Genomic DNA, 57,671 nt, shown 5'->3' with positions numbered 1-57,671 from the left:
GCCCTGATGAGTGAGGAAGAAAGCGATGCCCTGGAAAAATTCCGATACACGTTACAGCACCATGTCGATTGCGTTGCACTGGCTGATGGTGGTGCTGCTGGCGGTGGTCTACGCCTGCATTGAGTTGCGCGGGCAGTTTCCCAAAGGCAGCGGCGGCCGTACGTTGATCGTGGAAATGCACTTCATGTTCGGCCTGACCGTGTTTGTGCTGGTGTGGCTACGGTTGTTCGCCCGCAGCCTGGGTGTGGCACCGAAGATCGTGCCGGCGCCGCCGCAATGGCAAACCCTCCTTGCCACCCTGATGCACATGGCGCTGTACGCCTTGATGATCGGCATGCCCATCGCCGGCTGGCTGATCGTCAGTGCCGAGGGGCATTCGGTGATGTTCTACGGCATCGAGTTGCCGCCGCTGATTGCCGAAAACAAAGCCCTGGCCAAGGAGATTGAGCACTGGCACGTGCTGTTCGGCAAGATCGGTTACTGGCTGATCGGGCTGCATGCGTTGGCCGCGATCGTTCACCATTACATCCTGCGCGATAACACCGCGCTGCGGATGATGCCGGGCAAGAGAGGGAGCATTCAGTAAACCCCCGGATTGAATGTGGCAGCTGGCTTGTGTGGGAGCTGGCTTGCCTGCGATAGCATCACCTCGGTGCCACTGATACACCGAGGTGTCTGCATCGCAGGCAAGCCAGCTCCTACATTAACCGGGTGCAACAGGGAAACCCCGGCGGCCTTGCAAGCCGCCGGTGTGGACGAAGATCAGGCGGGTGCCGGGAGCGAAGTGCCCCGCCTCAATCCGCTGCTTCAACGCCAGTAACGCCTTGCCGGTGTACAGCGGCTCCAGCGGCAGGCCACAGGCTTGCTCGGTGGCGTCGATAAAGGTCAGCAACTGCGGATCAACCTTGGCAAAGCCGCCCCGGCTTGCGTCCAGCAACTCATAACCGTCCTGCACCAGCGCCTGTACCTGCTGCGCCACCCCGTGGTCGTCAGGCACCGCCAGCGCGCCATACACCGGATGCGCGCCCGCCTCCGCCAATACCAATCCCGCCAGCGTGGTGCCGGTGCCCGCCGCCAGCCACCAACCGTGATAGTCCGCCCAGCCCAGCCCGCTTAATTGCGCCCGCGCCTGACTCACCAACACCCCGCAGCCCAACGCACCGGCCAGGCCACCGCCACCTTCGGGCACCGGATGCAGGTGTGGATACTGCTCGCGCCACGGCAGCCAGAAGTCCGGCTCGTTACGCGCGCGATAGCCGCCGTACCCCAACCAATGCAACTGCATGCCAAAGGCTTTGAGGTCGAGCACTGTGGGGGTGTCTTGCGGATGGCCACGCAGCAGGCCAACGGTAGGAAAGCCGAAGCGTTTCCCGGCCGCCGCCAGTGCATGCAGGTGATTGGAGTAAGCGCCGCCCAGGCTGATGATCCCGCGGGCACCGGCTTCCCGGCCTTGAACCAGGTGCTCGGTAAGCTTGAACCACTTGTTGCCGCTGATCAGCGGGTCGATACGGTCCAGGCGCAACACAGCCACCTCCACCGACCCCATCCAGTCCAGCTTCAGGGGTTCAAGGGGCGCGTAAGGAAGCCAGTCGAAAGGACCCATGAGGGCAGTTCTGCACAAGAAAAGGGGCGGTAGTCTACCACCGCCCCTTGGGGGATTTTACAGCTCGGCAGCCAGGCGCGAACCCTGGTTGATGGCGCGCTTGGCATCCAGCTCGGCCGCCACATCGGCACCGCCGATCAGGTGCACGTTCTGCCCGGCAGCCAACAGGCCGTCCTGCAATTCCCGCAGCGGGTCCTGGCCGGCGCAGATAACGATGTTGTCCACCGCCAGCACCTTCGGCTCACCCTCGGCGCCGATGCGGATGTGCAGGCCTTCGTCGTCGATCTTCAGGTACTCGACGCTGTTGAGCATTTGCACCTGCTTGTTCTTCAAGCCAGTGCGGTGAATCCAGCCGGTGGTCTTGCCCAGGCCGTCGCCAACCTTGGAAGCCTTGCGCTGCAACAGGAACACTTCGCGTGCCGGCGCGTGGCGCTCGGGCTTGATCCCGGCCACACCGCCGCGGGCTTCCAGGTGGGTGTCGATGCCCCACTCTTTCCAGAACGCCTCGCGGTCCAGGCTGGTGGACACGCCCTGGTGCACGAGGAATTCCGACACGTCAAACCCGATACCGCCGGCACCGATCACCGCCACGCGATGGCCCACCGGCTTGCGCTCCAGGATCACGTCCAGGTAGCTCAGCACCTTGGCGTTTTCCACGCCCGGGATCGCCGGCGTACGCGGCGCGATGCCGGTAGCCAGGATGATCTCGTCGTAACCGCCCGCCACCAGTTGCTCGACGTCGACCCGGGTGTTCAGGCACAGCTCGACATGGGTGGTCTGCAACTTGCGTTTGAAGTAGCGCAGGGTTTCGAAAAACTCTTCCTTGCCCGGCACGCGCTTGGCGATGTTGAACTGGCCGCCGATCTCGCTGGCCGAATCGAACAGGGTCACCTGGTGCCCGCGCTCGGCGGCAACGGTGGCCGCCGCCAGACCCGCAGGGCCGGCACCCACCACGGCGATTTTCTTGATCTGCTTGACCGGCAAGTAGTTGAGCTCGGTCTCGTAGCACGCACGCGGGTTGACCAGGCAAGTGGTCAGCTTGCCGCCGAAGGTGTGGTCCAGGCACGCCTGGTTGCAGCCGATGCAGGTGTTGATTTCATCGGCGCGGCCTTCGGCGGCCTTGTTGACGAAGTCCGGGTCGGCCAGGAACGGGCGAGCCATCGAGACCATGTCGGCATCGCCTTCGGCCAGGATCTGCTCGGCGATTTCCGGGGTGTTGATGCGGTTGGTGGTGATCAGCGGAATCTGCACCGCGCCACGCAACTTCGCGGTGACCTTGCTGAACGCACCACGCGGCACCTTGGTGGCGATGGTCGGGATGCGCGCTTCGTGCCAGCCGATACCGGTGTTGATGAGGGTCGCACCGGCCTGCTCGATGGCCTTGGCCAACTGCACGATCTCTTCCCAGGTGCTGCCGCCTTCCACCAGGTCGAGCATCGACAGGCGGAAAATGATGATGAAGTTCGGGCCTACCGCGTCGCGCACCCGGCGCACGATTTCCACCGGCAGGCGCATGCGGTTTTCGTAGCTGCCGCCCCAACGGTCGGTGCGGTGGTTGGTGTGGGCCGCGAGGAACTGGTTAATGAAGTAGCCTTCGGACCCCATGATTTCCACGCCGTCGTACTCGGCAACCTGGGCCAGCAACGAGCAGGTGACGAAATCGTTGATCTGCTTTTCGATGCCCTCTTCGTCCAGCTCTTTAGGCTTGAACGGGTTGATCGGCGCCTGGATAGCGCTCGGTGCCACCTGTTTCGGGCTGTAGGCATAACGCCCGGCGTGGAGGATCTGCATGCAGATCTTGCCGCCCGCCTCGTGCACCGCCTGGGTCACGATCTTGTGCTTTTGCGCTTCTTCGTCGGTGGTCAGCTTGGCTGCACCGCCATACACGCCGCCTTCATCGTTCGGGCCAATGCCGCCGGTCACCATCAGGCCCACACCGCCACGGGCGCGCTCGGCAAAATACGCCGCCATGCGCTCGAAGCCGCCGGGTTTCTCTTCAAGGCCGGTGTGCATCGAGCCCATCAGGGTGCGGTTACGCAGGGTGGTAAAACCCAGGTCCAACGGGGCCAGCAGGTGCGGGTAGGCAGCAGCGGTCATGGTACAGCTCCACAACGGATCATCACGGGACGTGGAGCGCTCGAATGGCACTCCATCGGTTTATGTCCCACAGACTAAGAGGCTGCCGGTTGCCGCTCAATGACCGTAACTGACAACTTATTGATCCAAATGCGCAGCGCCCCTTGGCAACTGCGTACATGGGCCCTACCCTAGGTACCGAACCCTGCACCCGGTCCGTTGTCTTTTTCCCATGCGTAAACTTCTTGCCTTCACCCTCATCATGGCCCTGGTCGCCGCCGTTTCCGCCTATCTGGTCTGGACCCAGGAGCGTCCTGTGGGTCACTACCTGTCCGACCTGCGGATCAACCTCGCCGTCGACGAAGGCGTGCCCGCCGACCGCGGCAACCTGCTGGGCATCCAGCCGGAACTGTTCCCCGCCGACTATCAGAGCCTTGAACGCCTGCACCTGAAGCTCGCGGCCTACCTGCAAAAAGCCCGGGACCAGGGCCTGGTCAACGACAAGACCATCGTGGTGCTGCCGGAACATATCGGCACCTGGCTGATGGTCAGCGGCGAAAAGAACGAGCTGTATCAGGCCACCAACCTCAAGGACGCGATGAACTGGCTGTCGGCGAGCAACCCGCTGCTGTTCCTGCGGGCGTTGATCAGCGCCAAGGGCGATGACCGTATCGACGACGCCTACCTGCGCATGAAGGCCCCGGCCATGGCCCGTGACTATCAGGTGTTGTTCGGCGGCCTGGCCAAGGAGTTCGGCGTGACTCTGGTGGCCGGCTCCATCGCCCTGCCCAACCCGAGCGTAAGCCAGGGCCAACTGCAGATCGGCCATGGCGCGCTGTACAACACCAGCGTGGTATTCGACCGCGATGGCTTGGCGGTGGGCCAGCCGCAACGCCAGCTTTATCCGATTTTCGACGAGCGTGGCTTCATCGAACCCGGCGACGAAAACACCGTCAGCGTCGTCGATACTCCAGCCGGGCGCCTGGGCATCCTGATCGGCAGCGACAGCTGGTACCCCGACAACTACCGCAAGCTCAACGAGCAAGGTGCGACGCTGGTGGCCGTGCCGGCGTTCGTGATTGGCCGCGAAACCTGGGACAAGCCATGGCGCGGCTTCAAAAGCGTGTCGACGCCGCCGGAGATCAGCCTCAAGCCCGAAGAGCTGAGCGAAGGCGAAGCCTGGCACCGCCTGACCCTGATCAGCCAGCAACCCATCAGCCAGGCCACCGCCGGCATGAGCGTGTTCCTGCGCGGGCAGTTCTTTGACATGGGCAGCGCCGGGCAAAGCTTCCTCAGCAGCAACGGCCAGGTGTTCGCCGACGGCAATGCCCGTGGCGCCCGCCTGCTGAACGTGTGGCTGTAACACGATGAAGCCGGTGCGGCTGGGGGATTTGTCGGTGGGCTTTGTCCACACCCTGGCCGATGCCATCCAGAGCCATGGCCTGGACCCGCAACCGTTGCTGCTGCAATACGGCCTCGACCCGGCGCGCCTGGCCGAGGCTGGCGCACGCCTGTCGATCCCGCGCTATATGCGCCTGGGCTTTGCGGCCATCCAATTGACCGGCGACCCCGGCCTGGGCCTGCGCATGGGCCAGCTCAGCCGCTTGAGCCAGGCGGGCCTGGCCGGGGTTGCCGCCGCCCAGGCGCCCACCGTGCGCGAAGCGGCCCGCACCCTGACGCGTTTCGAAGCCTTGTACGGTTCCAACTATCGTGGCCAGTCGAGTTTTCACGAAGATGCCGACGGCGCCTGGCTGCGCTTCTATTCCATCAGCCCGTACAACGCCTATAACCGCTTTGTGGTGGACTCGATCATCGCCGGCTGGCTGCATCAATTGTCGAGCCTGAGCGTGCAACCGGTGCAGGCGCAGCGTATCGAAATCGAGTTCCAGGCCCCCGACTACAGCGAGCACTACAGCGTGCTGGGGGACTGCCCGATCCAGTTTGGCGCCGAGCACAATCAACTGCGCCTGAGCCAGCAGACCCTGGCCCTGCGCAACCCGGAACATTGCCCGAGTACCTGGCAGCTCTTGGTGCAGTTGTGTGAACGGGAACTGGAGCAGTTGACGCGCACCCGCAGCCTGCGCGAGCGCATTACCCGGTTGCTCGGGCCGATGCTCAATGGTGGCCGGGAACCCGACCTGGAAGAAGTGGCGGCACGTTTGAAACTGCCGACCTGGACCTTGCGGCGCAAGCTGGCGGAAGAAGGGACGCAGTTCCGGGCGATTCTCAATGACACTCGCCGCGACCTGGCCATGACCTACATTCGCGATACCGAACTGGCGTTCGGTGAAATTGCCTATTTGCTGGGTTTTGCTTCAGCGGAAGCCTTTCAACGGGCCTTCAAGCGCTGGAACAGCCAGACCCCAGGGGAATTTCGCCGCAGTCAGCGGCATTCCGCCTGACGTCTGTCTTACAGCTCGGTGGCATCATCGGCCGGGTCCAGCGGATCCAGTTCAAAGGCGTGGTACTCGAGCAGTTCTTCCTGGTAATCGTCCATGGTTGACTCCTTGTTTTATGAAAAGGGGTTGCCTAATGACCTGCACAACCAGCCTAAAGTGCCGTAATGACGAAAAAATGTCCGGGCCGTGACGTTCCTGCACTTCAAGATTAAACGTAGCAGTCTCGGCTGGATTTAGCCGGATGAATTTTAGATGCAAGTGCAATCATTGCAATTGCAATCACATGCAGGACTCCATTAGGCTATGGGCACCCGTTGCCATGCGACCCTGCCCATGACTGCCAGCACCGAACGCTCCGCCCTGCTCTGTATCGACGCCTTGAACGCCGCGCAGCAGCCTCGCTGCTCGCCGCTGTACAGCGTGATGACCATGGCCAACACCCTGGAGTCCAGCCGACAGGCGTGGGTGATTCGCGGCCAGTCGCGCTCGCGCCGCGCAATGAACTGGCCCACCTGGTTTGCGCGCAATACCGGGGAACAGCCCCTGTTGTACCTGCACACCGCCGCTTCATCGGCGCAGCTGCGGGCGCTGTCCAGCGAGACCCGCCAGCGGGGCATCCTGTGCAACGACAGCGAAACCCGCCCCTCGCCGTCACTGCCTCTGTGGCTGGCCAGCAACCCGCACTGCACGCCTTATGACCCGGCCTCCGGCGAGGAAGCCCAGGCCATTGTGCTGGCGGGTTTGCAGGCGCTGTATGTCGACGGCCAGCCGGGGTTTTATTACCTGGCACTGCATGATCAGGGCGATGGGCCGGGACTGAGCCCGCAGGATTGCGAGGATGCGCTCAAGGGCATGTACCGGGTCCCGCGGGCGTATACGAGTGGGTTGAGCGTAAGCCTGCTGGGTGCGGGTCGGGCGTTTGACGAGGTGGTGCACGCGGCGCAGTTGCTTGAAGACGACTGGAACGTCGAGGCGCAATTGTGGAGTTGCCCCAGCTACACACGCCTGGCCCGTGAGGCCGAGGCGGCGCAACGCTGGAATCGGCTGCACCCCCTGGAAGCGAAGCGAAGCTGCCATCTGCGCGAGTGCCTGGCCGGGAATGACGCACCGGTGATCGCGGTCACCGGCTACCCGCAGCCCATCGTTGATCAGTTGGCGGGGCATGTGGATGCAAGGTTTGTAGCGTTGGGTGCGGGTTCGGTGGAGGCGTCAGCACCCAGTCGTTACTGGATAGCCGTGCTGGCGTTGAAGGCACTGGCGGATGACGGCCGTATCGACACAACACAGGTGGAAGCCGCCCTGCTTCGATATCACCTGAGATGAAGTGGAATACGTTCAAGTGTGGGAGCTGGCTTGCCTGCGATAGCGGTGTGTCAGGGGCAGATACGCTGGCAGACAGTCCGTCATCGCAGGCAAGCCAGCTCCCACACTGGATCTGCGTCGCCTGGAATATTGGCTTCAGGCCTTACGCCGCCCTCGGGGCTGCACGCCCGCCTCCATCGCCAGCCCGGCAGTACGCTCCAACGCCTCGGCAAAACCCCGGCGCTGTTCGCTGTCGAGCTGCGACAAAAACAACTCATCCACGCTGCTTTCGTAGATTTTCCACATCTTTTTGCGCAACACCCGGCCGGCTTCGGTGATCGAGACAAACGCGGCCCGCCCGTCACCGTCGCAGCGCGAACGCAGCACCAGGCCGTCCTTTTCCAGGCGGTCTACCAGGCGCGTGAGGTTGTAGCGCTCGATGGCCAGTACATCGGCCAATTCATGCATGCGCCGGGTGCCGTCGGGGCCGCTTTCCAGGCCCCACAAGGCGTCGTACCAGGCGTATGGCGGCAACCCGGCCTCGGCCAGGCGCCGTTCGATTTCACGGATGACCGTCCGGTGGGCCCGAACAAAACGGAACCAGACATCAGGCTCTTTCGACGACATGCAACACCATCCGGGGAATTTCAAGAAGGTTGCAATAGTAGCTCATCCCGCGCTAGATTCAGCCATGTAGTTGCAATTGCAACTACATTCGCAAAGCTCCCACAAGGAGCCCACACGTTGAAATCCGTCCACCCTGGAGCCTGACATGACCCCGAACACTGCAGTACGCCGCGACGACGATCCACAGGAAACCCGCGAATGGCTGGAGTCCATCGAATCGGTGCTGTCCACCGAAGGCCGCCCGCGTGCGCATTACCTGATTGATCAGTTGCTGGATTTCGACGTGGCGCGGCATGGCGACTTCTACGGGCGTGTGACCACGCCTTACGTCAACACCCTCCCGGTGGACCGTCAGTTGCCCTACCCCGGCAACCTGGCCACCGAGCGCAGGCTGAATGCGTTTATCCGCTGGAACGCCATGGCCATGGTATTGCGTGCCGGCAAGCACTCAGGCGTAGGTGGACATATCGCGACCTACGCGTCGGCCGCCGTGCTGTATGACGTAGGCTTCGACCACTTCTTCCGTGGCCGCACCGACAGTTTCGATGGCGACCTGGTGTACATCCAGGGCCACTCCGCGCCGGGCATTTACGGGCGCGCCTACCTCGAAGGCCGGATCAGCGAGGCGCAGCTGGACAACTTCCGCCGGGAAGCCGGTGGCGACGGTTTATCGTCCTATCCGCACCCACGGCTGATGCCGGACTTCTGGCAATTTCCTACGGTGTCCATGGGGCTCGGACCGATCACCGCCGCGTATCAGGCGCGCTTCATGCGCTACCTGGAATTCCGCAACCTCAAGCAACACCAGGGTCGCAAGGTGTGGGCGTTCCTCGGTGATGGCGAGATGGACCAGCCGGAATCCCTGGCGGCCATTTCCCTGGCCGGGCGCGAGAAACTCGACAACCTGATCTTCGTGGTCAACTGCAACCTGCAACGCCTGGACGGCCCGGTGCGCGGCAATGCCAAGGTGATCCAGGAATTCGAAAGCCTGTACCGCGCCGCCGGCTGGAACGTGATCAAGGTGATCTGGGGCAGCGGCTGGGATGCGCTGCTGGAGAAGGACAACAGCGGCTTGCTGCGCCAGCGCATGATGGAATGCGTGGACGGCGACTATCAGAACTACAAATCGCAAAACGGCGCCTACGTGCGGGAACACTTCTTCGGCAAATACCCCGAGTTGCTGGCACTGGTTGCCGATATGTCCGACGACGATATCTGGAAACTCTCACGGGGCGGCCATGACCCGGACAAGGTCTACAACGCCTATGCTGCCGCCGTGCGTCACAGCGGCCAGCCGACGGTGATCCTGGCGAAAACCGTGAAGGGCTTCGGCATGGGCGAGGCCGGCGAAGGCCAGAACATCAACCACCAGTTGAAAAAGATGGGCGCAGAGGCGGTCAAAGCCTTCCGTGACCGTTTCGGGCTGGAAGTGGCTGACGATCAACTCGCCGAAATTCCTTACCTCAAGCCTGCAGCCGACAGCGAAGAAGCCCGCTATTTCGCCGCCCGCCGTCAATCATTGGGCGGTTACGTACCGGCTCGTCATAGCGCGGTCGAGTCGTTGAAGATCCCCGAACTGGAGGCCTTCGCCACCCAGCTCAAGGACACCGGCGAACGCTCGATCTCCACCACCATGGCCTTTGTGCGCATCCTCGGCACGCTGCTCAAGGACCCGAACCTGGGCAAACTGATCGTGCCCATCGTGCCGGACGAGTCCCGCACTTTCGGCATGGAAAGCCTGTTCCGTCAGATCGGCATCCACTCGGCTGTCGGCCAGCTCTACACACCACAGGACGCCGGCCAGCTTTCCTACTACAAGGAGAGCAAGGACGGGCAGATCATGCAGGAAGGCCTGAATGAATCCGGCGCCATTTCCTCGTGGATCGCGGCGAGCACCTCCTACGCCAACCACGGCTTGATGACGGTGCCGTTCTACATCTTCTATTCGATGTTCGGCTTCCAGCGGGTCGGTGACCTGGCGTGGGCCGCAGGCGATGCGCGGGCGCGAGGCTTCCTGCTGGGAGCGACTGCCGGGCGCACAACGCTGATGGGCGAAGGTTTGCAGCATGACGATGGCCATAGCCATGTGCTGTCGTCGGTGATCCCGTGCTGTATTTCCTATGACCCGACCTTTGCCTTCGAGCTGGCGGTGATCATTCGCGAGGGCATGCGCCGGATGTACGTCGAGCAGGAGGACATTTACTACTACATCACCCTGCTCAACGAAAACTACCCGCACCCGGCGATGCCCGAAGGCGTGGAGGATGGAATTCTCAAGGGCCTGTACCGGCTGAAAGCGGCTGAAGACAGTGCGCAACCGCGAGTGCAACTGATGGGCAGCGGTTCGATCCTGCGGGAGGTAATCGCCGCCGCTGACTTGTTGCAGGACGACTTCGGCGTCGCCAGCGATGTGTGGAGTGTCACCAGCCTGACCGAGCTGCGCCGTGAAGGCCATGCCGTGGAGCGCTGGAACCTGCTGCACCCGGAGAGCGAACCGCGCACCAGCTATGTCGAGCAGTGCCTTGAGGGCCAGGCTGGCCCGGTGGTGGTCGCCACCGACTACATGAAGATCTTTGCTGACCAGATTCGCCCGTTCGTGCCGGGCCGGCGCTTTGTGGCGCTCGGCACCGATGGCTTCGGGCAATCGGATACCCGGGAAACCTTGCGTGAGTTCTTTGAGGTGGACCGCCACTTTATTGCACTGGCGGCCCTGAAGGGACTGGCGGATGACGGCTTGATCAGCCGTGCCAGGGTGGCGGAGGCGATCAGCCGCTACGGGATCAACGTCGACAAGGCCAACCCCGTAGCGGTGTAGTTACTGCGCAGGCGTCGGCAGGGGCGGGATCGCTTCGGTCGGCGCCGGCAGCGCCGGGTTGGTAGCCTCCGGCGCAGGTGCCGGGGTTTCCTTTGGCGCAATCGGCGCAGGCTCGGCAGGCGGTACAACCGGCTCCGATGCCGCAGGCTCGACCGCAGGCGTCACCGGGGCTGCCGGTGTGGCGGGCACTTCTTTCGGCGCTTCTTTAGGCGCCTCGGCCTTGTCAGCCGCCGGACCTGCCTTGGGTTCCGGGATGCCCAGGTCAGCCTTGGGCTTCTCTGGAATATGCGCAGCCTTTTTCACTTCCTGGGGCAGGAAAACGTCCACCAGCGCGAAATAGCGCTCATAAAACTTCGGCGCAGACACGGTCTCGCTGGCCACCTTGACCATGGAATCGTCGGTGGAGCCAATCGGCATCGACACCGAGCCCAACACACCCACACCAAGGCTGGCGGAGTTGTTGACCTTCTTCAGCGCGTAGCGGTCCTGCAAGGCGTTGGCGAACATCGTCGAGTGATGATCACCGCTGCCATCGTCGGCACACACCACGTTGAAACTGATTTGCAGGTGAGTCTCGCCGGTCTGCTGGAAACTCTTGTTACCGACCACCAGCTTCGGATCGCTGCTGGTGATGATGTAACCCTGGCTCAACAGCGCACGCCGCGCCGCTTCGCAGGCTGCAGTGTCGCTGACCGGATAATCACGGGAAAACGTACCGGAGTCGTCGAAGTTTTCATGTTCATAAATAGCGGTCTTGGGTGACGAGCAGCCCGCAGCGCCCGCCAGCACCAGCGCCAACCCGAGGCTACGCAAGTGAAATGATGTCGACATCGAAAATCCTGAGGAAAACAGTCAGGGCGGTATTGTGCAACAGAACGTGGCCTTGGCGCGCGAATTCCTGTCGGTAAAACGTCACGGCCTTACGGGACGGTGTCTGCAGGAAAAAGCCGCTCGCCCATATGGTCGATAAACACGCGCAATTTCGCCGAGGCGTGGCGACTTGATGGCCAGAGCATCCAGAAGCTGCCGCTGTGTTCCAGGTAATAATCCAGCACCCGTTGCAGCCGGCCCTGCTCCACCGACTCGCGGACCATAAAGTCCGGCAGGCAGGCAATCCCCAAGCCTTCATGGGCCACGTGCATCAGTGATTCGATGGTGGTGGACACCAGCGGCGCCCGCAGGATCGGCTCGGGCATGCCCGGTTCCGGGCGCAGTGGCCAGGCTTCCAGCTTGCCGGTGGCGCAGAACTTGTGGCGCAGGCAGGCGTGGCTGTTCAGGTCCCGGGGCTGGCGTGGCGTGCCATGCAGGCGCAGGTATTCGGGGGATGCCACCAGTACCAGACGGTAGTAGCCGAGGTGGCGAGCCATCAAGCGCGAATCCTCGGGCTTGCCGGTACGGATCACGGCGTCGAAGCCTTCCTCGATCACGTCCACCATGCGGTCGGAGAAGTCCACGTCCAGCTCGATCTCGGGGTAGGCCCGCATGAAATCCGTCAGCACCGGCATCAGCAGGCCGCGCACTTGCGGCAAGCTGATACGCAGCTTGCCTCTTGGTGTGGCGGATGCCTGGCTCAGTTCCTGTTCCGCAGCCTCGACCTCTGCCAGGATGCGCCGGGAGCGTTCGAGGAACAGCGCACCCTCGCTGGTCAACGTGATGCTGCGGGTACTGCGATGGAACAGCCGCACACCGAGGCGCTCCTCGATGCGCGCGATGCTTTTGCCAATGGCCGAGGACGACACCCCCAGCAGGCGCCCGGCCTCGGTAAAGCTGCGGGTTTCCGCCACCTGCACAAACACTGAAATACTGCCCAGGCTGTCCATCGTCTCGCTCCCGAGGATTGCGGACGCTGACGTCCGATAAGTTCGGAACCTTAGCCTGTTTTTCTACACCGCGCAGCACCCTACTCTGGCTCCCTGCCCTTTCGTCCGAAACCGGAGCCAACAAACATGAGTGACAGCGCCTTACCTTCCACAACGCTTGCGGCAAGCCGTGAACGACTGCCCTTGAGCGGCCTGCTGGCACTGGCGACCGCCGGCTTCATCACCATCCTCACCGAAGCCATGCCGGCGGGCCTGCTCCCGCAAATGGGCGCCGGCCTCGGCGTGTCCGACGCCCTGGTGGGCCAGTTGGTGACCCTGTATGCCCTCGGCTCGCTGCTGGCCGCCATTCCCCTGACCATCGCCACCCGTGGCTGGCGCAGGCGGCCGTTGCTGATGCTTGCCATCGGCGGGTTTGCCTTGGTCAACAGCGTCACGGCGTTATCCAGTGATTACCTGCTGACCCTGGTGGCGAGGTTCTTCGCCGGGGTGTTCGCGGGGTTGCTGTGGGCGCTGCTGGCCGGTTACGCCAGCCGTATGGTTGCGCCGCACCTGCAAGGAAGGGCGATTGCCGTGGCCATGCTTGGCGCGCCGCTGGCGCTGTCGTTGGGGGTGCCCGCCGGGACATTCCTGGGCACCACGGTGGGCTGGCGCCTGAGCTTTGCGATCATGAGCGGCCTTACGGTACTGCTGCTGGCGTGGGTGCGCTGGCAAGTCCCGGACTTTGCCGGGCAACAGGCGGAAAAACGCCTGGGGCTGCGTCAGGTATTGGCATTGCCGGGGATTCGTCCGGTGCTGTTTGTGACCTTCACCTACGTGCTGGCCCATAACATTCTCTACACCTATATCGCGCCGCTCCTAGTGCCTGCCGGGATTGCCGCGGACATTGATCAGGTGTTGCTGGTGTTTGGCCTGGCGGCACTGCTGGGCATCTGGATGGTCGGGGTGCTGATTGATCAGCGGCTGCGCGCCTTGCTGGTGATCAGCTGCGGGATGTTCGCCCTGTCAGCCCTGGCGCTGGCGTTCTGGATTACCTCGGCCCCCGTGATCTACACCACGGTCGCATTGTGGGGCCTGGCGTTTGGTGGACTGCCGGCCTTGCTGCAAACGGCGCTGGCCAAGTCGGCCGGGGATTCAGCCGATGCCGCGCAGTCGATGCTGGTGACCGTGTGGAACCTGGGTATTGCCGGCGGCGGGCTGCTGGGCGGCATGTTGCTGCAGGGATGGGGCGTGACGTCGTTTCCCTGGGCCGTCGTCGCCTTGGTCTTGCTGGCGCTGATGGCCACGTTTCGTTTAACCGATGTTTAAACAGAAACGTGACGTGATGTTTCTTAACTCTTATGATCGCACCGGGTGCGCTGCTGCATACGGCACAGCGCAGGTTAAAGGATAAGCATTGGTCGGGCCGCCAATGGAGACTTGTCGTGCCTGATAAACACCCTGCAATTCCTCGCCCCCAGGTTCTGGTCGAAGGCGCGCTGTCGGCGCTTGAGCGATTTTCACGTATCGAAGCGGTCAGCGGCATCGTGTTGCTGCTGGCGGCGATCGTCGCCTTGATCTGGGCCAACAGCCCGGTCGCCGATTCCTACGAACACTTCTGGAACACCCCACTCACTATCGGGCTGGGAGACTTCACGGTCTCGCGCTCGCTGCACTTCCTGGTGAACGACGGGCTGATGACCGTCTTCTTCCTGGTGGTGGGCGCCGAGATTCGCCAGGAAATCAGGGACGGCGCACTCGCCAACCTGAAACTGGCCACCCTGCCCTTGGGCGCCGCATTGGGTGGCGTGCTGATGCCGGCGCTGATTTACACCCTGCTCAACCATGGCACGGTAGCGGCCAGCGGCTGGGCAGTGCCCACGGCCACTGACATTGCGTTCGCCGTGGGTGTGCTGGCGCTGTTGGGCAAATCGATTCCGGCCGGCGTGCGCATCCTGCTGCTGGCGCTGGCGATCATCGATGACATCGTCGCCATCCTGATCATTGCGATTTTCTACACCGCCAGCCTGGATTACATGGGCCTGGTGATCGCGGCCTGCGGGCTGGCACTGGTGCTGATCTTTCAGCGGATGGGGATCGGCAAGGCCGCGGTGTACGTGCTGCCGGGGGCGATTGTCTGGTTTGGCCTGCTGAAGACCGGTGTGCATCCAACCCTCGCGGGCGTGATGCTTGGGCTGCTGACGCCGGTTACGTCCAGGCCCACTCGGGAACGTCCGCTGGACACCATCGGACGCACCTTTAACGAGCTGATGGACCGGCTTTCGCAACCGGCTGAAAGTGGCCATCAGGTCGCCAAACCATTGAAGCAGTTACGAGAGGCCCAGCGGGAAATGCTGCCGCCGGTGCAGCGTATTCAGGCGGGCTTGCACCCGTGGGTAGCGTTCGGCGTGATGCCGCTGTTTGCCCTGGCTAACGCCGGGGTGAGCCTGCAAGGGTTCAACCTGGACGACCCGCTGCCCCACGGCGTGTTCATGGGCGTGATCCTGGCGTTGGTGCTGGGCAAGCCGCTGGGGGTGATGCTGGCGAGTGTTGCGCTGGTCAAACTGAATATCTGCCAACTGCCGGAGGGCCTGACCTGGAACGGCGTCGCCCTGGTGGGCCTGCTGGCGGGGATTGGTTTTACCATGTCGATTTTCATCTCGTCACTGGCCTTCTCCGATCCGACGCTGCTGTCAGCCGCCAAGCTGAGTGTGCTGACCGCTTCGTCCCTGGCAGCGGTGATTGGCCTGAGCTGGGGCAAGCTCAAGTTTGCGCGTTGACTCAACCGTTGGGTGATGGCTGTTGAGACAACTCGGAAATTGTGGCGACGACCTTCATCAGCATCTCGGCGACCGCGATTTCCCCGTTTAACCGAATGGCCGGTGTAGTCAGTTGCCTGAGCCACCGCTCATGCCTGGGCCGGCTGCGTCCGGCCCGGTTGCCTGCCTCATAGCTTTGCGCCCATATGAGAAATTTCCGGTGGTTCTCGTGCATATCCCCGCCCGGCAAGATCCGCGCACCGAACCGTTGGGATTCCCGTGATTTCAAGCGCTCGATTCGCAGTGCCGTTGGCGTATCGATGAACACCACCAAGTCAGCGTTTTGAATCACCTCGGCGCCCCAGCCATCCATTGATCCGGACAGCACCCAAGGGGAGTCAGCCAGCGCCTGGGTCAACAACGCGACCCGCTCTTCAGGCGGGCGTGATTGCTCGAAGGGAGGGTCCGTGGGGTACCAATAGTAATCATCGACATCCACATGAGGCAGGTTAAGCCTGTCAGCCAAGGCGGCGCCCAACGTGCTCACGCCAGCACCCGAAGCTCCGCTGATATAAATCCGTTTACTCATGGTTTGGCCTCCTTAACGTCCTACCTGAATATTACGTAAAAAAAAGACCCCGGCCTCTTCAGGCCGGGGTCTTTTTATTCAGGCTGGTAACGAGATCAGAACTTCTTGATCTCAGCCTTGGTTTCCAACTGCTTGCGATAGGCGGCGAAGTCTTGCTGGCCGACACGGGACGCGAGGAAGCGGCGATACTGAGCCTTCTCGTCATCGGTCGGTGCAGCGGCTTCATTGACCGCGTTCAAGCGCACGATCATCAGGCTACCGTCTGGCAGGGTCACGCTGGTGAAGGTCGGCTTGTCCTTGGCCGCAGGCTTAGGCATGCGGAACAAGGCTTGCAGCACGGCAGGCTCGACGCCTTCCTGGCCACGGGTAGCCCCTTCGGTGACTTTCCAGGCCTGGCCATCAACCGGCTGGTTCAGCGGTGTCTTGCCATCACGCAGGCTGGCAATCAGCTCGTCCGCGTGAGTCTTCGCCGCAGCGCTTGCGCGCTCCTTGGTCAACTGGGCACGGATGGCAGTGGCAACGCTTTCCAGCGGCAACTGGGTAGGCTTCAGGTGCTCTTTGGCACGCAGCACCACGATGGTTTCCGGATCCAGCTCGATGGCGGTGCTGTTGGCACCTTCATCCAGGACTTCAGGGCTGAATGCAGCGGTCACCACGGCACGGTTGGCAGCGATGCCTTCGCCACCCTCACGGCCAAACGGCGCGGAGGTGTGCACGGTCAGCTTCAGGTCCGACGCCGGCTGGGCCAGGTCGGAAGCTTCGAATGCAGCGTCTTCCAGTTGCTTGGTGGCATCGACGAAGCGCTGTTCAACCTGTTGGGTCTTGAGCTCGCGGGTCAGCTTGTCTTTCAGGCTGGCAAACGTTGGCACTTCAGGTGCTTCAACGCCCAACAGCTTGATCAGGTGCCAGCCGAAGCTCGAACGCACCGGAGCCGAGACCTGATCCTTGTTCAGCGCGTACAGCGCTGTTTCGAAGGCTGGGTCGTAGACGCCAGGACCCGCGAAACCGAGGTCACCGCCGTTGTTCGCCGAACCCGGATCCTGGGAGAACTCTTTGGCCAGGGCTTCGAACTTCTCGCCCTTGGCCAGGCGTGCCTGGATCTCTTCGATCTTGGCCTTGGCCTGCTCGTCAGTGGTCTTGTCGTTGACTTCGATCAGGATGTGCGCCGCGCGACGCTGTTCAGCGAGGTTGGCGGTTTCTTTCTGATAGAGGGCTTGCAGCTCATCGTCCTTGACCGCGACCTGGTCGAAGAAGGAAGCCTTCTTCAGCTCCAGATAGTCGATGACCACCTGGTCCGGGGTCATGAACTCTTTGGCGTGCTGGTCGTAGTAAGCCTTGACCTCGTCGTCGGTGAGTTTCACCGCCGCAGGGTTGGCCTTGACGCTGACGGTGGCGAAATCGCGGGTCTGTTTTTCCAGACGGGCAAAAGCCAGCACTTCGGCATCGGTGACAAAACCGCTGCCGGCAATGCCTGCACGCACCTGGCCGATCAGCATTTCCTGGCTCAGCATCTGACGAAATTGCATACGGCTGTAGCCCAGCTGACGGATCACCTGGTCAAAACGCTCGGCGTTGAACTGGCCATCCACCTGGAATTCCGGTGTCTGCAGGATCACTTGATCCAGCGCTGCTTCGGAGAAAGCGAATTTCGAATCGGCGGCGCCTTGCAGCAACAGCTTGCGATCGATCAGGCCTTTGAGGGCGGCGTCGCGCAGCAGCTTTTCGTCCAGCAAGGAAGCATCGAAGTCCTTGCCCAGCTGTTGCATCAGCTGACGACGTTGCATGTCGACGGCCTGGCCCAGTTCGCTTTGGGTGATTTCTTCACCGTTGACCTTGGCCACGTCCTGCTTGTTGTTGGTCGAAGCCTGAAAAATAGCCTCGATACCGGTGAACGCCATCAATGCGACGATGATCCCGATAATGGTCTTGGCAATCCAGCCTTGTGAATTGTCCCTGATATTCTGCAGCATGCGTCCCCCAGAAACGGTTGAACTTCAAAATTAGGCAACCGTGGAGCGTGGGTAGAGTCCGGATAGAAGAAAGGCGCATCCGAGGATGCGCCTTCTCGTAACTGGCGGAGCGGACGGGGGTTTGAACCCACACCCCCGGCGTGGCGACCCGATGGATACTTGGGTCAGCTGCCGCTCCGCTGCCAGGTCAGACCTGCGTCCGACCCGGATGGGTAAGGCTTGAACGAAGCTTAGTTAACGGCTTCTTTCAGGGCTTTACCGGCTTTGAAACCTGGTTTTTTGGCAGCGGCGATTTGCAGAGCCTTGCCAGTCTGTGGGTTACGGCCAGTGCGAGCTGGACGATCGGTCACAGAGAAAGTACCGAAACCAACCAGTACCACAGAGTCGCCGGCCTTGAGAGCGCCAGTGACGGATTCGATTACTGCGTCCAGCGCACGGCCAGCAGCGGCTTTCGGGATATCAGCAGATGCAGCGATAGCATCAATCAGTTCCGACTTGTTCACTCTAAGTCCCCTTATATCTATTGAGTATGATTCTAAGTTTTTTGGTGAAAGCAAAAACCAGTGCTGAATGGCCTACAGACACTTAAGAGCCGCTTTATAACAAGGGCTCTAAAAAGCTGTCAAGGAAGCCCCCAGGCTTAAACGTATTAATGCGTGCTAATTCTTTCCTTAGAGTCAGTCTCGCGTTTTTCGTCCTTCGCGACTATCTCCGGAGCCACATCCGGCAAGGGCTCCGGCGCGTATTGCAGCGCAATTTGCAGGACCTCGTCAATCCATTTAACCGGTTTAATCTGCAGATCCTGCTTGATGTTGTCAGGAATCTCCTTCAAGTCGCGAACATTCTCTTCAGGAATGATCACGGTCTTGATACCACCGCGGTGTGCAGCCAGCAATTTCTCTTTGAGGCCACCAATGGCCAGTACCTGGCCACGCAGGGTGATTTCACCGGTCATGGCCACATCGGCACGCACCGGAATCCCGGTGAGGGCTGATACCAGTGCCGTGCACATGCCTACGCCTGCGCTAGGGCCGTCTTTCGGCGTCGCCCCTTCCGGCATGTGGATGTGGGTGTCGTGCTTCTCGTGGAAGTCCAGGGGGATCCCCAGGCTCTTGGCGCGGCTGCGCACCACGGTCTGCGCGGCAGTGATGGATTCGACCATCACGTCACCCAACGAACCGGTCTTGATCAGTTGCCCCTTGCCCGGGATAACGGCGGCTTCGATGGTCAGCAACTCGCCGCCCACCTGGGTCCACGCCAGGCCTGTGACCTGGCCCACCTGGTCCTGCTGCTCAGCCAGGCCGTAGCGGAATTTACGCACGCCCAGGAAGTGTTCCAGCAGGTCGGCGGTGACCTTCACCGAGAAGCGTTTTTCCAGCGCATGTTCCTTCACGGCCTTGCGGCAGATCTTCGCCAGTTGACGCTCAAGGCCCCGTACACCGGCCTCGCGGGTGTAGAAACGAATGATGTCGCGGATCGCGTCGGCATCAAATTCGATCTCGCCTTTTTTCAGGCCGTTGGCCGCAATCTGCTTGGGCGAGAGGTATTTGACGGCGATGTTGATCTTCTCGTCTTCGGTGTAACCCGGCAGACGAATCACCTCCATCCGGTCCAGCAAGGCTGGCGGAATATTCATCGAGTTGGAGGTGCACAGGAACATTACGTCGGACAGGTCGTAGTCGACTTCCAGGTAATGGTCGTTGAAATTGTGGTTCTGCTCGGGGTCGAGCACTTCCAGCAAAGCGGAGGCCGGATCGCCACGCATGTCGCTGCCCATTTTGTCGATTTCATCGAGCAGGAACAGCGGGTTGCGCACACCCACCTTTGTCATCTTTTGAATCAATCTTCCTGGCATCGAACCGATGTAAGTCCGGCGATGGCCACGAATTTCCGCTTCATCACGCACACCGCCCAAGGCCATGCGCACGAATTTACGGTTGGTTGCGTGGGCAATCGACTCCGCCAGGGAGGTTTTACCCACACCAGGAGGACCGACCAGGCACAAAACCGGACCGCGAATCTTCTTCACGCGCTTTTGCACGGCGAGGTATTCGAGGATACGTTCTTTGACTTCTTCGAGGCCGTAGTGATCGGCATCCAGAATGTCTTCGGCGCGGGCCAGGTCCAGGCGAACTTTGGTCTGGGCCTTCCACGGCACCTGCACCAGCCAGTCGATATAGGAACGAACCACGGTGGCTTCGGCCGACATCGGCGACATTTGCTTGAGCTTGTTCAGCTCGGCAGTGGCTTTGGTCAAGGCGTCTTTCGGCAGGCCGGCGGCATCGATGCGCTTTTTCAGCTCTTCGATTTCGTTATGGCCTTCCTCGCTGTCACCCAGCTCTTTCTGAATGGCCTTCATCTGCTCATTCAGGTAGTACTCGCGCTGGCTGCGCTCCATTTGCTTTTTGACACGGCCGCGAATGCGCTTCTCAACCTGCAACAGGTCGATTTCGGCATCCAGCAGCGCCAGGACGTGTTCGACCCGGGCAGACAAATCGATGATTTCGAGAATGTCCTGCTTCTGTTCGATCTTCAGCGCCATGTGCGCGGCCATGGTGTCGACCAGGCGGCTTGGCTCATCAATGCTGTTGAGGGACGAGAGGACTTCTGCGGGGACTTTCTTGCCCAGTTGCACGTATTGCTCGAACTGGGACAGCAGGCTGCGCACGAACACTTCGGATTCGCGCTCAGGGGCGTCGACTTCGTCGATCAGCGCCACTTCGGCACGCAGATGGCCGTCCACTTCCATGAAGCGTTCGACCGCACCGCGCTGCTCGCCTTCCACCAGCACCTTGACGGTACCATCAGGCAGCTTGAGCAATTGCAGGACAGTTGCAACGGTACCAACGCGATACAGGGCATCTTCGCCTGGATCATCGTCAGCAGGATTTCTCTGGGCCAGCAGCAGGATCTGCTTGTCGCCCGTCATCGCGGCCTCGAGGGCTTCGATAGACTTCTCGCGCCCCACGAACAGCGGGATAACCATGTGCGGATAGACGACGACATCACGCAACGGCAGGAGAGGCAATTCGATGGTTGTCTTCATGATTTCGCCTCTATGACAGATGAAAGTAAGCTTGAAACCAAGATGGGGGCTGCCTGCAAAAAAAACAAGCGTAATGGCATCAGTTAAACGCAGTAAAAACAAAGGGGCCCCTTAAGGCCCCTTTATTTTGTACAGCTCAGCGACGCAACGCTTACGCGTCTGGCGCAGCCTTGGCAGCCGGCTCACTGTTTTCGTAGATATACAGTGGCTTGGACTTGCCTTCTATAACGCTTTCGTCGATCACCACTTTACTCACCTCGGACTGCGAGGGGATTTCGTACATGGTGTCGAGCAGTACGCCTTCGAGGATCGAGCGCAAACCACGGGCGCCGGTCTTGCGCTCCAGCGCCCGCTTGGCCACCGATTTGAGCGCGTCAGCACGGAACTCGAGGTCCACACCTTCCATCTCGAACAGCTTGGCATATTGCTTGGTCAGGGCGTTTTTCGGCTCGGTGAGGATCTGCATCAACGCAGCCTCATCCAACTCGTCCAACGTCGCCAGCACTGGCAGACGGCCAACGAATTCCGGGATCAGACCGAACTTGACCAAATCGTCAGGCTCGACTTCACGCAGGGATTCACCGACTTTCTTGCCTTCTTCCTTGCTGCGTACTTCTGCACTGAAACCAATGCCGCCACGGGTGGAACGGTTTTGAATAACCTTTTCCAGACCGGAGAACGCACCGCCACAGATGAACAGGATATTGCGCGTATCAACCTGAAGGAATTCCTGCTGTGGATGCTTGCGGCCGCCTTGTGGCGGTACGGAAGCAACAGTACCTTCGATCAGTTTCAACAGCGCCTGCTGCACGCCTTCACCGGAAACGTCCCGGGTGATCGACGGGTTGTCGGATTTGCGCGAAATCTTGTCGATTTCATCGATGTAGACAATGCCCATCTGGGCCTTTTCCACATCGTAATCGCATTTCTGCAGCAGCTTTTGAATGATGTTCTCGACGTCTTCACCTACGTAACCGGCCTCGGTAAGAGTGGTTGCGTCGGCGATGGTGAAGGGAACGTTCAGCAGGCGAGCCAGGGTTTCTGCAAGCAGGGTTTTACCCGAGCCTGTAGGACCGATCAGCAAGATGTTGCTTTTGCCGAGCTCGACGTCGTCACTTTTCTTGTCACGCTGGTTCAGACGCTTGTAGTGGTTGTACACCGCTACGGCCAGAACCTTCTTTGCACGCTCTTGACCAATCACATACTGATCAAGGATGCCGCTGATTTCTTTAGGCGAAGGCAATTTATGCGCGCTGCTTTCGGCCTGGGCTTCCTGCACCTCCTCGCGGATGATGTCATTGCACAGGTCGACGCACTCGTCGCAGATAAACACCGAGGGGCCGGCAATCAACTTGCGCACTTCATGCTGGCTTTTGCCACAGAAGGAGCAATAGAGCAGCTTGCCGTTGTCCTCGCCGTTGCGGGTGTCAGTCATTCGTTCGATCCAAATCCGATAGGCTTGCAACACAAGATGAAGGCTATTGAGGGCTTTTTCAAGCCCACTGGTGGTCGGACGTGCCGACCTGCCCTATTTTGAGCTGCTTATATTAAGCGGGGCGCTTTTCGATCACTGCGTCGATCAACCCGTATTCACGCGCGGCTTCGGCGCTCATGAAGTTGTCACGGTTGGTGTCGCGCTCGATCTCTTCCAGGGTGTGCCCGCTATGTTTGGCCATCAGCGTGTTGAGACGCTCACGAATGAAGAGGATTTCCTTGGCATGGATTTCGATGTCCGATGCCTGGCCCTGGAAACCGCCCAGTGGCTGGTGAATCATCACGCGCGAGTTCGGCAGGCAGTAACGCTTGCCCTCAGCACCAGCGGTCAGCAGGAAAGCACCCATGCTGCACGCCTGACCGATACAGGTGGTCGATACGTTCGGCTTGATGAACTGCATGGTGTCGTAGATCGACATGCCAGCCGTTACCGAACCGCCCGGGGAGTTGATGTAGAGATGGATGTCCTTGTCCGGGTTTTCCGCTTCAAGGAACAGCAGCTGCGCACAGATCAGGTTGGCCATGTAGTCCTCTACCGGACCAACCAGAAAGATCACTCGCTCCTTGAGCAGGCGCGAGTAGATGTCATAGGCGCGTTCGCCACGAGCAGATTGCTCGACAACCATCGGGACCAGGCCGCCAGCGGCCTGGATATCAGAGTTCTGCTGAATATACGAATTACGGAACATGCTCTGCAGTTACTCCCAAATAGTCATGTCTTGAATACGCATAAGCCAGCGCGAGGCTGGCTTATGGGTGTATTTTCAAACGAGTTGAGCGATCAGTCGGCTTGTGCTGCTTCAGCCGGCTTGACTGCTTCTTCGTAAGAGACCGCTTTATCGGTCACCTTAGCCTTCTGCAGAACAGTATCCACAACTTGCTCTTCCAGCACAACCGAACGCACTTCGTTCAGCTGCTGGTCGTTCTTGTAGTACCAGGACACAACAGCCTCAGGCTCCTGGTAGGCCGAAGCCATTTCCTGGATCATTTCGCGAACGCGGCTTTCGTCAGGCTTGAGGTCGAATTGCTTGACCACTTCAGCCACGATCAGGCCCAGCACAACGCGGCGCTTGGCTTGTTCTTCGAACAGCTCGGCCGGCAGTTGGTCAGGCTTGATGTTGCCACCGAACTGCTGAACAGCCTGCACGCGCAGACGATCCACTTCGTTGGACAGCAGGGCCTTCGGCACTTCGATCGGGTTGGCGGCCAGCAGACCGTCCATCACCTGGTTCTTGACCTTGGATTTGATGGCCTGACGCAGCTCACGCTCCATGTTCTTGCGAACTTCGGTGCGGAAACCTTCGATGCCGGTTTCCTTGATGCCGAACTGGTTGAAGAATTCTTCGTTCAGTTCTGGCAGCTTAGGCTCGGAAACGGTGTTGACGGTCACGGTGAACTCGGCGGTTTTGCCAGCCAGGTCCAGGTTCTGATAGTCAGCCGGGAAGGTCAGGTTCAGAACGCGCTCTTCGCCGGCTTTAGCGCCAACCAGGCCGTCTTCGAAACCAGGGATCATGCGGTTGGAGCCCAGCACCAGCTGAGTACCCTTGGCGGAGCCGCCAGCGAATGCTTCGCCGTCAACCTTGCCAACAAAATCGATGTTCAGCTGGTCTTCGTTCTGGGCAGCGCGGTCGGCCACTTCAAAACGGGTGTTCTGCTTGCGCAGGATTTCCAGCATGTTGTCCAGGTCCGAATCAGCTACATCAGCGCTCAGGCGCTCGATAGCGATGGATTCGAAACCGGCAACGGTGAACTCAGGGAACACTTCGAAGGTTGCGACGTATTCCAGGTCCTTGCCTTTTTCCAGCACTTTCGGCTCAACCGAAGGAGCGCCGGCCGGGTTCAGCTTCTGCTCAACCACAGCTTCGTAGAAGGAAGACTGGATAACGTCGCCTACCGCTTCCTGGCGCGCATCAGCTTCATAACGCTGACGAATCACGCTCATTGGCACTTTGCCCGGACGGAAGCCGGCAATCTTGGCCTTTTGGGCAGTCTGCTGCAGACGCTTGTTGACCTGAGTCTCGATGCGCTCAGCCGGCACGGTGATGCTCATGCGGCGCTCAAGAGCAGAAGTATTTTCAACAGAAACTTGCATGGATATTCCTCGTTGCACAGACGTTAGCCGGCCGTTTCCGACCCCAGAATCAAGGGCATGCATTCTAGTGGGTCAAACTCAAGAAGTCACCCTACTGAAAACGGGTAAAAAAGCAGCAGGCAATTTATAGGTGCGAATGCACGAATGCACCTCGCCCCGTTAGCAAATACATCCCATCACGCCAGGGCTCTGCGCCAACCCTTCTATATATAGAAGAGGCTGCCAATCATCTCCCTGACAACCGACCTTGCGAGCAAGGCCGGCGGGCAGCGCAGCATCATCGAGCAACATAAATACGACGAAACGCCCTGCCCTTGCAGCCCAGCACCTGCGACTGCGTTGAAACTTCAAACCGCTGAAACAAAAAAGGCGCCAGACTATTAATCTGGCGCCTTTCGAAATATGGGGTGGACGAAGGGGATCGAACCCTCGACAACGGGAGTCACAATCCCGTGCTCTACCAACTGAGCTACGCCCACCATATTGCGTGACCAAAAAGCCTGTCAAAACGGCTATTTGTTGAGCTTCGTGACGACCAGCCGGCCTTCTCGAAACTTTATTTGGTGCGGATGAAGAGACTCGAACTCTTACGCCTCGCGGCGCTGGAACCTAAATCCAGTGTGTCTACCAATTCCACCACATCCGCATGAAGCTCTTAAAGCAAAGGCGCCAGACTGTTAATCTGGCGCCCTCTGAATATGGGGTGGACGAAGGGGATCGAACCCTCGACAACGGGAGTCACAATCCCGTGCTCTACCAACTGAGCTACGCCCACCATATTGCGCTACTTGTGCCAAAGCTGCCTAATGGCGCACCCGGCAGGACTCGAACCTGCGACCATCCGCTTAGAAGGCGGATGCTCTATCCAGCTGAGCTACGGGCGCCTTATTAATCTGTACTCTTGGAGGATTACAAACTAACCAGTGCTAGGCTGTGCCCGACAAGTGCGACGAATAGTATAGATGCACCCGAAACCCGTCAAATCCTTTTTATAAAAAATTCATTTTATTTAAGGGGTTAGGGGAATTTGCAGACCAAGCGCCTTTGCCCTCACGCCACGACATGCGAGAATGCGCGCACTTTTCTTCCCCCTCTCGATGGTTAATCACGCGTAATGACTGCACAACTTATCGACGGCAAATCAATCGCCGCCAGCCTGCGCCAGCAGATCGCCAAACGAGTCGCCGAGCGCAGCCAACAAGGCCTGCGCACGCCGGGTCTCGCGGTGATCCTGGTCGGCAGCGATCCTGCCTCTCAGGTTTATGTCTCGCACAAGCGTAAAGACTGTGAAGAGGTCGGCTTTATTTCCAAAGCCTACGACTTGCCTTCTGACACCACCCAGCAAGCCCTCACCGACCTGATCGACAGCCTCAACGACGATCCGGCCATCGACGGCATCCTGTTGCAACTGCCGTTGCCCGAGCACCTGGACGCGTCCAAATTGCTCGAACGCATCCGCCCGGACAAAGACGTCGACGGTTTCCACCCTTATAACGTCGGCCGCCTGGCCCAGCGCATCCCGCTGCTGCGCCCGTGCACGCCGAAGGGCATCATGACCCTGCTGGAAAGCACCGGCGTCGACCTGTACGGCCTTGATGCAGTCATCGTCGGCGCATCGAACATCGTCGGTCGCCCGATGGCCATGGAACTGCTGCTGGCTGGCTGCACCGTGACCGTCACCCACCGCTTCACCAAGGACCTGGCTGGCCACGTCGGCCGCGCCGACCTGGTGGTAGTCGCCGCCGGCAAGCCAGGCCTGGTCAAGGGTGAGTGGATCAAGGAAGGCGCCATCGTGATCGACGTGGGCATCAACCGCCAGGACGACGGCAAACTGGTAGGCGACGTGGTGTACGAAACTGCCCTGCCCCGTGCCGGCTGGATCACCCCGGTACCGGGTGGCGTCGGCCCGATGACCCGCGCCTGCCTGCTGGAAAATACCCTGTACGCAGCCGAAACCCTGCACAGCTAATAACCAGCCGCTCTGAAAAAGCCCTGCCTTATCGCAGGGCTTTTTATTAGCCGGATAAAAAGTACTTTTTTCTTTGTTTTTAAGGGGTTTCATCTGTTTTCAGAAGAACATTCGACAGTTTCTGATCCATACTCCTAAAATGTAACGGCATTTATCAGAAAGTCCGTGCAGAACGGTATATCCCTACTTTTTTAGCGAGTTCATCCGCGTGAAAATTCATCTTTCCATTGTCAGCCTATTTTTTGCATTTACAGGCACCTTCGCGAGCGCAAGCGAAACCACTACCGCTCCCCGCGACATGTCCACCCTGCACATCGCCTCCGGCAGTGCGATGGTGGTAGACCTGCAGACCAACAAGATCATCTATGCCAGCAACCCGGATGTCATCGTGCCGATCGCCTCAGTGAGCAAACTGATGACCGGCCTGATCGTGCTGGAGGCCAAGCAGAACATGGATGAATACATCGACATCAACATCAAGGACACGCCGGAGATGAAAGGCGTGTTCTCCCGGGTCAAGATCGGCAGCGAAATGCCACGCAAAGAGATGCTGCTGATTGCCCTCATGTCCTCGGAAAACCGCGCCGCCGCCAGCCTGGCCCACCACTACCCGGGCGGCTACCCGGCATTTATCGCGGCAATGAACGCCAAGGCCAAGGCGCTGGGCATGACCAGCACCCATTACGTTGAACCCACCGGCCTGTCGATCCACAACGTGTCCACCGCCCGCGACTTGAGCAAGCTGCTGGCCGCCGCGCGCAAATACCCGATGCTCAGCCAGTTGAGTACCACCAAGGAAAAGACCGTATCGTTCCGCAAACCCAACTACACCCTGGGCTTCTCCAACACGGACCACCTGATCAACCGCGCCAACTGGGACATCAAGCTGACCAAGACCGGCTTTACCAACCAGGCCGGCCACTGCCTGGTGCTGGTGACCAGCATGGGCAATCGCCCGGTGTCGCTGGTGATCCTCGACGCTTTCGGCAAATTCACCCACTTTGCCGATGCCGGCCGCATCCGCAGCTGGGTCGAGACCGGCAAGAGCGGTTCGGTGCCAGACGTCGCATTGCGCTACAAGGCTGACAAGAACCTGAAGAACCGCCCACGGGCGAATGTTCAGGTGACCGAGTCCCGCTGAACAGCGACATGAAAAAACGGCGCCCTTGAGCGCCGTTTTTTATTTGGCCTGACTGGCCAGGGCCTTGACCGCCTGGGCCGCCGCCTGCTCCTGGCCCGCCTGGGCCGTGGCACTGGCCGCCTGCTGCCAGCGCTGGGCGTCGACCTTGACCGGTAACTGGGTAGGCCGCTGAATCAGCACGGCCCACTTGCCGCCGTCTTTCCAAGCCGACTCAAAGGCGCCGAAATCCATCGGCATGCGTCGCGCCAACCCCGTACGCAACAGCACCATGCTCTTCTGCTTGTTGTAGCCCACCACCACGACATACCGCGCCCCGGCCCAGAAGGTCGAGCCCTGGGTGATGCGCGCCATCACCGGGTAGCCGGCGGCGACCTGCGCCAGCATCGCCGGCAACTGGTCGTCCAGCGGGTACACCAGCATCCCGTATTCACGGGCCAACACCTGCATGTTGCGCTCAAGGTCTGCTTCGGCGCCCGGCAGATGCAGCGGCTTATCCAACAGGCCCGGTGTAATCACAATGCCTTGTTGGGACAGCATGCTGGCCAGAGCGGCCGGGCCACCGAGGTAGGTCTCACCGCGAAAAGCCGGCACGCCCTTGAGCTCGACGCTCTCCGGCAGGCCCGGGATGCTCGTGGGTTTGGGATGCGAGGAGCAGGCCGCCAGCCCCATGAAACAGGCTGCGACCCACCAGGAGGTTTTAATGTTCGAGGGAAACCGCAACTTCGTCACTCACTTGATCAACGGCCAACGTGGGCCCTGATCATAGGATGCTCCGGGGCGCGGGTATAGCCTTGCAGCGCAGTAAAAGGCCCGCCATAGAGCAAACAAGTTGGACGCACACGACCATTGGTCAATAGCAGGCAACCTGCGGATAGCTAGACTGTCCATTGAGAAGACAGTGTGTGCCCTGTACCGGGCGAAAGGAGGCACTTATGAGCCTGACAACAACGATTCTGCTTTTGATCTGTGGCTGGCTGGCAGTGGCCGCCGCCATGCTCTGGGGCGTGATGCGCGTGACCCGCCGGCACCATCACCCACAGGTAAAACCCGCAGCACCCGGCAAGCTGCACAAACCCGCCGGGCATCACGCCTGAGGCCTTAGCCAGGCATGCAACTGAAGTCTTCGGTCTGCGCCAGTTCCTTGCCGTGGCTGTCCTTCAACTCGGCGCGTACCGTGGTACCAAGGCTGGATTCCACCAGGGTGTAATGCTCGCCCGCCTTGAAGTTGCCGTAGGTGACATGCCCGCGACAATCCTGCTGGTTGTCATCCCCCGCCTCTTCTTCAAACAAGGTGACATCCAGGCGATGAGCGCCGGGTTTCACTTCGAAGTAGCGACCATCATCAATGTTTTTCCCGTCTACCCGCTCGGCCATCAGGTCGTTGGGCGCCTCTTCTTGCAGGCCGATCCAGGCTTCGCTCGGGTCCGCTTTCGGAATCGGGCCGGCGCACGCCGACAACAGCAGGACCGCACTCAAGGCCGGGATCAACAACAAGGGTTTAAGAGACATGGCAGAACTCCAAATGGATAAAGAGTGAGCGGAAAAACGACTTCCGTTCGATCGGTATCCAGCTTGGTACTGTCACCATTATTGAACAAATGAATACATATGAAAGGATCTTCAGCCGTTAACTAAATGTTCCTTCACCTGGCTGAAAGGTGCGTGTTAGGTGGGTCCGTCAAGACTGCGAGCGTTTGCAATCCAACTCCTTTGGAGGTTACGGCATGCTCGGGCTGGTAAAGACCGCACTGCTCAAGCCCTACACGTTTATCGTGCTGGCAATTTTCATCTGCATCATTGGGCCCATGGCGGCCTTGCGTACCCCCACTGACGTATTTCCCGATATTGGCATCCCCGTCGTCGCGGTGGTTTGGCAGTACAACGGCCTGTCTCCGGACGCCATGGCCGGTCGCGTGATCTACACCTACGAACGCTCCCTGAGTACCACCGTCAACGACATCGAACACATTGAATCGCAGTCGTTACCCGGCATGGGCATCGTGAAGATTTTCTTCCAGCCCGGCGTGGATATCCGCACCGCCAACGCCCAGGTAACAGCGGTGTCACAAACCGTGCTCAAGCAGATGCCACCGGGCATCACCCCACCGCTGATCCTCAACTACAGCGCCTCCACGGTGCCGATCCTGCAGATGGCGTTCTCCAGCCCCAGCCTGTCGGAAGCGAAGATCCGCGACCTGGTGCAGAACAATATCCGCCTGCCTTTGAGCGCCCTGCCCGGCCTGGCCATGCCCACGCCAATGGGCGGCAAGCAACGCCAGATCACCCTCGACCTTGACCCGCAGGCGCTGGCCGCCAAAGGCCTGTCGGCGCAAGACGTGGGCAACGCGCTGGCCTTGCAGAACCAGATCATCCCCGTGGGTACCGCCAAACTCGGCCCCAACGAATACACGATTTTGCTCAACAACAGCCCCAAGGCGATTGATGAGCTCAACGACCTGCCGATCAAGACGGTCGACGGTGCGATCATCACCATCGGCCAGGTGGCCCACGTGCGTGACGGCTCGCCGCCGCAGACCAACATCGTGCGCGTCGACGGCCACCGTGCAGTGCTGATGCCGGCCTTGAAAAACGGCAGCATCTCCACCCTGTCGATCATCGACGGCATCCGCCAGATGCTGCCGCGCATCAATGAAACCCTGCCGCCTTCGCTGAAGACCTCGCTGCTGGGCGACGCCTCGGTGTTCGTCAAACAGTCGGTGGGCAGCGTGGCCCAGGAAGGCATCATTGCGGCCCTGCTGACCAGTGCGATGATCCTGCTGTTCCTCGGCAGCTGGCGCTCGACCATCATCATTGCCGCCTCGATTCCCCTGGCGGTGCTGTCGGCCATCGCGCTGCTGGCAGCCACCGGGCAAACCCTCAATGTCATGACCCTCGGCGGGCTGGCGTTGGCGGTGGGGATCCTGGTGGACGACGCCACAGTGACCATCGAGAACATCAACTGGCACCTGGAACAAGGCAAGGCGGTGAAGGACGCGATCCTCGACGGCGCCAAGCAAATCGTAGGCCCGGCGTTCGTGTCCCTGCTGTGCATCTGCATCGTGTTTGTGCCGATGTTCATGCTGCAAGGTATCGCCGGCTACCTGTTCCGCCCGATGGCGTTGGCGGTGATTTTCGCCATGGCCAGCTCGTTCATCCTTTCGCGCACCCTGGTGCCGACCCTGGCAATGTTCCTGCTCAAGCCGCACGTGCCGGAGCGAGGCGAAGGTCATCACCCGGAAGATGAATTCATCAACCACCACGAGGGCGACCAGCACAAACCCCAGCGCAATGCCGTGCTGCAATCGGTACTGAATTTCCAGCAGGGTTTCGAGCGTCACTTCTCCAACGTGCGGGACGTTTACCACGGCCTGCTGACCCTGGCCCTGGGTGCGCGCAAGCGTTTCATCGTGGGCTTCCTGGCGTGCATCCTGGCCTCGTTCCTGCTGCTGCCAAGCCTGGGCCAGGACTTCTTTCCGGCCACCGACGCAGGCGCCATGGCGCTGCACGTACGCTTGCCATTGGGCACGCGGATTGAAGAAAGCGCGGCGGCGTTTGACCGGATTGAAGCGCGGATTCGCGAGATTGTGCCGGCAGACGAGCTGGACACCATCGTCGACAACATCGGCATCCCGCTGAGCGGCATCGACATGGCCTACAGCAGCAGCGGCACCATCGGCCCACAGGACGGCGATATCCAGGTCACCCTGAAAAAAGACCATGCGCCCACCGCCGACTACGTGAAAAAACTGCGTGAAGCCCTGCCGGAAAGTTTCCCCGGCAGCCAGTTCGCGTTCCTGCCGGCCGACATCAGCAGCCAGATCCTCAACTTCGGTTCACCGGCGCCGCTGGACGTGAAAATCTCCGGGCGCAGCGATGAAGAAAACCGCGCCTACGCCATCGAACTGGAACGTCGCCTGAAACACATACCGGGCATCGCCGACCTGCGTATCCAGCAGTCCACCGGCTACCCGTCGCTGCAAGTCAACGTGGACCGGATGCGCGCCAACGGCCTGGGCATCACCGAGCGTGACGTGACCAACAGCATGGTCGCGTCCCTGGCCGGCAGCTCGCAAACCGCGCCGACCTTCTGGCTCAACCCGGCCAACGGCGTGTCGTATTCGATCGTGGCTGCAACCCCGCAATACCGTCTCGACAGCCTGCCGTCCCTGGAAGCGCTGCCGGTGACCGGTGCCGATGGCCAGTCGCAGATCCTCGGCGGCGTGGCGACCATCTCCCGCGTGCAAAGCCCGGCGGTGGTGACCCACTACAACATCGAACCGACCCTGGACCTGTACGCCAACGTGCAAGGCCGCGACCTCGGCGGCGTCGCCAGCGACGTGCAAAAGGTGCTGAATGACATGGCCCCGATGCGCCCCAAAGGCGCGACCATCAGCCTGCACGGGCAGATCGATGCGCTGCATGAAGCGTTCAACGGCTTGAGCTTCGGCCTGCTCGGCGCGGTGGTGCTGATCTACCTGCTGATCGTGGTCAACTTCCAGTCGTGGACCGACCCGTTCGTGATTATCACCGCGCTCCCGGCGGCCCTGGCGGGCATCGTGTGGATGCTGTTCCTCAGCGGCACCTCGTTATCGGTGCCGGCACTCACGGGGGCCATCCTCTGTATGGGCGTGGCCACCGCCAACTCGATCCTGGTGGTGAGCTTCTGCCGAGAGCGCCTGGCCGAACACGGCGATGCCCTCAAGGCCGCACTGGAAGCCGGCTACACCCGCTTCCGCCCGGTGTGCATGACCGCCCTGGCGATGATCATCGGCATGTTGCCGCTGGCCTTGTCCGAAGAACAAAACGCGCCGCTGGGCCGTGCCGTGATCGGCGGCCTGATCCTTGCCACCACTGCCACTTTGCTGTTTGTACCCGTGGTCTTCAGCCTGGTCCACGGTCGTCACCCTACTCGCGCTGCTGCTGGAGAAACCCCACATGTCGTCTGATCACAAACCCTCGCGCAAGCGTCTGATGCTCATGGGTGTCGGCGGCCTGACACTGGCCGCCCTGTTGGTCGCCAACGGCCTGCACGCCCGTACGATGCATGAAAAATCCGTCACTGCCTGGACCGAAACCGCCGCTGTGCCGCAAGTGCTGGTATTCCAGCCAAAACAGAACGCAGCCGGCGACACCCTGCGCCTGCCCGCGCACCTGGAAGCCTGGAGCAAGGCACCGATTCATGCGCGGGTCAGCGGTTATCTGAAAGACTGGAAAGTCGACATCGGCAGCCAGGTCAAGGCCGGGCAGATCCTGGCCGAGATCGACAGCCCTGACCTCGACCAGCAAGTGGCGCAAACCCACGCCCGCATGGTCCAGGAACAGGCCAACGCACGCCTGGCGGAAACCACCGCCACCCGCTGGAAAAACCTGCTGGACAGCCATTCGGTATCGCGCCAGGAGGCCGATGAAAAAACCTCCAACGCCCTGGCCGCCAAGGCCAACGCCCAGGCCGCCGAGGCCGACTATGCGCGGCTCTCGGCGCTGGAAGACTACAAGACCATCCGCGCACCGTTCGCCGGTGTGATCACCGCGCGCAACACCGACATCGGACAGTTGATCAAGGCCGACAGCGACAGCGATCCGGAACTGTTCGACATCGCCGACACCCACCAACTGCGCCTCTACGTGCCAGTGCCGCAGAACTATGCAGCGGTGATTCATCCGGGGCTGGCCGCCCAACTGACGGTGCCCGAGCATCCCGGCGAACACTTCAGCGCCAAACTGATGGGCGACTCCACCGCCATCGACCGCCGCTCCGGCACCCTGCTCGCGCAGTTCGTGGCCGACAATCCCGACGGCAAGTTGCTGCCCGGCGACTACGCCGAAGCCACCCTGGCGATTCCGGCGGACACCCACGGCGTCAGCATCCCGGCCAGCGCCCTGATCTTCCGGGCCCAAGGCACCCAGGTCGCGGTCCTGGATGCGAAGAACCACGTGCACCTGCAAGACATCCACATCGGCCTCGATCTCGGCGAACGCCTGGTGATCGACCAGGGCCTGAAACCCGCCGACCGCGTGGTCGACAACCCGCCCGACGCCCTGCGCGAAGGCGACGCCGTGCAAATGGCCGACGCCGGAGGTGCCCATGCGCCCAAGGCTTAAACCCCTCGCGGCCTTGGTATTGGTGGCACTGCACGGTTGCTCGCTGGCGCCCACCTACAAGGCGCCGACCATCGACCTGCCTACCAAGTACCGCGAACAGACCAGCGACGGCCCGTGGCACAGCGCACAGCCGTCCGACCAACTGGCGCCGAAGTGGTGGCAGCTGTATCAGGACCAGCGCCTGGATGACCTGCAGGAACAACTGCTCAAGGCCAACCCGGACCTGGCGGCGGCGCTGGCGCATTTCGATGCGTCCCAGGCCTATGCCAGCCAGCTGCATGCCGGGTTGTTCCCGCAGATCACCGCCAGTGCACAGCCGTTGCGCCAGCGGCAATCGGACAGCCGGCCACTGCGGGGTGATACCCAGCCTTCGGTGTACAACAGCAACACGGCCGGTTTTGCCCTGAGTTTTGATCTGGACCTGTGGGGCAAAATCCGCAACCAGGTGGCAGCGGGTGACGCCCAGGCGCAAGCCTCCGGGGACGATTTGGCGGTGGCACGCCTGAGCCTGCAGCATCAGCTGGCGACGCTGTACGTACAGCTCAACGGGCTGGATGCCCAGAGCCGGATTCTCAGCAGTTCCCTGGATGATTTTGGCCAGGCATTGCAACTGACCCGCAGCCGGTATGAAGGGCAGATCGCCTCGGAACTCGACCTGACCCGCGCGCAGAACCAACTGGCTGAAGCCGAGGCGCAGCTGGATGATGTACGCGGTCAGCGCAACCTTACCGAGCATGCGATTGGTGAACTGGTGGGCGTGTCCGCCAGCGAATTCCAACTGCCGCCGAGCAAACAATTGATCGCGTTGCCAGGGATTCCGCAACAGCTGCCCAGCCACCTGCTGCAACGTCGCCCGGATATTGCGGCGGCGGAGCGACGGGTGTTTGCAGCCAACGCGAATATCGGTGTGGCGAAGGCCGCGTGGTACCCGGACTTCAGCTTGACCGGGTTGATTGGCGGGCAGACCCAAGGCGTCGGCAACCTGTTCTCGGCGGCCAATCGGTATTGGGCGCTGGGGCCGTTGGTCAACCTGCCGATCTTCGATGGCGGGCGGTTGAGCGCCAATGAGCGCCAGGCCAAGGCCGAGTTTGAAGAGGCTTCGGCGCATTACCGCAGCCAGGTTTTGCGGGCGGTGCGTGAGGTGGAAGATAACCTTGGACAACTGCGTGATTTGCAGCAGGAAGCGATGGACGAACAGGCCGCCGCGAACGCCGCCGAGCACACGCAGGCGCTGGCGATGAACAGTTATCAGGCGGGTGCGGTGAGTTACCTGGATGTGGTGACAGCGCAGACGGCGGCGTTGCAGGCGCAGAGGACTTTGCAGGCAGTGCAGACGCGGCAGTTGCAGGCGAGTGTGGGGTTGGTGACGGCGCTGGGCGGCGGCTGGAAGCCCGACGCCTGATACAAGTCTCGAGCCCACCCTGGATCAAATGTGGGAGCTGGCTTGCCTGCGATGACGGTGGATCAGTCAAACATATCTAGACTGAGCCACCGCCCATTTCAGCCTTCCGGCCGACTATTCAAAAAAACACTCACCACGGTGTAATCACTGCCATTGGCATGTCGATACAGCGTACTGCTGTGATAGTCAGATACCTCTCCCGCCACGGACACAGTAATCGCAGCGCCCTGAACATCAATCTTTGCCGCTGCGTCACTCGTAACGAGAAATGGACTGGCATCTCTCAACGCAGCCAATATTTCACTATCGTCCTCCAGGTTGCGGTAAACGTAATATCGATAGCTGAACGGAACAGTTGCACCTCCACGATCATCCTTGACGCCATAAACGGCCCCGTCACCGCCAAGTGGCAGTCGCAGCACAACCTCTGTCAATTGCGGGCGCCCCGGAGAAAGCAGCCATTCACCGCCGATATACACCAGGCACAGCGCCAGCAAGATCGTAGTGACAACGGAGTAAACCGACTTTCTAGTAGTTCCTGAACCTGGCATACCTGATTCCTTCCTTGATCCAATATTGGTCGACGCTCATCGAGCGATTTCCCCGCACTTAGATACTCGCGTGGCGGAACCTAACACTGAAAGGCCGGGACGATGAGAGATCAAGGAACAAAAGAGATGTCTTACAAAAGAGCAGGACACACCTTACAACGCACCCTCGAAACGACATATTTCCTACGTTTCTTTCGGATTGCTGGTCGGAACGGGGCCCACTAGTCTTCGTCGGTCGCTGCCAATTCAGCGACCGGACGTGAGAAATCCGAATGACTCCATTGGCGCAAAAGCGCCCGCCGTATACAGTGCAGGCGCTTTTTCTGTGCTCGCTGTTATGGCGGCTGTGCGCGGGCACGCTTCGGCGTGGCCAAGCTCCTGGGGTCTTGGTTTTCTCACTCCGCGTACAGCTGCCACCTTCAATGTGGAAGGCGTGCAATTGCTTGTAGATCGGGTGGTGGGTGTGACGGTAGCCGTGAGCTGACCTTTTAACTGTGGGAGCCGGGCTTGCCCGCGATGACGGAGTGTCAGGCACCGCTACTGTGTCTGAAACACTGCTATCGCGGGCAAGCCCGGCTCCCACAGTTGAGAGGAGTGAAGCCGGATGGCTCAGGCGGCGAGCTTGCCGCTGGCAATCGCCTGTGATGCCGCCACCATCGCGCGCAACAACACCGCACACCCCGCCGCCAGATCATCCGGCGCGGCGTTCTCGATTTCGTTATGGCTGATACCACCCTCACACGGCACAAAGATCATCCCCGCCGGCCCCAGTTCCGCGACGAAAATCGCGTCATGCCCTGCCCCGCTCACAATGTCCATGTTCGACAGGCCCAAGCCATTGGCCGCATCCCGCACGGCATCCACGCAGCCTTTGTCGAAGTACAACGGCGGGAAGTCAGCGGTGGGTGTCATCTCGAACGTGAGGCCGTGCTTGGCGCAGGTCTCGTCGATCACTTTGCTTACCTGCGCAATCATCGAGTCCAGCCGCGCCGGTTCCAGATGACGGAAGTCCAGGGTCATGCGCACTTCGCCGGGAATCACGTTGCGTGAGCCCGGATACGCTTGCAGGCAACCGACGGTGCCACAGGCGTGTGGCTGATGGCCCAACGCAGCGGCGTTAACCGCAGCCACCACGGCAGCAGCGCCCACCAGGGCATCCTTGCGCAAGTGCATTGGCGTCGGTCCCGCATGTGCCTCAACCCCGCGCAGTTTCAGGTCGAACCATTTCTGCCCAAGGGCGCCCAGCACCACGCCGATGGTTTTCTTTTCATCCTCAAGAATCGGACCTTGCTCGATATGCGCCTCGAAATACGCGCCCACCTTGTGCCCGCTCACCGGGCGGGAGCCGGCGTAGCCAATGGCGTTCAGCGCATCGCCTACCGTCACGCCGTCGGCGTCGGTCTTGGCCAGTGTATCTGCCAGGGTAAATTTCTCGGCAAACACGCCGGAGCCCATCATGCAGGGCGCAAAGCGCGAGCCTTCTTCGTTGGTCCACACCACCACTTCCAGCGGCGCTTCGGTTTCCACTTTCAGGTCATTGAGGGTTCGCAACACCTCAACGCCTGCCAGCACACCAAAACAGCCATCAAACTTGCCGCCGGTTGGCTGGGTGTCGATATGGCTGCCGGTCATCACCGGCGGTAGCTTGGGATTGCGCCCCGGCCGGCGGGCGAAGATATTGCCCACGCCATCGATGGTCACGGTGCAGCCGGCCTCCTCGCACCACCTCACAAACAGGTCGCGGGCCTGGCGGTCGAGGTCGGTGAGGGCCAGGCGGCACACGCCGCCCTTGGGCGTAGCGCCGAGCTTGGCGAGTTCCATCAGGGACAGCCACAAACGGTCGCGGTTGATGTGCTGATGGGTGGATTGCAGAACGTCTACGGCAGCGTTCATGGGGATCTCCTCAGGCTACTTTTTTATATGAATCGACTCGGTTAACTGTGGGAGCTGGCTTGCCTGCGATGCGGGCGACGCGGTCTTTCAGTTGCACCGGGTCGATGCCATCGCAGGCAAGCCAGCTCCCACATTGACCGTGTTCACAAAGGTGTCTTTACGGCGACTACGCGGGCGCCGCGCTTCATGCACAGGGCGTAATACAACAACCCGCCCAACGCCGAGCCGGTGAACCAGCCATAGCTGTAGAACCAGCTGAATGCATCACTACCCAGGGACAGCAATGTCAGCACCACCGGCACCCCAAACGCGAGGAAGCCATGCCAGTTCCACGCCGGGTAAACGTCATCGCGGTACAACCCGGCAAGGTCCAGTTGCTGTTTCTTGATGATGAAATAGTCCACCACCATGATCCCGGCAATCGGCCCCAGCAGGCTTGAGTAACCCAGCAGCCAGTTGGAATAGACGGTCTCCAGGCTCACGTCCGAGATGATCAGCCCGAGCTTTTTCAGCAATTCATGGGCCATCAATGCAAGGCCTACCAGACCGGTCAACACCACCGCCGTGGTGCGGTTGATCAGCTTGGGCGCGATGTTCTGGAAGTCGTTGGTGGGCGAGACGATGTTCGCCGCGGTGTTGGTGGACAAGGTGGCGATGATGATCAGCGCCATGGCCACGGCCACCCACACCGGGCTCTGGATATGGCCGATCAGGGTCACCGGGTCGGAGACGCTGACGCCCACCAGTTTTACCGAGGCGGCGGTCATGATCACGCCGAGGGCGGCGAACAGGAACATGGTCAGCGGCAGGCCGAAAATCTGCCCGAGGATCTGGTCTTTCTGGCTCTTGGCGTAGCGGCTGAAGTCGGGAATGTTCAACGACAAGGTGGCCCAGAAACCTACCATCGCCGTGAGGCCCGCCATGAAGTAGCCGGTAAGGCTTGCGCCCTCGGGGCGTTTGGGCGGGATCGCCATCAGCTCGGTCAGCGAGACATTCGGCAATGCCCACACCAGCAGCCCGATACCCACCGCCACCAGCAACGGTGCCGACAGGGTTTCCAGCCATTTGATCGATTCGGCGCCGCGCAATACCACCCACAGGTTCAGCGTCCAGAAGATCATGAAACCGATCACTTCACCGGTGCCACCGAGGGATTTCCAGCCTTCGAAAATCGAACCCAGGAACAGGTGAATGGCCAGGCCGCCAAACATCGTCTGGATACCAAACCAGCCGCACGCCACCAGGGCACGGATCAGGCATGGCACGTTGGAACCCAGCACGCCGAAGGACGAGCGCAGCAACACCGGGAACGGAATGCCGTACTTGGTGCCGGGGAAAGCGTTGAGGGTCAGCGGGACCAGCACCACGATATTGGCCAGCAAGATCGCCATCAGCGCCTCGCCCACCGACAACCCGAAGTACGCGGTGAGCACGCCACCCAGGGTGTAGGTCGGCACGCACACCGACATGCCGATCCACAGCGCGGTGATGTGCCACTTGTTCCAGGTGCGTTCGCGCACCTTGGTCGGTGCCATGTCGTGGTTGTAGCGGGGGCTGTCGAGGACGTCGGGGCCGGCGTCGAGTTCGTACAGGCCGTTGCGCTCAATGACTTGCGATCTGTTCTGTTGCATGGCCGCTCCACGGTTTTTTCGAATTATTTTTGCTCATCCCGTGACACGCACAGGATGGCCGGAGTACCTCGTTGACAACATGACATCCGGGACCCGGCCAACCGCCACCGCACTCAATAACCGTGCCGTAAACCGTCGCCCTGCCCGCACCGCTTATATAACTCGCTGATGTTTATCAGCTTTATTGTCTCGACCGAAAAGCCCTTCGTTACTTTCAGCGTTACTCAGGCCAAATAACGCAGAAGTTGTCCGAACCATCAGGACTCAATCTGGTGCAACACAATTATTTTTATTTCCTGCCCCCGTCAAGAGGCATGTCTCAAGCGTCTGATTTGCAATAAGAAATGTTGCTCATATTGGGAACCTGTCAAGTGCGTCAAAATGGTGAGAGGCCGCTACATTTTGGTGATTTTTATTTTTTATCGTTTAAATTCAACAAGTTAATACAGATATAAGCTTATAAAAAATATTCTTGCTCATTCGAAAAACTCGGGCTAGTTTCTATTCCTGTCACCGCTGACAGGAATTAACTTCCCGGCGGCGCGATGCATTACAACACTTAGAACTGGCACAAGCCGGTCAAGCCTGTGAGGAACTCGACATGTCGCTGTTGATCCGTGGCGCTACCGTTATTACCCATGATGAAAGTTATCGAGCCGATGTTTTATGCGCAGACGGTCTAATCCGCGCCATTGGCACCGACCTGGATATTCCCGCCGGCACCGAGATACTCGATGGCAGCGGCCAATACCTGATGCCCGGCGGCATCGATCCCCATACCCATATGCAACTGCCCTTCATGGGCACCGTGGCCAGTGAAGACTTTTTCAGCGGCACGGCGGCGGGGTTGGCGGGCGGCACCACGTCGATCATCGACTTTGTGATTCCCAACCCGCAGCAATCCCTGCTGGAAGCTTTCCATCAGTGGCGCGGCTGGGCCGAGAAGTCGGCGTCGGACTACGGTTTTCACGTGGCCATTACCTGGTGGAGCGAGCAGGTTCGCGAGGAAATGGCCGAGCTGGTCAGCCACCACGGCATCAACAGCTTCAAGCATTTCATGGCCTACAAGAACGCGATCATGGCCGCCGACGACACCCTGGTGGCGAGCTTCGAGCGCTGCCTGGAACTGGGCGCGGTGCCGACAGTGCATGCCGAAAACGGCGAGCTGGTGTATCACCTGCAACGCAAGCTGATGGCCCAGGGTATTACCGGGCCTGAAGCACATCCGTTATCGCGGCCTTCGCAAGTGGAAGGCGAAGCCGCCAGCCGGGCGATCCGGATTGCCGAGACCATCGGCACGCCGTTGTACCTGGTGCACGTTTCCACCAAGGAAGCGCTGGATGAAATCACCTACGCCCGCAGCAAGGGCCAGCCGGTGTACGGCGAAGTCTTGGCCGGGCATCTGCTGCTGGACGACAGCGTGTATCAACACCCCGACTGGCAGACCGCTGCCGGCTACGTGATGAGCCCGCCCTTCCGCCCGCGCGGGCATCAGGAGGCGCTGTGGCACGGCCTGCAATCGGGCAACCTGCACACCACCGCCACCGACCATTGCTGCTTCTGCGCCGAGCAGAAAGCCGCCGGGCGTGATGACTTCAGCAAGATCCCCAATGGCACTGCCGGTATCGAAGACCGCATGGCGCTGCTGTGGGATGAAGGCGTGAACACCGGGCGCTTGTCGATGCAGGAGTTTGTGGCGCTGACGTCCACCAACACGGCGAAGATCTTCAACCTGTACCCGCGCAAAGGGGCGATTCGCGTGGGTGCCGATGCAGACCTGGTGCTGTGGGACCCGGAAGGCACCCGGACCATTTCCGCGAAGACCCACCATCAGAAAGTCGACTTCAACATCTTCGAAGGCAAGACCGTGCGCGGCGTGCCGAGCCACACCATCAGCCAGGGCAAGCTGGTCTGGGCCGATGGGGATTTGCGCGCCGAGCGTGGTGCGGGGCGGTACATCGAACGGCCGGCGTATCCGGCGGTGTTTGAACAGTTGAGCAAGCGGGCGGAGCGTTCCAGGCCGGTTGCTGTGAAACGCTGACAGCGGCCTTCGGCCTATCGCGGGCAAGCCCGGCTCCCACATTTTTGAGCTGTGAATACTTCCAGATGTGGGAGCTGGCTTGCCTGCGATGAGGCCGGTACAGGCAATAAAAAAACCACTGCCCACCAGAGGCAGCACCTCAAAAACCGTGAGGCCACTACCGTGATCCAGACCCTGAACCATCTTCCACACCCCCATGAAGATGCGGCCGCACTCGCCGCGCATTTCACCGACCTGGCGCCGCCGCTCAATGCCCGGCAAGCCCAACTGGAAGCCTCGCGCTGCCTGTACTGCTACGACGCACCCTGCGTCAACGCATGCCCCAGCGAGATCGACATCCCCTCGTTCATCCGCAATATCCACACGGAGAACGTCCAGGGCGCCGCGCAGAAGATTCTCTCGGCAAACATCCTCGGCGGCAGTTGCGCCCGGGTCTGCCCAACGGAAATCCTTTGCCAGCAAGCCTGCGTGCGCAACAACGCCGAGGAATGCGCCCCGGTGCTGATCGGTTTGCTACAGCGTTACGCGGTGGATAACGCGCACTTCAGCGAACACCCATTCCAGCGCGCCACGCCCACCGGCAAGCGCATCGCCGTGGTCGGCGCCGGGCCGGCGGGGTTGTCCTGCGCCCATCGCAGCGCCCTGCACGGCCACGACGTGGTGATTTTCGAAGCCCGGGAAAAAGCCGGCGGCCTGAATGAATACGGGATCGCCAAGTACAAACTGGTGGATGACTTCGCGCAAAAGGAACTGGATTTCCTGCTGCAGATCGGCGGCATCGAAATCCGCCACGGCCAGCGCCTGGGCGACAACCTGACCTTGAGCGAACTGCATAAGCAATTCGACGCGGTGTTCCTCGGTCTCGGCCTGGCCGCCAGCAAACAGCTCGGCCTGCCGCACGAGGACGCCCCCGGCCTGCTCGCCGCCACCGACTACATCCGCGAACTGCGCCAGGCCGATGACCTCAGCCAACTGCCCCTGGCCGACCGCTGCATCGTCCTTGGCGCCGGCAACACCGCCATCGACATGGCCGTGCAAATGGCCCGCCTCGGGGCCCGCGATGTGAATCTGGTGTACCGCCGTGGCCTGGCTGAAATGGGCGCCACTGGCCACGAACAGGACATCGCCAAAGCCAACCAGGTGCGTCTGCTGACCTGGGCCCAGCCCGAAGAAGTGCTGCTCGACGACCAGGGCCATGTGCGCGGCATGCGCTTCGCCCGCACCCGCAGGGTGGATGGCCGCCTGCAAGCCACCGGTGAGACCTTCGAACTGGCCGCCGACGCCATCTTCAAGGCCATCGGCCAGGGCTTCGATGACGAGGCCCTGCACGACCCGCTGGCCCACCAACTGCAACGCCAGGGCGATCGCATCTTCGTCAACGAACAGCTGCGCACCAGCATTCCCGGTGTGTATGCCGGCGGCGATTGCGTCAGCCTCGGCCAGGACCTCACCGTCCAGGCCGTGCAACACGGCAAGCTGGCCGCTGAAGCCATGCACGCCCAACTCATGCTGAATGTGGAGGCTGCGTAATGGCCGATCTCTCGATTGTGTTCGCCGGTATCAAAGCCCCCAATCCGTTCTGGCTGGCCTCCGCGCCGCCCACCGACAAGGCCTACAACGTGGTCCGCGCCTTTGAAGCCGGCTGGGGTGGCGTGGTTTGGAAAACCCTCGGCGAAGACCCGGCCGCGGTCAACGTCTCGTCACGTTATTCGGCACACTTTGGCGCGAACCGTGAAGTGCTCGGCATCAACAATATCGAGCTGATTACCGACCGGTCCCTGGAGATCAACCTGCGGGAAATCACCCAGGTGAAAAAGGACTGGCCCGATCGCGCGCTGATCGTGTCGCTGATGGTGCCGTGTGTCGAAGAGTCCTGGAAACACATCCTGCCCTTGGTGGAAGCCACCGGTTGCGACGGCATCGAGCTGAATTTCGGCTGCCCCCACGGTATGCCGGAACGCGGCATGGGCGCGGCCGTGGGCCAGGTGCCGGAGTACGTGGAACAGGTGACGCGCTGGTGCAAGACCTATTGCTCGCTGCCGGTGATCGTCAAGCTCACACCAAACATCACCGACATTCGCGTCGCGGCCCGTGCGGCGTATCGCGGCGGTGCGGATGCGGTGTCGCTGATCAACACCATTAACTCCATCACCAGTGTCGACCTGGAGCGCATGGTCGCCCTGCCGATGGTGGGCACCCAAAGCACTCACGGTGGCTACTGCGGCTCGGCGGTGAAACCGATTGCGTTGAACATGGTGGCGGAAATTGCCCGGGATCCGCAGACACAAGGCTTGCCGATCTGCGGGATCGGCGGGATCGGCAACTGGCGCGATGCGGCGGAATTCGTGGCCCTGGGTTGCGGCGCGGTGCAGGTGTGCACGGCGGCGATGCTGCACGGGTTTCGGATTGTCGAAGAGATGAAGGACGGGCTCTCGCGGTGGATGGACAGCCAGGGTTACAGCAGCCTGCAGGAGTTTTCCGGGCGGGCGGTGGGCAATACGACGGATTGGAAGTACCTGGATATCAACTATCAGGTGATCGCCAAGATCGATCAGGAAGCGTGCATTGGCTGTGGGCGCTGCCATATTGCTTGCGAGGATACGTCGCACCAGGCGATTGCCAGCTTGAAGCAGGCGGATGGGACGCATAAGTACGAGGTGATCGATGATGAGTGCGTGGGGTGCAACCTGTGCCAGATCACCTGCCCGGTGGCGGACTGTATCGAGATGGTGCCGGTGGATACCGGGAAGCCGTTTTTGAACTGGACGCAGGATCCACGTAATCCCTACCGGGAAGCGGTGTAACACTCCCAATGACCGTAGCAGCTGTCGAGCTTAAGCGAGGCTGCGTAGGGCGCACCACGGTCCGAGACTGAGTCGCGCCCTACGCAGCCTCGCTTGGGCTCGACAGCTGCTACGGGGGGAGGTTAACGCACGATAGGGTTTTGCCTCGTGTGCTCAAGGCTCCAACCCGATCCCCCGCAAAATCACACTCGTCACCGTCTGCACCGCCCGCTCAAACTGCATGTCCGACAACGGCTGATGGTCATTCAGGATGTTCACCTGATGATCAAAGTCGGCATAGTGCTGGGTCGAGGCCCAGATCATGTACAGCAGGCTCGACGGCTCCACCGGCAAAATCCGCTTGTCCTCCACCCACTGGCGAATCTTCGCCTCTTTCATCTTGGCCCAGTCGTACAGGCTGACGTCCAGCGCCTCACCCAGGGTCGGCGCGCCGTGGATGATTTCATTGGCCCAGACTTTGGAGCCATACGGCCGGCTGCGCGAATGTTGCATCTTGGCGCGGATGTAGCTGCTGAGCACCACCCGCGGGTCGTCGAACATCTCGAAGCACAGGGCGTCCTGCTTCCACACTTCCAGCAGGTCGAACAACACCGCGCTGTACAGCTCGCTCTTGGTGCTGAAGTAGTAATGCAGGTTGGAGCGCGGCAGTTGCACTTCTTCAGCAATGTCGGCCATGGCGGTGCTGCCATAGCCCTTCTCGGCGAAGACTTTTTCAGCCGCCAGCAGAATCTTTTCGACGTTGACCCGACGAATACCGATCTTGTGATTGCCCATACGGGCTCCCTGACAACAACATTGCCTCAAGACTAACATCCGCTCTAGACCGCGGCGACACGCCACTGTGAAACTTCGTACAAGCACCTTCCCCGTGGAAAGCGGATTGGTTAGCATCGCCATCCCCTCGAAGGATCATTCCAATGACTATTCGACAGCGAGACGCGTGCGACGACCCGGTGCTGGGTGCACTGTGGGAACGCTCGGTGCGCGCCACCCATGATTTCCTCAGCGAAGACGATATCCAGCGCCTGCTGCCCCTGGTGCGCGACTGCTACCTGCCGATGCCCGCCCTTGAAGTGTGGGTGTACGAAGACGCCGAAGGGATTGCCGGCTTTGTCGGCACCGGCGGCAATAATGTCGAGATGTTGTTTATCGACCCGAGCCGCCGCGGCCAGGGCATCGGCCGCCAGTTGCTGGACTTCGTGCGCGCCCGCCACGACACCCTGCGCGTCGATGTAAACGAACAGAATCCACAGGCCGTGGGTTTCTACCTGCACTATGGTTTTATCCAGACCGGCCGCTCGCCCGTCGATGGCGAAGGCAAACCCTTCCCCTTGTTGCACATGGCTCTACCGAACGACTGACTCTCACCTGAAGGTATTGAACAATGTTGATCAAGAAGACCGTTACCACTGTCGCCCTGCTGGCCTCCCTGCTGGGCGCCTCGGCCGCGTTTGCCCACGCCCATCTGAAAAGCTCGGAGCCTGCCGCCGACAGCAGCGTCGCAGCTCCCAAAGACCTGCGCCTGACGTTCAGCGAAGGCGTTGAAGCGACCTTCACCAAGGTGTCCCTGAGCAAGGACGGCACCGAAGTGGCGATCAAGGGCCTCGAGACCCCGGACGCCGACAAGAAAGTCCTGGTGGTGACACCCGCCGCACCACTGGCCGCCGGCAACTACAAGGTCGTGTGGAACGCGGTCTCGGTTGATACCCATAAGAGCAACGGTGAATACAGCTTCAAGGTCGGCCAATAATCCATGGCCACCCTGCTGGTGCTGTGCCGCTTCCTGCATTTCATCGTGGTGCTGTTGATGTTCGGGGCCTGTGTGTTCAGGCCCTGGCTGCTGGGCGCGGGGCCGCAACCGGTGCTCGACCGTCAACTGTCGCGCATCACCCAAGGGTTGGCGTGGCTGGCACTGGTGTCGGGGGTGGCGTGGTTGCTGTTGATCAGCGCGAGCATGGCCGGGGTTGGGCTGGGCGCGCTGGAGTGGTCGACGGTGCAGTTGGTGCTGGGTAAAACCTTCTTCGGCCAGGTCTGGACCTGGCACCTGGTGTTGAATGTGCTGCTGGTGCTCGGCCTGCTGACCCCGTGGAAAGCCGTGCGCCTGCCGCTTTGCGCACTGCTGCTGGCGACGCTGGCACCGGTGGGCCATGGCGCCATGCTCAATGGCCTGGCCGGGCAATTGCTGATCCTCAACCAGGTGGTGCACCTGCTGTGTGTCGGTGCCTGGCTCGGCGGCTTGCTCATGCTGGTGTTGATCCTCCGGCAATCGCCCCGCCCGCCATTGGAACCGATCCTGCAGCGCTTCAGCGGCGTCGGTTATGCCCTGGTCACGGGTTTGCTGGTGACCGGCCTGATCAACGTGCGGGTACTCACCGGGCAGTTCTGGCCAACGCCCTTGTTCAGCGGGTTCGCCCTGATCCTGCTGATCAAGGTGCTGCTGGTGTTCGGCATGCTCGCACTGGCGCTGTTGAACCGCCTGCGGATCCATAACTGCGAGCAGCGACTGCCGGCGTTGAAGGCCAGTGTGAGGCTAGAACTGTTACTAGGTGTTTCAGCGGTAGCTGCCGTTTCGTTGCTTGGCACCTTGCCGCCCATGGTTCTGAACGGCTGAAAAAAATAGCGCGGGCACGCTCAACGTAGGAGCTGGCTTGCCTGCGATACTGGCAACTCGGTCTCTCAGGTACACCGAGGTGATGCCATCGCAGGCAAGCCAGCTCCTACATTTGATCGGTGGCGCCACCTAAGTCATCGCACAACCTCTCCTTGACAACCCCCTTAAACCCCGCAAATATCGCCCCCAATGTTGTACGACAACGTATGACAGAAAAATAAAAACAACAAAAAAGACAAGGGAGCGTCACTGTGAGTCAACTCGTCCGCACTTTCTCCTGCACCACCCGCTTCGCCGCCATCGGCTTGAGCGGCCTGGCCTTCACCCTCCCCGTCACCGCCTCGGCGGAAGGCTTTATCGACGACACCAAAGCCACGCTGAACCTGCGCAACGCTTACTTCAACCGCAACTTCACCAACTCCGCCCATCCCCAGGCCAAGGCCGAAGAGTGGACGCAAAGTTTTATCCTCGATGCCAAGTCCGGCTTCACCCAAGGCACTATCGGTTTCGGCCTGGACGTGCTGGGCCTGTACTCACAGAAACTCGACGGCGGCAAAGGCACCGCCGGTACCCAGTTGTTGCCGACCGGCAGCGATGGCCGCCCCGTGGACAATTTCGGCCGCCTGGGCGTGGCGTTGAAAACCCGACTGTCGAAGACCGAATTGAAAGTCGGCGAATGGATGCCGGTGCTGCCAATCCTGCGTTCGGATGACGGCCGCTCACTGCCGCAAACCTTCCGTGGCGGCCAGGTCACTTCCAGCGAGATTGCCGGCCTGACCCTGTACGGCGGCCAGTTCCGCGGCAACAGCCCGCGCAACGACGCGAGCATGGATGACATGTTCCTCAACGGCAGAGCCGCGTTCACCTCCGACCGCTTCAACTTCGGCGGCGGCGAATACACCTTCAACGACAAACGCACCCAGGTGGGCGTGTGGTACGCCGAACTCAGCGACATCTACCAACAGCAGTATTTCAACCTGACCCACAGCCAGCCGGTGGGCGACTGGACCCTGGGCGCCAACCTCGGGTTCTTCACCGGCAAGGAAGACGGCAAGGCCCTGGCCGGCGATCTCGACAACAAGACCGCGTTCGCCCTGCTGTCGGCCAAATACAAAGGCAACAGCTTCTATATCGGCCTGCAGAAACTCACCGGCGACAGCGCCTGGATGCGGGTCAACGGCACCAGCGGCGGCACCCTGGCCAACGACAGCTACAACGCCAGCTACGACAACGCCAAGGAAAAATCCTGGCAGGTACGGCACGACTTCAACTTCGTGGTGCTGGGCATTCCCGGGCTGACCATGATGAACCGCTACATCAGCGGCGATAACGTGCACACCGGGGCGATCACCAACGGCAAGGAATGGGGCCGCGAGTCGGAACTGGCCTACACGGTGCAGAGCGGCGCGCTGAAGGACCTGAATATGCGGTGGCGCAATGCGACGATGCGTCGGGATTTCAGCACCAACGAGTTTGATGAGAACCGGATATTCATCAGTTACCCGCTTTCGTTGTTGTAACGGTTTACAAACAACAGGAAAGGCTTTTGTGGTGAGGGAGCTTGATGTGGGTGAGGGAGCTTGATGTGGGTGGGGGAGCTTGTTGTGGCGAGGGAGCTTGCTCCCGCTGGAGTGCGAAGCGCTCCCGAGATTTTGGGGCCGCTACGCAGCCCAGCGGGAGCAAGCTCCCTCGCCACAACAAGCTCCCCCACCACAGCAAACTGCCCCACCACAAAAGCTCTCTTACCACATCAAGCTCCCTCACCACAGGAAAGCGATGAACCTCAACCAACTTCGACCAATAGCGCGTTGACAAGTACAGGAAACCCTAACGATACTTCGGACTAGTCATACGACAACCTACAACAATAACGGGACCACCATGACCACCACAAACGCTCCTACCCCGTTCAACCGCCTGCTGCTCACTGGCGCCGCCGGTGGCCTGGGCAAAGTCCTGCGCGAACGCCTGCGCCCTTACGCCAAGGTGCTGCGCCTGTCGGACATTGCCAACATGGCCCCGGCCAAGGATGAGGCCGAAGAAGTATTGCCCTGCGATCTTTCCGACAAACAAGCGGTGCACCACCTGGTGGAAGGCGTCGACGCAATCCTGCATTTCGGCGGCGTGTCGGTGGAGCGTTCCTTCGAGGAAGTGCTGGGGGCGAATATCTGCGGGATCTTCCACATCTATGAGGCTGCCCGCCGTCATGGGGTCAAGCGGGTGATCTTCGCCAGTTCCAACCACGTCATCGGCTTCTACAAACAGGACGAAGCCCTCGACGCCCACTCCCCGCGCCGCCCGGACAGCTACTACGGCCTGTCCAAATCCTATGGCGAGGACATGGCCAGTTTCTACTTCGACCGCTACGGCATCGAGACCGTCAGCATCCGCATTGGCTCTTCGTTCCCGGAACCGCAGAACCGCCGGATGATGCACACCTGGCTGAGCTTCGATGACCTGACCCAACTGCTCGAACGCGCGCTGTACACCCCAAACGTCGGCCACACCGTGGTCTACGGCATGTCGGATAACCTCGATGTGTGGTGGGACAACCGCTTCGCCGCGCACCTGGGCTTCACGCCGCGGGACACCTCCGAAGTGTTCCGCAAACAGGTGGAAGCCCAACCGATGCCCGCTGCCGACGACCCGGCGCGGGTGTACCAGGGCGGCGCGTTTTGTGCCGCCGGCCCGTTCGGTGACTGACCACAGACCAACCCAAGGGAATGAGTGGCCATGCAAGCAGAACTGATTGTCGACGCCCGCAATGCCGTGGGTGAATGCCCGGTATGGGTGCCCGAGGAAAACGCCCTGTACTGGGTGGATATTCCCAACGCCGAGCTGCAGCGCTGGAGCGCTGCCAGCGGCCAGGTGCAGGCCTGGAAAACCCCGCAGATGCTGGCCTGCATTGCGCGTACCCGCGCCGGCAGTTGGGTCGCGGGCATGGAAACCGGTTTTTTCCAGCTCACGCCCCATAACGACGGCAGGCTCGACACCAGGCTTTTGGCCAGCGTCGAGCACGCCCTCCCGGACATGCGCCTGAACGACGGTCGCTGTGATCGCCAGGGCCGGTTCTGGGCCGGCAGCATGGTGCTGAACATGGGCGCCAATGCTGCCGAGGGCGCGCTGTATCGCTATGAAACCGGGCAACCCGTGCACACCGCACTCAACGGTTTCATCACGCCCAACGGCCTGGCCTTCAGCCCCGACGGGCGCACGATGTACCTTTCGGATTCACACCCGCTGATCCAGCAGGTCTGGGCCTTCGACTACGACATCGACAGCGGCACGCCGTCCAATCGCCGGCTGTTTGTGGACATGCACCAGTTCCTCGGCCGCCCCGACGGTGCCGCCGTGGATGCCGAAGGCTGCTACTGGATCTGCGCCAACGATGCCGGGCTGGTCCACCGTTTTACCCCCGATGGCCGCCTCGACCGCTCACTGGCCGTGCCGGTGAAAAAGCCCACCATGTGCGCCTTCGGTGGCAGCCGCCTGGACACTTTGTTCGTCACCTCGATCCGTGACGATCACAGTGTCCAGTCGCTGGCCGGTGGCGTGTTTGCCCTCAACCCCGGGGTTACCGGATTGCCGGAGCCCACCTTCATCCTCTAGCTGCATCGCTGTGCCTTGAATAAAACAATAACAAGACTGGAGAGACACCCCATGGACTTCAAACGCACCTTGCTCCTTGCTGCACTCCCCTTCACCTTCGTGTTCGCCGGCGCCGCCCACGCGCTGGAAATCAAATTCGCCGACATCCACCCCGCCGGCTACCCCACCGTTGTCGCCGAAGAGCAACTGGGCAAAACCCTGGTCGCCGAAAGCAAGGGCGGCCTGACCTTCAAGATGTTCCCCGGCGGCGTGCTGGGCTCGGAAAAGGAAGTGGTCGAGCAGGCCCAGGTCGGCGCGATCCAGATGGCCCGGGTCAGCCTCGGCATCGTCGGGCCGGTGGTGCCGGACGTGAACGTGTTCAACATGCCGTTCGTGTTCCGTGACCAGGTGCACATGCGCAAGGTCATCGACGGCGAGATCGGCGATGAAATCCTCGCCAAGATCACCGACTCGGAATTCAACCTGGTGGCCCTCGCCTGGATGGACGGCGGCACGCGCAACATCTACACCAAGAAACCGGTGCGCAAGATCGAAGACCTCAAAGGCATGAAGATCCGCGTGCAGGGCAACCCGATCTTCATCGAAACCATCAACGCCATGGGCGGCAACGGCATTGCCATGGACACCGGCGAGATCTTCAGCGCCCTGCAGACCGGCGTGATCGACGGCGCGGAAAACAACCCGCCCACCCTGCTGGAACACAACCACTACCAGAACGCCAAGTTCTACAGCCTCACCGGCCACCTGATCCTGCCCGAGCCCATCGTGATGTCGAAAATCACTTGGAACAAGCTCACCCCGGAGCAACAGGTGCTGGTGAAAAACACCGCCAAGGCCGCGCAGATCCAGGAGCGTGAACTGTGGGACGCCAAGTCCGCCAGCAGTGAAGCCAAGCTCAAGGCCGCCGGCGTGGAGTTCATCGACATCGACAAAAAACCGTTCTATGAGGCCACCGCCTCGATCCGCGACAAGTACGGCGCACCTTACGCCGACCTGATCAAGCGCATCGAAGCCGTCGAGTAATCCGCCCTCCCCTTATAGACAAGGCCCGGCGCGGTCAGTACCGACGCGCCCGGTCACGGTGAACGCCATGAAGAATTTACTGCTGCGCATCAACGACCGCATCTACATGAGCTGCATCTGGGTCGCCGGCCTCGCCGTCCTCGGTGTCGCCCTGATCATCCCCTGGGGCATCTTCGCCCGCTATGTCCTCGGCACCGGCTCCAGCTGGCCCGAGCCCACTGCCATCCTGCTGATGCTGGTGTTCACCTTTGTCGGCGCCGCCGCCAGTTACCGCGCCGGGGCGCACATGTCGGTGGCCATGGTCACCGACCGCCTGCCGCCGGACCAACGCAAAGTCGTGGGTATCGTCTCGCAATTGTTGATGGGCACCATCTGCCTGTTCATGGCGATCTGGGGCACCAAGCTGTGCCTGTCCACCTGGAACCAGTTCATGAGCGCCATGCCGACCTTGCGGGTGGGCATCACCTATATGCCAATCCCGGTTGGCGGCTTGCTGACGCTGATTTTTGTGCTGGAAAAACTCCTGCTCGGTGACCAGAGCAACCGGCGGGTCGTGCGCTTCGACCTGGTTGAAGAAAGTGAAGGGGCTGCCTGAATGGACGCATTGATTCTGTTGGGCAGCTTTATCGCCTTGATCCTGATCGGCATGCCGGTGGCCTACGCCCTGGGGCTTTCTGCGCTGATCGGCGCATGGTGGATCGACATTCCGTTCCAGGCCCTGATGATTCAGGTGGCCGGCGGGGTGAACAAGTTTTCGCTGATGGCGATCCCGTTCTTCGTGCTGGCCGGGGCGATCATGGCCGAGGGCGGCATGTCCCGCCGGCTGGTGGCGTTTGCCGGGGTGCTGGTGGGGTTTGTGCGCGGTGGTTTGTCCCTGGTGAACATCATGGCCTCGACGTTTTTCGGGGCGATCTCCGGCTCGTCGGTGGCCGATACCGCCTCCGTGGGTTCGGTGCTGATTCCGGAAATGGAACGCCAGGGGTATCCCCGTGAATTCGCCACCGCCGTCACCGTGAGCGGCTCGGTGCAAGCCTTGCTGACGCCACCCAGCCACAACTCGGTGCTCTACTCCCTGGCGGCCGGCGGCACGGTGTCCATCGCCTCGCTGTTCATGGCCGGCGTGGTTCCGGGCCTGCTGATGAGCGCCTGCCTGATGGTGCTGTGCCTGATCTTCGCGAAAAAGCGCAACTACCCCAAGGGCGAAGTGATTCCCCTGAAACAGGCACTGAAAATCTGCGCCGACGCCCTGTGGGGCTTGATGGCGATGGTGATCATCCTCGGCGGGATTCTGTCGGGCATCTTCACCGCCACCGAGTCGGCGGCGATTGCGGTGCTGTGGGCCTTCTTCGTGACCATGTTCATCTACCGTGACTACAAGTGGAGCGAACTGCCCAAACTGATGCACCGCACGGTGCGCACGATTTCCATCGTGATGATCCTGATCGCGTTCGCCGCCAGCTTCGGCTACATCATGACCCTGATGCAGATCCCGGCGAAGATCACCACGATGTTCCTGACCCTGTCAGACAACCGCTACGTGATCCTGATGTGCATCAACGCCATGCTGTTGTTGCTGGGCACGGTGATGGACATGGCGCCGCTGATTCTGATCCTCACGCCGATTTTGCTGCCGGTGGTCCTGGGCATTGGCGTCGACCCGGTGCACTTCGGCATGATCATGCTGGTGAACCTCGGCATCGGCCTGATCACCCCGCCGGTGGGCGCGGTGCTGTTTGTAGGGGCGGCGGTGGGCAAGGTCAGCATCGAGAAAACCGTGAAGGCGCTGCTGCCGTTTTATGGCGTGCTGTTTTTGGTGCTGATGGCCGTGACCTACATTCCGGCGTTATCGTTGTGGTTGCCTGGGTTGGTGCTGTAACCCCCACACTGCGTGTGGCGAGGGAGCGGTTGTGATGAGGGAGCTGCTGTGGCAAGGGAGCTTGTTGTGGCAAGGGAGCTTGTTGTGGCAAGGGAGCTTGTTGTGGCAAGGGAGCTTGCTCCCGCTGGGCTGCGCAGCGGCCCCAAAATCTTGGGAGCGCTGCGCACTCCAGCGGGAGCAAGCTCCCTCGCCACAGCAAGCTCCCCTCACCGCAACAAGCCCCCCTCACCACAGAAGCATTCATCATCCAATAGGTCTGCTGACACTCATGATGCTTGAACTCGAAGATAACCTCACCCGCCTGACGCTCTCACCGGAGTTGGGTGGGAGTATCGTCAACTGGACAGTACGCAGCAGCGGCCAACCCTTGCTGCGCCACACTGATGAACCAGCCTTGGCCAGCGGCCTGCCGGGCAAGCTGGGGTGTTTCCCGCTGGCGCCCTGGTCGAACCGGATTGCCGAGGGTGGCTTCAATAATCCCTCCGGATGGCTGGCCCTTGAAGCCAACAGCCCGCTCGACCCACTGCCAATTCATGGCAGCGCCTGGCAACAGGCATGGCAGGTCATCAGCCAGTCGGCAGACGAGGTGCTGCTGCAACTGGACAGCACCACACCGTTTGCCTATCGCGCCGAGCAGCGTTTTCAGTTGAAGGACGGCAGGTTGAGCATCAGCCTGCGGGTCACCCATCTGGCGGAGCAGGCGGCGTGGCATGGGCTGGGGTTGCATCCGTATCTACCACGCAGGCCGGGCACGCGGTTGCAGGCCAAGGCTTCGCAGGTGTGGATGAGTGATGCAACGAAACTGCCGACGGGCCTGGCTGCCGTGCCCGCCGAGTGGGATTTTCAGCAGCTGAAATCGCTACCCGAGGCGCTGGTGGACAATGGTTTTTGCCAATGGGACGGGCGTTGCCTGATCCAGCAGCCGCAGCTGGGTTACACCCTGGAATGCCAGGCCACCGGCAGCGACTACTTCCTGCTGTACTGCCCGCCGGGGTTGGACTTTTTCTGCTTCGAACCGGTGAGTCATCCGGTGAATGCCCATCACCTGCCGGGCAGGCCGGGGTTGAAGTTGTTGGAGCAAGGCCAGTCGGCAGAGCTGGGTTTCAGCCTGCAATACAACCCTCTCTAACCACACAAAACCCATGTGGGAGCTGGCTTGCCTGCGATGCAGGCAACTCGGTCTTTCAGGCACACCGAGGTGATGCTATCGCAGGCAAGCCAGCTCCTACATTGATTGCATTCCACAATGGAGACTTGCGGTGTGTCAGGGCGGGGTGTTTTTCAGGCGCCCCGCCGTGTCGATACTCACCACCACCGACAACCCCGGCCGCAGCCGCTCACTCTGTTCCTGGCCCGGGTCCACGGTGATCCGCACCGGCACCCGCTGGGCGATCTTCACGAAGTTGCCGGTCGCGTTATCCGCCTGCAACAAGCTGAACTCGGAACCGGTCGCTGGCGAAACACGCTGCACCGTGCCATGAAACTTGCGGTGGTCCAGGGCATCCACGGTGAAGGTCACCGGCTGGCCTACCTGCACGTTGTCCATCTGGGTTTCTTTCATGTTGGCGATCACCCACAGCTGGTTCGGCACCAGCGCCATCAACTGCGCACCGCTGTTGACGTAGGCCCCGAGGCGCACGCCAATCTGCCCCAGTTGCCCGTCACGCGGGGCGATGATCCGGGTGTTCGACAGGTCGATACGCGCCAGTTCCACCGCCGCATCGGCACTGGCCACCGCCGCTTCCAGCGAACCACGATTGACGATCACCGTCTGCAAATCCTGCCGGGCGATTTCCAGGTTGGCCTGGGCCTGGGCCACGGCGGCAATGGTCTGCGCGTTGGCGGCGCGGGTCACGTCCAGCTCGCGCCTGGACACCGAACCGTCGCTGATCAACTCTTCGTTGCGGCGCAAATCTGCGGTGCTCTTGCGGGCCTGGGCCTGGCTGTCCATCAAGGCGGCCTGGCGCAGCTTGATGGTCGCCTCGGCACTGTTGCGTTGCTGCACCACATTGGCCAGCGACGCCTGCTGCACCGCCAGTTGCGCCAGGGCCTGGTCGAGGCGCTGCTTGTAGATGCGGTCATCGAGGCGCACCAGTAAATCCCCGGCCTTGACGTACTGGAAGTCCGTCACCGGCACTTCATACACGTAGCCGCTGAGCTGCGGCCCGATGATCGTCACCTGGCCACGCACCAGGGCGTTCTCGGTGGTTTCCACAGCGCTGCTGAAAGGCGGCAACTGCCAGGCGTAGAGCACAATCAGCACGCCGACAATCGCAATCGCGGCAAAGCCCATGGAAGAGATGATGCGCACCCGCAACGAGCGGGGTTCGGTGGCCGGCATGCTCGGTGGCGCGGTGCCTTCCGGCGTGGAAGCGATGGCGTTGGTGGTAGTCGTCGTCGGTTCGGTCATGAAGAAAGTGCGCCGCTGGGTTGAACGGAAGGCGCTGCGCTGGCGGCAGCTTTAGTGGTACTCATCAGCCAGAGGCTGCGGATAAAAATCCAGATCATGGTGAGGATGGCGATGATCGCGATCAGCATGAACACATCGTTATAGGCCATCACATTCGCCTCACGGGTGGCCGCCGTGGCCAGGCTGCGAATGCCCACCAGGTTACGCAACTCGGGGTCGGCAATCACCCCGCCATAGGCCGAGCCGCCGCTGGCCACCCGCGCCGCCACGCGCGGGTCGAGCAAGGTCAGGTGTTCGACGATCATGCTGGAATGGAATTTCTCCCGCACGATCTGGAACGTGCCCAGCAATGCCGCGCCGATCAGGCCGCCGAGGTTCTGGCAGATCCCGAACAGCACCGAGAAGCTCACCAGGTTCCTGGGGTTGGTCAGCACGTTTTTCGTGCCCAACACCATGGTCGGCCCGAGGAAAAACGTGCCGCCAAAGCCTAGCAGGAACTGGCTGATGTACATGTTTTGCGGGCGCGTGAGGTTGCTGGAGAAACTGTCCATCACCGAGCCTGTGGCCATGAAGGCCAGGGAGATGATCAGCGGCATCAGCAAGTGCGAGGGGTTGATGGTCAGCGCGCTGACGGCCAGGCCGGCAATCGCCCCCGCCAGCATCACCCAATACAGCGTGCGCATCTGCTCGTTGCTCATGTTCAGCATCTGCATGAAGCCCACGGCGCCGGTGGACTGCTCCGAGAGCACCATGCGAATCAGGATCACCGCCAGCGCCAGGCGGATCATCGCCCCGCTGCCCAGCCAGCGGGTCATCAGCAACGGGTTGGCGCGGTTATGCTCGATGGCCAGGCCGGCCATGATCAGCACCAGCGAGCAGGCCGAGGCGATACCGATCCACGGCGCCTCCAGCCACCAGTCGATTCGGCCCAGGGACAGCACGGCGCAGAGCAAGGCGACGCCGGTGGCGAGGATCGCGAAGGTGAGGAAGTCGAGTTTTTCGAAGGTCTTGAAGCGGTCGCCCGGAGGCAGCTTGAGCAGGAACACACAGCCCAGGCAGGTCAGGGCCATGCCCAGTTCGAACAGATACAGGCCGCGCCATTCGGCGATTTGCAGCAGGTCTTCGGAGAACAGTCGGGCCAGGGGCAAAGCCAGTTGCGCGGTGCCCAGGCCGAGTACCAACGCCTTCATCCGCCATTTTGCGGGGAAGGCCTGGATCATGTAGTACAGGCCCAGGGAACTGAGGGCGGCGCCGACCATGCCGTGGGCGGCCCGTACGGCGATGGCGGAGCTGAGGTCGTTGACGAACAGATGGCCGAAGGTGACCAGGGCGTAGAGCACAAGGAACACTTCGGTGAAGGCCCGCAGGCCGAATTGCTGGCGGAACTTCACCAGCAGCAGGTTCATCGAGACGTTGGTCATCACGTAGGCGGCGGGGAGCCAGGCCATTTCTGCGGTGGTGGCGCCCAAGGCGCCTTGCAGGTACACCAGGTTGGCGATCACCAGCGAGTTGCCGAGGCCCCCGGTGATTGCCACCAGCACGCCGACCAGGGCGTAGGCCCAGCGCTTGCGGGTGGAATGCAGCGGCGTCGACGGCGAGCCCGGCAGGCTCGGGCGTTCGTGGGGCTGCCAGGTGTGGGGGGTGTATTTGTCCATTCGGTGACCTTGATGAACCGACGTGCAAGGTCGGTGAAACCATTACTCATAGAGTAGTTAACCTGAGTCCGGTTCATCTTGCCATCTTGGGATGGGGGATTGGTTGGTGTGTATATCCGTTGCTGCGGTCAGGGCCGCTATGGGTTCCGCCCTTACGGCGGCTCACTTTTGAACAGCGCAAAAGTAAGCAAAACGCTCTTGCCCCACCACTCGGCACCTCGCTCAGGCTCGGTGTGCCCTCTCTCCGGTAGCACGAAGCGGGCCGCCGCGACGGGGCGTCCCTGCCCCGTCGCGGCTAAACCGGCGTCCTGCCGGTTTACCCGCTCCGTACTACCTGCGTTCGGCCAGCGTGGTTTAACGGGGCGCCTAAGATCAAGATCAAAAG

General features: G+C 61.0%; 46 protein-coding genes, 4 tRNA genes and 1 pseudogene. 26 read left to right on the top strand and 25 right to left on the bottom strand.

The window, feature by feature from the left end:
• The first annotated feature begins 25 nt into the window (after nt 1-25).
• Nucleotides 26-586 (top strand): cytochrome b, encoded by a 561-nt coding sequence (locus HX875_RS29930; protein ID WP_010166885.1) that lies wholly within the window; start codon nt 26-28, stop codon nt 584-586.
• Nucleotides 587-703: 117 nt separating this feature from the next.
• Here HX875_RS29930 and HX875_RS29925 read toward each other — a convergent pair whose 3' ends face one another.
• Complete coding sequence (locus HX875_RS29925; RefSeq protein WP_177048306.1) at nt 704-1,603, bottom strand: 1-aminocyclopropane-1-carboxylate deaminase/D-cysteine desulfhydrase; 900 nt, start codon at nt 1,601-1,603, stop codon at nt 704-706.
• A 57-nt stretch (nt 1,604-1,660) separates the two neighbouring features.
• Complete coding sequence (locus HX875_RS29920) at nt 1,661-3,700, bottom strand: NADPH-dependent 2,4-dienoyl-CoA reductase (RefSeq protein WP_177048305.1); 2,040 nt, start codon at nt 3,698-3,700, stop codon at nt 1,661-1,663.
• A gap of 211 nt (nt 3,701-3,911) precedes the next feature.
• Between HX875_RS29920 and HX875_RS29915 the strand changes: the two genes are divergently transcribed.
• From HX875_RS29915 to HX875_RS29905, 3 genes are all read left to right on the top strand, one after another.
• Nucleotides 3,912-5,042, top strand: coding sequence for a carbon-nitrogen hydrolase family protein (locus HX875_RS29915; protein WP_177048304.1), 1,131 nt, complete (start codon nt 3,912-3,914; stop codon nt 5,040-5,042).
• A 4-nt stretch (nt 5,043-5,046) separates the two neighbouring features.
• Nucleotides 5,047-6,081 (top strand): AraC family transcriptional regulator, encoded by a 1,035-nt coding sequence (locus tag HX875_RS29910; RefSeq protein ID WP_177048303.1) that lies wholly within the window; start codon nt 5,047-5,049, stop codon nt 6,079-6,081.
• 300 nt (nt 6,082-6,381) lie between these two features.
• Complete coding sequence (locus HX875_RS29905; protein WP_177048301.1) at nt 6,382-7,401, top strand: transketolase-like TK C-terminal-containing protein; 1,020 nt, start codon at nt 6,382-6,384, stop codon at nt 7,399-7,401.
• A gap of 135 nt (nt 7,402-7,536) precedes the next feature.
• On the opposite strand, the gene HX875_RS29900 is transcribed toward HX875_RS29905, so the two are convergent.
• Complete coding sequence (locus tag HX875_RS29900) at nt 7,537-8,007, bottom strand: MarR family winged helix-turn-helix transcriptional regulator (protein ID WP_177048299.1); 471 nt, start codon at nt 8,005-8,007, stop codon at nt 7,537-7,539.
• 145 nt (nt 8,008-8,152) lie between these two features.
• Here HX875_RS29900 and aceE point away from each other — a divergent pair, with 145 nt between their 5' ends.
• Nucleotides 8,153-10,822, top strand: a complete 2,670-nt coding sequence (aceE, locus tag HX875_RS29895) for a pyruvate dehydrogenase (acetyl-transferring), homodimeric type (RefSeq protein WP_177048297.1) — start codon at nt 8,153-8,155, stop codon at nt 10,820-10,822.
• On the opposite strand, the gene HX875_RS29890 is transcribed toward aceE, so the two are convergent.
• Both HX875_RS29890 and HX875_RS29885 read right to left on the bottom strand, forming a co-directional pair.
• Nucleotides 10,823-11,653, bottom strand: coding sequence for a DUF2242 domain-containing protein (locus HX875_RS29890; RefSeq protein ID WP_177048295.1), 831 nt, complete (start codon nt 11,651-11,653; stop codon nt 10,823-10,825).
• Between the two features lie 89 nt (nt 11,654-11,742).
• A complete protein-coding gene (locus HX875_RS29885; RefSeq protein ID WP_177048293.1) occupies nt 11,743-12,642 on the bottom strand; it encodes a LysR family transcriptional regulator in 900 nt (299 codons plus the stop codon).
• A gap of 126 nt (nt 12,643-12,768) precedes the next feature.
• On the opposite strand from HX875_RS29885, the gene HX875_RS29880 reads away from it, so the two are divergent.
• The gene (locus HX875_RS29880; RefSeq protein WP_177048291.1) at nt 12,769-13,947 is read left to right on the top strand and encodes an MFS transporter; all 1,179 of its coding nucleotides are present in this window, start codon (nt 12,769-12,771) and stop codon (nt 13,945-13,947) included.
• 116 nt (nt 13,948-14,063) lie between these two features.
• Nucleotides 14,064-15,398 (top strand): Na+/H+ antiporter NhaA, encoded by a 1,335-nt coding sequence (gene nhaA, locus HX875_RS29875; protein ID WP_177048289.1) that lies wholly within the window; start codon nt 14,064-14,066, stop codon nt 15,396-15,398.
• A gap of 1 nt (nt 15,399) precedes the next feature.
• On the opposite strand, the gene HX875_RS29870 is transcribed toward nhaA, so the two are convergent.
• The 11 genes from HX875_RS29870 to HX875_RS29820 form a co-directional block, all read right to left on the bottom strand.
• The gene (locus HX875_RS29870) at nt 15,400-15,966 is read right to left on the bottom strand and encodes an AAA family ATPase (RefSeq protein WP_177048287.1); all 567 of its coding nucleotides are present in this window, start codon (nt 15,964-15,966) and stop codon (nt 15,400-15,402) included.
• A gap of 95 nt (nt 15,967-16,061) precedes the next feature.
• Nucleotides 16,062-17,936, bottom strand: coding sequence for a SurA N-terminal domain-containing protein (locus tag HX875_RS29865; RefSeq protein ID WP_177048286.1), 1,875 nt, complete (start codon nt 17,934-17,936; stop codon nt 16,062-16,064).
• A 230-nt stretch (nt 17,937-18,166) separates the two neighbouring features.
• A complete protein-coding gene (locus HX875_RS29860; protein WP_003174819.1) occupies nt 18,167-18,439 on the bottom strand; it encodes an HU family DNA-binding protein in 273 nt (90 codons plus the stop codon).
• Nucleotides 18,440-18,585: 146 nt separating this feature from the next.
• Entirely contained in the window at nt 18,586-20,982 is a 2,397-nt protein-coding gene (gene lon / locus HX875_RS29855) for an endopeptidase La (protein WP_003207858.1), read from the bottom strand.
• Nucleotides 20,983-21,133: 151 nt separating this feature from the next.
• Nucleotides 21,134-22,417, bottom strand: coding sequence for an ATP-dependent Clp protease ATP-binding subunit ClpX (gene clpX, locus HX875_RS29850; RefSeq protein ID WP_003207856.1), 1,284 nt, complete (start codon nt 22,415-22,417; stop codon nt 21,134-21,136).
• 112 nt (nt 22,418-22,529) lie between these two features.
• Nucleotides 22,530-23,165, bottom strand: a complete 636-nt coding sequence (clpP, locus tag HX875_RS29845) for an ATP-dependent Clp endopeptidase proteolytic subunit ClpP (RefSeq protein WP_003174822.1) — start codon at nt 23,163-23,165, stop codon at nt 22,530-22,532.
• A 92-nt stretch (nt 23,166-23,257) separates the two neighbouring features.
• A complete protein-coding gene (tig, locus tag HX875_RS29840) occupies nt 23,258-24,568 on the bottom strand; it encodes a trigger factor (RefSeq protein ID WP_177048284.1) in 1,311 nt (436 codons plus the stop codon).
• 403 nt (nt 24,569-24,971) lie between these two features.
• A tRNA-His gene (locus HX875_RS29835) sits at nt 24,972-25,047 on the bottom strand.
• 82 nt (nt 25,048-25,129) lie between these two features.
• Nucleotides 25,130-25,214: transfer RNA gene (locus HX875_RS29830), tRNA-Leu, on the bottom strand.
• Nucleotides 25,215-25,267: 53 nt separating this feature from the next.
• A tRNA-His gene (locus HX875_RS29825) sits at nt 25,268-25,343 on the bottom strand.
• Between the two features lie 32 nt (nt 25,344-25,375).
• A tRNA-Arg gene (locus tag HX875_RS29820) sits at nt 25,376-25,452 on the bottom strand.
• A gap of 230 nt (nt 25,453-25,682) precedes the next feature.
• On the opposite strand from HX875_RS29820, the gene folD reads away from it, so the two are divergent.
• Together folD and pbpG are read left to right on the top strand one after the other, a co-directional pair.
• Entirely contained in the window at nt 25,683-26,537 is an 855-nt protein-coding gene (folD, locus tag HX875_RS29815) for a bifunctional methylenetetrahydrofolate dehydrogenase/methenyltetrahydrofolate cyclohydrolase FolD (protein WP_177048282.1), read from the top strand.
• A gap of 208 nt (nt 26,538-26,745) precedes the next feature.
• Complete coding sequence (gene pbpG / locus HX875_RS29810; RefSeq protein WP_177048280.1) at nt 26,746-27,678, top strand: D-alanyl-D-alanine endopeptidase; 933 nt, start codon at nt 26,746-26,748, stop codon at nt 27,676-27,678.
• Nucleotides 27,679-27,717: 39 nt separating this feature from the next.
• On the opposite strand, the gene HX875_RS29805 is transcribed toward pbpG, so the two are convergent.
• Nucleotides 27,718-28,347, bottom strand: coding sequence for a peptidase C39 family protein (locus HX875_RS29805; RefSeq protein ID WP_177048278.1), 630 nt, complete (start codon nt 28,345-28,347; stop codon nt 27,718-27,720).
• Between the two features lie 263 nt (nt 28,348-28,610).
• Here HX875_RS29805 and HX875_RS29800 point away from each other — a divergent pair, with 263 nt between their 5' ends.
• Nucleotides 28,611-28,772 (top strand): hypothetical protein, encoded by a 162-nt coding sequence (locus HX875_RS29800; RefSeq protein WP_010166825.1) that lies wholly within the window; start codon nt 28,611-28,613, stop codon nt 28,770-28,772.
• A gap of 4 nt (nt 28,773-28,776) precedes the next feature.
• Here HX875_RS29800 and HX875_RS29795 read toward each other — a convergent pair whose 3' ends face one another.
• A complete protein-coding gene (locus tag HX875_RS29795; RefSeq protein ID WP_010166823.1) occupies nt 28,777-29,187 on the bottom strand; it encodes a PA0061/PA0062 family lipoprotein in 411 nt (136 codons plus the stop codon).
• Nucleotides 29,188-29,402: 215 nt separating this feature from the next.
• Between HX875_RS29795 and HX875_RS29790 the strand changes: the two genes are divergently transcribed.
• The 3 genes from HX875_RS29790 to HX875_RS29780 are packed head-to-tail and all read left to right on the top strand — an operon-like array spanning nt 29,403 to nt 35,182.
• Nucleotides 29,403-32,624, top strand: coding sequence for an efflux RND transporter permease subunit (locus HX875_RS29790; protein WP_177048276.1), 3,222 nt, complete (start codon nt 29,403-29,405; stop codon nt 32,622-32,624).
• Nucleotides 32,614-33,780, top strand: a complete 1,167-nt coding sequence (locus HX875_RS29785) for an efflux RND transporter periplasmic adaptor subunit (protein ID WP_177048275.1) — start codon at nt 32,614-32,616, stop codon at nt 33,778-33,780. The genes HX875_RS29790 and HX875_RS29785 overlap by 11 nt, the downstream gene beginning before the upstream one ends.
• Complete coding sequence (locus HX875_RS29780) at nt 33,764-35,182, top strand: efflux transporter outer membrane subunit (protein ID WP_177048273.1); 1,419 nt, start codon at nt 33,764-33,766, stop codon at nt 35,180-35,182. Before HX875_RS29785 ends, HX875_RS29780 begins: the two co-directional genes overlap by 17 nt.
• A 98-nt stretch (nt 35,183-35,280) precedes the next feature.
• Here HX875_RS29780 and HX875_RS29775 read toward each other — a convergent pair whose 3' ends face one another.
• The 3 genes from HX875_RS29775 to HX875_RS29765 form a co-directional block, all read right to left on the bottom strand.
• A complete protein-coding gene (locus tag HX875_RS29775) occupies nt 35,281-35,733 on the bottom strand; it encodes a hypothetical protein (protein ID WP_177048271.1) in 453 nt (150 codons plus the stop codon).
• Nucleotides 35,734-36,342: 609 nt separating this feature from the next.
• Nucleotides 36,343-37,626, bottom strand: a complete 1,284-nt coding sequence (locus HX875_RS29770) for a Zn-dependent hydrolase (protein ID WP_177048269.1) — start codon at nt 37,624-37,626, stop codon at nt 36,343-36,345.
• Between the two features lie 143 nt (nt 37,627-37,769).
• Complete coding sequence (locus tag HX875_RS29765) at nt 37,770-39,257, bottom strand: NCS1 family nucleobase:cation symporter-1 (protein ID WP_177048267.1); 1,488 nt, start codon at nt 39,255-39,257, stop codon at nt 37,770-37,772.
• Nucleotides 39,258-39,858: 601 nt separating this feature from the next.
• Here HX875_RS29765 and hydA point away from each other — a divergent pair.
• The 3 genes from hydA to preA all read left to right on the top strand — a co-directional run bounded on the left by hydA (nt 39,859) and on the right by preA (nt 44,102).
• On the top strand, nt 39,859-41,298 hold the full coding sequence (gene hydA, locus HX875_RS29760; RefSeq protein ID WP_177048265.1) for a dihydropyrimidinase: 1,440 nt from the start codon (nt 39,859-39,861) through the stop codon (nt 41,296-41,298).
• Nucleotides 41,299-41,460: 162 nt separating this feature from the next.
• The gene (locus HX875_RS29755; RefSeq protein WP_177048262.1) at nt 41,461-42,828 is read left to right on the top strand and encodes an NAD(P)-dependent oxidoreductase; all 1,368 of its coding nucleotides are present in this window, start codon (nt 41,461-41,463) and stop codon (nt 42,826-42,828) included.
• Nucleotides 42,828-44,102: an NAD-dependent dihydropyrimidine dehydrogenase subunit PreA gene (gene preA, locus HX875_RS29750; protein WP_010166807.1), complete on the top strand. Its 1,275-nt coding sequence runs from the start codon at nt 42,828-42,830 to the stop codon at nt 44,100-44,102. Before HX875_RS29755 ends, preA begins: the two co-directional genes overlap by 1 nt.
• A 153-nt stretch (nt 44,103-44,255) precedes the next feature.
• Here preA and HX875_RS29745 read toward each other — a convergent pair whose 3' ends face one another.
• Nucleotides 44,256-44,876 (bottom strand): TetR/AcrR family transcriptional regulator, encoded by a 621-nt coding sequence (locus tag HX875_RS29745; protein WP_177048260.1) that lies wholly within the window; start codon nt 44,874-44,876, stop codon nt 44,256-44,258.
• A gap of 143 nt (nt 44,877-45,019) precedes the next feature.
• Between HX875_RS29745 and HX875_RS29740 the strand changes: the two genes are divergently transcribed.
• The 10 genes from HX875_RS29740 to HX875_RS29695 all read left to right on the top strand — a co-directional run bounded on the left by HX875_RS29740 (nt 45,020) and on the right by HX875_RS29695 (nt 54,350).
• Entirely contained in the window at nt 45,020-45,463 is a 444-nt protein-coding gene (locus HX875_RS29740; RefSeq protein ID WP_177048258.1) for a GNAT family N-acetyltransferase, read from the top strand.
• A gap of 23 nt (nt 45,464-45,486) precedes the next feature.
• Nucleotides 45,487-45,852 carry a copper homeostasis periplasmic binding protein CopC gene (gene copC, locus HX875_RS29735; protein WP_177048256.1) on the top strand — a complete coding sequence of 122 codons (366 nt, stop codon included), beginning with the start codon at nt 45,487-45,489 and terminating at the stop codon, nt 45,850-45,852.
• A 3-nt stretch (nt 45,853-45,855) separates the two neighbouring features.
• A complete protein-coding gene (gene copD / locus HX875_RS29730) occupies nt 45,856-46,713 on the top strand; it encodes a copper homeostasis membrane protein CopD (protein WP_177048255.1) in 858 nt (285 codons plus the stop codon).
• A gap of 251 nt (nt 46,714-46,964) precedes the next feature.
• Nucleotides 46,965-48,233, top strand: a complete 1,269-nt coding sequence (locus HX875_RS29725; protein ID WP_177048253.1) for an OprD family porin — start codon at nt 46,965-46,967, stop codon at nt 48,231-48,233.
• A 361-nt stretch (nt 48,234-48,594) separates the two neighbouring features.
• Nucleotides 48,595-49,416, top strand: a complete 822-nt coding sequence (locus tag HX875_RS29720) for an NAD-dependent epimerase/dehydratase family protein (protein WP_177048251.1) — start codon at nt 48,595-48,597, stop codon at nt 49,414-49,416.
• Between the two features lie 30 nt (nt 49,417-49,446).
• Complete coding sequence (locus HX875_RS29715) at nt 49,447-50,322, top strand: SMP-30/gluconolactonase/LRE family protein (protein WP_177048249.1); 876 nt, start codon at nt 49,447-49,449, stop codon at nt 50,320-50,322.
• A 51-nt stretch (nt 50,323-50,373) separates the two neighbouring features.
• Complete coding sequence (locus HX875_RS29710) at nt 50,374-51,345, top strand: TRAP transporter substrate-binding protein (RefSeq protein WP_177048247.1); 972 nt, start codon at nt 50,374-50,376, stop codon at nt 51,343-51,345.
• A 67-nt stretch (nt 51,346-51,412) separates the two neighbouring features.
• Nucleotides 51,413-51,940, top strand: coding sequence for a TRAP transporter small permease (locus tag HX875_RS29705; protein ID WP_177048245.1), 528 nt, complete (start codon nt 51,413-51,415; stop codon nt 51,938-51,940).
• The gene (locus HX875_RS29700; RefSeq protein ID WP_010166793.1) at nt 51,941-53,221 is read left to right on the top strand and encodes a TRAP transporter large permease; all 1,281 of its coding nucleotides are present in this window, start codon (nt 51,941-51,943) and stop codon (nt 53,219-53,221) included.
• Nucleotides 53,222-53,489: 268 nt separating this feature from the next.
• Nucleotides 53,490-54,350 carry an aldose 1-epimerase gene (locus tag HX875_RS29695; protein WP_177048243.1) on the top strand — a complete coding sequence of 287 codons (861 nt, stop codon included), beginning with the start codon at nt 53,490-53,492 and terminating at the stop codon, nt 54,348-54,350.
• 135 nt (nt 54,351-54,485) lie between these two features.
• On the opposite strand, the gene HX875_RS29690 is transcribed toward HX875_RS29695, so the two are convergent.
• The 3 genes and pseudogenes from HX875_RS29690 to HX875_RS32650 all read right to left on the bottom strand — a co-directional run.
• Complete coding sequence (locus HX875_RS29690; RefSeq protein WP_177048241.1) at nt 54,486-55,631, bottom strand: HlyD family secretion protein; 1,146 nt, start codon at nt 55,629-55,631, stop codon at nt 54,486-54,488.
• The gene (locus HX875_RS29685) at nt 55,628-57,286 is read right to left on the bottom strand and encodes an MFS transporter (protein ID WP_177048239.1); all 1,659 of its coding nucleotides are present in this window, start codon (nt 57,284-57,286) and stop codon (nt 55,628-55,630) included. The genes HX875_RS29690 and HX875_RS29685 overlap by 4 nt, the downstream gene beginning before the upstream one ends.
• A gap of 152 nt (nt 57,287-57,438) precedes the next feature.
• Nucleotides 57,439-57,671, bottom strand: a pseudogene (locus tag HX875_RS32650) (hypothetical protein); the annotation flags it as partial.

It is taken from the genome of Pseudomonas yamanorum, from assembly GCF_013386765.1.
In the GTDB taxonomy this organism is placed as follows: Bacteria; Pseudomonadota; Gammaproteobacteria; order Pseudomonadales; family Pseudomonadaceae; genus Aquipseudomonas; species Aquipseudomonas yamanorum_A.
This window is presented reverse-complemented; position numbering and strand designations above follow the sequence as displayed.

Excerpts from the sequence above, each read along its gene's own strand:
- HX875_RS29765 (WP_177048267.1), bottom strand. The coding sequence starts at position 39,257 with ATGCAACAGAACAGATCGCAAGTCATTGAGCGCAACGGCCTGTACGAA.
- HX875_RS29720 (WP_177048251.1), top strand. The coding sequence starts at position 48,595 with ATGACCACCACAAACGCTCCTACCCCGTTCAACCGCCTGCTGCTCACT.
- HX875_RS29905 (WP_177048301.1), top strand. The coding sequence starts at position 6,382 with ATGGGCACCCGTTGCCATGCGACCCTGCCCATGACTGCCAGCACCGAA.
- preA (WP_010166807.1), top strand. The coding sequence starts at position 42,828 with ATGGCCGATCTCTCGATTGTGTTCGCCGGTATCAAAGCCCCCAATCCG.
- hydA (WP_177048265.1), top strand. The coding sequence starts at position 39,859 with ATGTCGCTGTTGATCCGTGGCGCTACCGTTATTACCCATGATGAAAGT.
- HX875_RS29685 (WP_177048239.1), bottom strand. The coding sequence starts at position 57,286 with ATGGACAAATACACCCCCCACACCTGGCAGCCCCACGAACGCCCGAGC.
- clpP (WP_003174822.1), bottom strand. The coding sequence starts at position 23,165 with ATGTTCCGTAATTCGTATATTCAGCAGAACTCTGATATCCAGGCCGCT.
- HX875_RS29805 (WP_177048278.1), bottom strand. The coding sequence starts at position 28,347 with ATGGGGCTGGCGGCCTGCTCCTCGCATCCCAAACCCACGAGCATCCCG.
- lon (WP_003207858.1), bottom strand. The coding sequence starts at position 20,982 with ATGAAGACAACCATCGAATTGCCTCTCCTGCCGTTGCGTGATGTCGTC.
- HX875_RS29700 (WP_010166793.1), top strand. The coding sequence starts at position 51,941 with ATGGACGCATTGATTCTGTTGGGCAGCTTTATCGCCTTGATCCTGATC.
- HX875_RS29880 (WP_177048291.1), top strand. The coding sequence starts at position 12,769 with ATGAGTGACAGCGCCTTACCTTCCACAACGCTTGCGGCAAGCCGTGAA.
- HX875_RS29695 (WP_177048243.1), top strand. The coding sequence starts at position 53,490 with ATGATGCTTGAACTCGAAGATAACCTCACCCGCCTGACGCTCTCACCG.
- copD (WP_177048255.1), top strand. The coding sequence starts at position 45,856 with ATGGCCACCCTGCTGGTGCTGTGCCGCTTCCTGCATTTCATCGTGGTG.
- HX875_RS29910 (WP_177048303.1), top strand. The coding sequence starts at position 5,047 with ATGAAGCCGGTGCGGCTGGGGGATTTGTCGGTGGGCTTTGTCCACACC.
- HX875_RS29885 (WP_177048293.1), bottom strand. The coding sequence starts at position 12,642 with ATGGACAGCCTGGGCAGTATTTCAGTGTTTGTGCAGGTGGCGGAAACC.
- HX875_RS29705 (WP_177048245.1), top strand. The coding sequence starts at position 51,413 with ATGAAGAATTTACTGCTGCGCATCAACGACCGCATCTACATGAGCTGC.
- HX875_RS29770 (WP_177048269.1), bottom strand. The coding sequence starts at position 37,626 with ATGAACGCTGCCGTAGACGTTCTGCAATCCACCCATCAGCACATCAAC.
- folD (WP_177048282.1), top strand. The coding sequence starts at position 25,683 with ATGACTGCACAACTTATCGACGGCAAATCAATCGCCGCCAGCCTGCGC.
- HX875_RS29740 (WP_177048258.1), top strand. The coding sequence starts at position 45,020 with ATGACTATTCGACAGCGAGACGCGTGCGACGACCCGGTGCTGGGTGCA.
- copC (WP_177048256.1), top strand. The coding sequence starts at position 45,487 with ATGTTGATCAAGAAGACCGTTACCACTGTCGCCCTGCTGGCCTCCCTG.
- HX875_RS29780 (WP_177048273.1), top strand. The coding sequence starts at position 33,764 with ATGCGCCCAAGGCTTAAACCCCTCGCGGCCTTGGTATTGGTGGCACTG.
- HX875_RS29865 (WP_177048286.1), bottom strand. The coding sequence starts at position 17,936 with ATGCTGCAGAATATCAGGGACAATTCACAAGGCTGGATTGCCAAGACC.
- HX875_RS29890 (WP_177048295.1), bottom strand. The coding sequence starts at position 11,653 with ATGTCGACATCATTTCACTTGCGTAGCCTCGGGTTGGCGCTGGTGCTG.
- HX875_RS29930 (WP_010166885.1), top strand. The coding sequence starts at position 26 with ATGCCCTGGAAAAATTCCGATACACGTTACAGCACCATGTCGATTGCG.
- aceE (WP_177048297.1), top strand. The coding sequence starts at position 8,153 with ATGACCCCGAACACTGCAGTACGCCGCGACGACGATCCACAGGAAACC.
- HX875_RS29745 (WP_177048260.1), bottom strand. The coding sequence starts at position 44,876 with ATGGGCAATCACAAGATCGGTATTCGTCGGGTCAACGTCGAAAAGATT.
- tig (WP_177048284.1), bottom strand. The coding sequence starts at position 24,568 with ATGCAAGTTTCTGTTGAAAATACTTCTGCTCTTGAGCGCCGCATGAGC.
- HX875_RS29800 (WP_010166825.1), top strand. The coding sequence starts at position 28,611 with ATGAGCCTGACAACAACGATTCTGCTTTTGATCTGTGGCTGGCTGGCA.
- HX875_RS29790 (WP_177048276.1), top strand. The coding sequence starts at position 29,403 with ATGCTCGGGCTGGTAAAGACCGCACTGCTCAAGCCCTACACGTTTATC.
- HX875_RS29795 (WP_010166823.1), bottom strand. The coding sequence starts at position 29,187 with ATGTCTCTTAAACCCTTGTTGTTGATCCCGGCCTTGAGTGCGGTCCTG.
- clpX (WP_003207856.1), bottom strand. The coding sequence starts at position 22,417 with ATGACTGACACCCGCAACGGCGAGGACAACGGCAAGCTGCTCTATTGC.
- HX875_RS29915 (WP_177048304.1), top strand. The coding sequence starts at position 3,912 with ATGCGTAAACTTCTTGCCTTCACCCTCATCATGGCCCTGGTCGCCGCC.
- HX875_RS29775 (WP_177048271.1), bottom strand. The coding sequence starts at position 35,733 with ATGCCAGGTTCAGGAACTACTAGAAAGTCGGTTTACTCCGTTGTCACT.
- HX875_RS29715 (WP_177048249.1), top strand. The coding sequence starts at position 49,447 with ATGCAAGCAGAACTGATTGTCGACGCCCGCAATGCCGTGGGTGAATGC.
- HX875_RS29710 (WP_177048247.1), top strand. The coding sequence starts at position 50,374 with ATGGACTTCAAACGCACCTTGCTCCTTGCTGCACTCCCCTTCACCTTC.
- HX875_RS29925 (WP_177048306.1), bottom strand. The coding sequence starts at position 1,603 with ATGGGTCCTTTCGACTGGCTTCCTTACGCGCCCCTTGAACCCCTGAAG.
- HX875_RS29690 (WP_177048241.1), bottom strand. The coding sequence starts at position 55,631 with ATGACCGAACCGACGACGACTACCACCAACGCCATCGCTTCCACGCCG.
- HX875_RS29900 (WP_177048299.1), bottom strand. The coding sequence starts at position 8,007 with ATGTCGTCGAAAGAGCCTGATGTCTGGTTCCGTTTTGTTCGGGCCCAC.
- HX875_RS29920 (WP_177048305.1), bottom strand. The coding sequence starts at position 3,700 with ATGACCGCTGCTGCCTACCCGCACCTGCTGGCCCCGTTGGACCTGGGT.
- HX875_RS29785 (WP_177048275.1), top strand. The coding sequence starts at position 32,614 with ATGTCGTCTGATCACAAACCCTCGCGCAAGCGTCTGATGCTCATGGGT.
- HX875_RS29870 (WP_177048287.1), bottom strand. The coding sequence starts at position 15,966 with ATGAGTAAACGGATTTATATCAGCGGAGCTTCGGGTGCTGGCGTGAGC.